This window comes from Pseudomonas syringae group sp. 243L2, assembly GCF_032587875.1.
Classification (GTDB): domain Bacteria; phylum Pseudomonadota; class Gammaproteobacteria; order Pseudomonadales; family Pseudomonadaceae; genus Aquipseudomonas; species Aquipseudomonas amygdali.
Window position 1 is genome coordinate 112,659 of sequence record NZ_JAWHPL010000022.1, and the last position, 57,671, is coordinate 170,329.

Annotated in this window: 44 protein-coding genes and 8 pseudogenes (2 of these 52 cut by a window edge); 45 read left to right on the forward strand and 7 right to left on the reverse strand. The window is 56.6% G+C overall.

Annotation, left to right across the window (positions count from 1 at the left end; all coding sequences use genetic code 11):
- The 17 genes from RYB66_RS18160 to tssA form a co-directional block, all read left to right on the forward strand.
- A protein-coding gene (locus RYB66_RS18160) for a hypothetical protein (protein WP_316895052.1) crosses the window boundary here: on the forward strand, positions 1 to 155 show its end. The gene continues 367 nt to the left of window position 1, outside the view; 155 of the gene's 522 nt are visible here — the last part of the coding sequence; the start codon falls outside the window, past its left edge; its stop codon occupies positions 153 to 155.
- 24 nt (positions 156 to 179) lie between these two features.
- Positions 180 to 359: a hypothetical protein gene (locus RYB66_RS18165; protein WP_125856974.1), complete on the forward strand. Its 180-nt coding sequence runs from the start codon at positions 180 to 182 to the stop codon at positions 357 to 359.
- 484 nt (positions 360 to 843) lie between these two features.
- Positions 844 to 1,593 (forward strand): hypothetical protein, encoded by a 750-nt coding sequence (locus RYB66_RS18170; RefSeq protein ID WP_316895054.1) that lies wholly within the window; start codon positions 844 to 846, stop codon positions 1,591 to 1,593.
- 68 nt (positions 1,594 to 1,661) lie between these two features.
- Complete coding sequence (tssB, locus tag RYB66_RS18175; RefSeq protein ID WP_002551425.1) at positions 1,662 to 2,195, forward strand: type VI secretion system contractile sheath small subunit; 534 nt, start codon at positions 1,662 to 1,664, stop codon at positions 2,193 to 2,195.
- A gap of 14 nt (positions 2,196 to 2,209) precedes the next feature.
- Complete coding sequence (gene tssC, locus RYB66_RS18180; protein WP_316895055.1) at positions 2,210 to 3,712, forward strand: type VI secretion system contractile sheath large subunit; 1,503 nt, start codon at positions 2,210 to 2,212, stop codon at positions 3,710 to 3,712.
- A 25-nt stretch (positions 3,713 to 3,737) separates the two neighbouring features.
- Entirely contained in the window at positions 3,738 to 4,220 is a 483-nt protein-coding gene (tssE, locus tag RYB66_RS18185; RefSeq protein ID WP_003420335.1) for a type VI secretion system baseplate subunit TssE, read from the forward strand.
- Entirely contained in the window at positions 4,220 to 6,052 is a 1,833-nt protein-coding gene (gene tssF, locus RYB66_RS18190; protein ID WP_002551423.1) for a type VI secretion system baseplate subunit TssF, read from the forward strand. Before tssE ends, tssF begins: the two co-directional genes overlap by 1 nt.
- Positions 6,016 to 7,086 carry a type VI secretion system baseplate subunit TssG gene (tssG, locus tag RYB66_RS18195; protein ID WP_316895058.1) on the forward strand — a complete coding sequence of 357 codons (1,071 nt, stop codon included), beginning with the start codon at positions 6,016 to 6,018 and terminating at the stop codon, positions 7,084 to 7,086. The genes tssF and tssG overlap by 37 nt, the downstream gene beginning before the upstream one ends.
- Complete coding sequence (gene tssH, locus RYB66_RS18200) at positions 7,083 to 9,686, forward strand: type VI secretion system ATPase TssH (protein WP_057404875.1); 2,604 nt, start codon at positions 7,083 to 7,085, stop codon at positions 9,684 to 9,686. The genes tssG and tssH overlap by 4 nt, the downstream gene beginning before the upstream one ends.
- Before the next feature lie 25 nt (positions 9,687 to 9,711).
- A complete protein-coding gene (gene tssJ, locus RYB66_RS18205; RefSeq protein WP_011167351.1) occupies positions 9,712 to 10,467 on the forward strand; it encodes a type VI secretion system lipoprotein TssJ in 756 nt (251 codons plus the stop codon).
- On the forward strand, positions 10,464 to 11,807 hold the full coding sequence (tssK, locus tag RYB66_RS18210) for a type VI secretion system baseplate subunit TssK (protein ID WP_005781681.1): 1,344 nt from the start codon (positions 10,464 to 10,466) through the stop codon (positions 11,805 to 11,807). The genes tssJ and tssK overlap by 4 nt, the downstream gene beginning before the upstream one ends.
- Entirely contained in the window at positions 11,804 to 12,517 is a 714-nt protein-coding gene (gene icmH, locus RYB66_RS18215) for a type IVB secretion system protein IcmH/DotU (protein ID WP_002551418.1), read from the forward strand. Before tssK ends, icmH begins: the two co-directional genes overlap by 4 nt.
- A gap of 30 nt (positions 12,518 to 12,547) precedes the next feature.
- Positions 12,548 to 16,468 (forward strand): type VI secretion protein IcmF/TssM N-terminal domain-containing protein, encoded by a 3,921-nt coding sequence (locus RYB66_RS18220; RefSeq protein ID WP_316895061.1) that lies wholly within the window; start codon positions 12,548 to 12,550, stop codon positions 16,466 to 16,468.
- A gap of 31 nt (positions 16,469 to 16,499) precedes the next feature.
- Positions 16,500 to 17,423 (forward strand): type VI secretion system-associated protein TagF, encoded by a 924-nt coding sequence (gene tagF, locus RYB66_RS18225; RefSeq protein ID WP_005759706.1) that lies wholly within the window; start codon positions 16,500 to 16,502, stop codon positions 17,421 to 17,423.
- A complete protein-coding gene (gene tssM / locus RYB66_RS18230; protein ID WP_016982572.1) occupies positions 17,420 to 19,912 on the forward strand; it encodes a type VI secretion system membrane subunit TssM in 2,493 nt (830 codons plus the stop codon). Before tagF ends, tssM begins: the two co-directional genes overlap by 4 nt.
- 155 nt (positions 19,913 to 20,067) lie before the next feature.
- A complete protein-coding gene (locus RYB66_RS18235) occupies positions 20,068 to 20,586 on the forward strand; it encodes an Hcp family type VI secretion system effector (RefSeq protein WP_002551414.1) in 519 nt (172 codons plus the stop codon).
- A 92-nt stretch (positions 20,587 to 20,678) separates the two neighbouring features.
- Complete coding sequence (gene tssA, locus RYB66_RS18240; RefSeq protein WP_316895065.1) at positions 20,679 to 21,776, forward strand: type VI secretion system protein TssA; 1,098 nt, start codon at positions 20,679 to 20,681, stop codon at positions 21,774 to 21,776.
- Positions 21,777 to 22,079: 303 nt separating this feature from the next.
- Here the strand turns inward: tssA and RYB66_RS18245 are convergent, their stop codons facing one another.
- From RYB66_RS18245 to RYB66_RS18260, 4 genes and pseudogenes are all read right to left on the reverse strand, one after another.
- A complete protein-coding gene (locus tag RYB66_RS18245) occupies positions 22,080 to 22,634 on the reverse strand; it encodes an HD domain-containing protein (RefSeq protein WP_057404873.1) in 555 nt (184 codons plus the stop codon).
- 78 nt (positions 22,635 to 22,712) lie between these two features.
- A pseudogene (locus RYB66_RS18250) lies at positions 22,713 to 23,042 on the reverse strand (ADP-ribosylglycohydrolase family protein); the annotation flags it as partial.
- A 166-nt stretch (positions 23,043 to 23,208) separates the two neighbouring features.
- Entirely contained in the window at positions 23,209 to 24,324 is a 1,116-nt protein-coding gene (gene tri1, locus RYB66_RS18255; RefSeq protein WP_316895069.1) for an ADP-ribosylarginine hydrolase Tri1, read from the reverse strand.
- An 84-nt stretch (positions 24,325 to 24,408) separates the two neighbouring features.
- Positions 24,409 to 24,570 (reverse strand): annotated as a pseudogene (locus RYB66_RS18260) (hypothetical protein); the annotation flags it as partial.
- 1,129 nt (positions 24,571 to 25,699) lie between these two features.
- On the opposite strand from RYB66_RS18260, the gene RYB66_RS18265 reads away from it, so the two are divergent.
- The 21 genes and pseudogenes from RYB66_RS18265 to RYB66_RS18360 all read left to right on the forward strand — a co-directional run bounded on the left by RYB66_RS18265 (position 25,700) and on the right by RYB66_RS18360 (position 47,459).
- Positions 25,700 to 26,656 (forward strand): hypothetical protein, encoded by a 957-nt coding sequence (locus tag RYB66_RS18265; RefSeq protein WP_057404871.1) that lies wholly within the window; start codon positions 25,700 to 25,702, stop codon positions 26,654 to 26,656.
- The gene (locus RYB66_RS18270; RefSeq protein WP_064744666.1) at positions 26,649 to 27,377 is read left to right on the forward strand and encodes a hypothetical protein; all 729 of its coding nucleotides are present in this window, start codon (positions 26,649 to 26,651) and stop codon (positions 27,375 to 27,377) included. The genes RYB66_RS18265 and RYB66_RS18270 overlap by 8 nt, the downstream gene beginning before the upstream one ends.
- Before the next feature lie 67 nt (positions 27,378 to 27,444).
- On the forward strand, positions 27,445 to 29,289 hold the full coding sequence (gene tssI / locus RYB66_RS18275; protein WP_057401788.1) for a type VI secretion system tip protein TssI/VgrG: 1,845 nt from the start codon (positions 27,445 to 27,447) through the stop codon (positions 29,287 to 29,289).
- 11 nt (positions 29,290 to 29,300) lie between these two features.
- Complete coding sequence (locus RYB66_RS18280; protein ID WP_003420357.1) at positions 29,301 to 29,882, forward strand: DcrB-related protein; 582 nt, start codon at positions 29,301 to 29,303, stop codon at positions 29,880 to 29,882.
- A 34-nt stretch (positions 29,883 to 29,916) separates the two neighbouring features.
- Entirely contained in the window at positions 29,917 to 30,384 is a 468-nt protein-coding gene (locus RYB66_RS18285; protein ID WP_003434883.1) for a DcrB-related protein, read from the forward strand.
- Positions 30,385 to 30,389: 5 nt separating this feature from the next.
- Positions 30,390 to 34,589: an RHS repeat-associated core domain-containing protein gene (locus tag RYB66_RS18290; RefSeq protein WP_122351188.1), complete on the forward strand. Its 4,200-nt coding sequence runs from the start codon at positions 30,390 to 30,392 to the stop codon at positions 34,587 to 34,589.
- A gap of 7 nt (positions 34,590 to 34,596) precedes the next feature.
- On the forward strand, positions 34,597 to 35,028 hold the full coding sequence (locus RYB66_RS18295) for a tetratricopeptide repeat protein (protein ID WP_057403971.1): 432 nt from the start codon (positions 34,597 to 34,599) through the stop codon (positions 35,026 to 35,028).
- 3 nt (positions 35,029 to 35,031) lie between these two features.
- Complete coding sequence (locus RYB66_RS18300) at positions 35,032 to 35,481, forward strand: tetratricopeptide repeat protein (RefSeq protein ID WP_316895076.1); 450 nt, start codon at positions 35,032 to 35,034, stop codon at positions 35,479 to 35,481.
- A 104-nt stretch (positions 35,482 to 35,585) separates the two neighbouring features.
- Positions 35,586 to 37,553 (forward strand): annotated as a pseudogene (locus RYB66_RS18305) (RHS repeat-associated core domain-containing protein); the annotation flags it as partial.
- Positions 37,554 to 37,676: 123 nt separating this feature from the next.
- Positions 37,677 to 37,970: pseudogene (locus RYB66_RS26680) on the forward strand (HNH/ENDO VII family nuclease); the annotation flags it as partial.
- On the forward strand, positions 37,967 to 38,410 hold the full coding sequence (locus RYB66_RS18310; RefSeq protein ID WP_081024992.1) for a hypothetical protein: 444 nt from the start codon (positions 37,967 to 37,969) through the stop codon (positions 38,408 to 38,410). The pseudogene RYB66_RS26680 and the gene RYB66_RS18310, both read left to right, overlap by 4 nt.
- A 452-nt stretch (positions 38,411 to 38,862) precedes the next feature.
- Positions 38,863 to 39,168 (forward strand): annotated as a pseudogene (locus RYB66_RS18315) (RHS repeat protein); the annotation flags it as partial.
- 153 nt (positions 39,169 to 39,321) lie between these two features.
- A complete protein-coding gene (locus RYB66_RS18320) occupies positions 39,322 to 39,750 on the forward strand; it encodes a DUF2628 domain-containing protein (RefSeq protein ID WP_057404869.1) in 429 nt (142 codons plus the stop codon).
- 140 nt (positions 39,751 to 39,890) lie between these two features.
- Positions 39,891 to 40,898, forward strand: coding sequence for a 3-oxoacyl-[acyl-carrier-protein] synthase III C-terminal domain-containing protein (locus tag RYB66_RS18325; RefSeq protein WP_316895080.1), 1,008 nt, complete (start codon positions 39,891 to 39,893; stop codon positions 40,896 to 40,898).
- Positions 40,895 to 41,911 carry an NAD-dependent epimerase/dehydratase family protein gene (locus RYB66_RS18330; protein WP_316895082.1) on the forward strand — a complete coding sequence of 339 codons (1,017 nt, stop codon included), beginning with the start codon at positions 40,895 to 40,897 and terminating at the stop codon, positions 41,909 to 41,911. Before RYB66_RS18325 ends, RYB66_RS18330 begins: the two co-directional genes overlap by 4 nt.
- Positions 41,904 to 42,710 carry an MBL fold metallo-hydrolase gene (locus RYB66_RS18335; protein ID WP_057401974.1) on the forward strand — a complete coding sequence of 269 codons (807 nt, stop codon included), beginning with the start codon at positions 41,904 to 41,906 and terminating at the stop codon, positions 42,708 to 42,710. The genes RYB66_RS18330 and RYB66_RS18335 overlap by 8 nt, the downstream gene beginning before the upstream one ends.
- Positions 42,707 to 43,990, forward strand: coding sequence for a F390 synthetase-related protein (locus RYB66_RS18340; RefSeq protein WP_316895085.1), 1,284 nt, complete (start codon positions 42,707 to 42,709; stop codon positions 43,988 to 43,990). The genes RYB66_RS18335 and RYB66_RS18340 overlap by 4 nt, the downstream gene beginning before the upstream one ends.
- The gene (locus RYB66_RS18345) at positions 43,987 to 44,607 is read left to right on the forward strand and encodes a phosphatase PAP2 family protein (protein ID WP_057401976.1); all 621 of its coding nucleotides are present in this window, start codon (positions 43,987 to 43,989) and stop codon (positions 44,605 to 44,607) included. Before RYB66_RS18340 ends, RYB66_RS18345 begins: the two co-directional genes overlap by 4 nt.
- Positions 44,604 to 45,740: a sterol desaturase family protein gene (locus tag RYB66_RS18350; protein ID WP_316895087.1), complete on the forward strand. Its 1,137-nt coding sequence runs from the start codon at positions 44,604 to 44,606 to the stop codon at positions 45,738 to 45,740. Before RYB66_RS18345 ends, RYB66_RS18350 begins: the two co-directional genes overlap by 4 nt.
- Positions 45,733 to 46,827 carry an acyl-CoA desaturase gene (locus RYB66_RS18355; RefSeq protein ID WP_316895089.1) on the forward strand — a complete coding sequence of 365 codons (1,095 nt, stop codon included), beginning with the start codon at positions 45,733 to 45,735 and terminating at the stop codon, positions 46,825 to 46,827. Before RYB66_RS18350 ends, RYB66_RS18355 begins: the two co-directional genes overlap by 8 nt.
- Positions 46,828 to 46,907: 80 nt before the next feature.
- Positions 46,908 to 47,459, forward strand: coding sequence for a hypothetical protein (locus tag RYB66_RS18360; RefSeq protein WP_010216108.1), 552 nt, complete (start codon positions 46,908 to 46,910; stop codon positions 47,457 to 47,459).
- A gap of 292 nt (positions 47,460 to 47,751) precedes the next feature.
- On the opposite strand, the gene RYB66_RS18365 is transcribed toward RYB66_RS18360, so the two are convergent.
- Together RYB66_RS18365 and RYB66_RS18370 are read right to left on the reverse strand one after the other, a co-directional pair.
- Positions 47,752 to 50,196, reverse strand: coding sequence for a PEP-utilizing enzyme (locus tag RYB66_RS18365; RefSeq protein ID WP_010195577.1), 2,445 nt, complete (start codon positions 50,194 to 50,196; stop codon positions 47,752 to 47,754).
- Positions 50,189 to 50,671, reverse strand: a complete 483-nt coding sequence (locus tag RYB66_RS18370; protein ID WP_005746945.1) for a hypothetical protein — start codon at positions 50,669 to 50,671, stop codon at positions 50,189 to 50,191. Before RYB66_RS18370 ends, RYB66_RS18365 begins: the two co-directional genes overlap by 8 nt.
- 197 nt (positions 50,672 to 50,868) lie before the next feature.
- Between RYB66_RS18370 and acpP the strand changes: the two genes are divergently transcribed.
- The 4 genes and pseudogenes from acpP to RYB66_RS26690 all read left to right on the forward strand — a co-directional run.
- A complete protein-coding gene (acpP, locus tag RYB66_RS18375; RefSeq protein ID WP_005746946.1) occupies positions 50,869 to 51,105 on the forward strand; it encodes an acyl carrier protein in 237 nt (78 codons plus the stop codon).
- A 153-nt stretch (positions 51,106 to 51,258) separates the two neighbouring features.
- Positions 51,259 to 51,402: pseudogene (locus RYB66_RS18380) on the forward strand (mechanosensitive ion channel family protein); the annotation flags it as partial.
- A 115-nt stretch (positions 51,403 to 51,517) separates the two neighbouring features.
- A pseudogene (locus RYB66_RS26685) lies at positions 51,518 to 52,624 on the forward strand (FIST signal transduction protein); the annotation flags it as partial.
- Between the two features lie 555 nt (positions 52,625 to 53,179).
- A pseudogene (locus tag RYB66_RS26690) lies at positions 53,180 to 53,536 on the forward strand (methyl-accepting chemotaxis protein); the annotation flags it as partial.
- A 63-nt stretch (positions 53,537 to 53,599) separates the two neighbouring features.
- On the opposite strand, the gene RYB66_RS18390 reads toward RYB66_RS26690, so the two are convergent.
- Entirely contained in the window at positions 53,600 to 55,081 is a 1,482-nt protein-coding gene (locus RYB66_RS18390; protein WP_316895096.1) for a YdgA family protein, read from the reverse strand.
- Positions 55,082 to 55,234: 153 nt separating this feature from the next.
- Here RYB66_RS18390 and RYB66_RS18395 point away from each other — a divergent pair, with 153 nt between their 5' ends.
- The 3 genes from RYB66_RS18395 to RYB66_RS18405 form a co-directional block, all read left to right on the forward strand.
- A complete protein-coding gene (locus RYB66_RS18395; protein WP_005746950.1) occupies positions 55,235 to 55,924 on the forward strand; it encodes an HAD-IA family hydrolase in 690 nt (229 codons plus the stop codon).
- 20 nt (positions 55,925 to 55,944) lie between these two features.
- Entirely contained in the window at positions 55,945 to 56,952 is a 1,008-nt protein-coding gene (locus RYB66_RS18400) for an aldo/keto reductase (protein WP_005746951.1), read from the forward strand.
- Positions 56,953 to 57,270: 318 nt separating this feature from the next.
- Positions 57,271 to 57,671, forward strand: the 5' portion of a protein-coding gene (locus RYB66_RS18405; RefSeq protein ID WP_010195575.1) for a GntR family transcriptional regulator. Its footprint extends 337 nt past the window's final position; the window shows 401 of its 738 coding nt (coding positions 1-401); it begins with the start codon at positions 57,271 to 57,273; its stop codon lies off the right edge, out of view.

Below are 57,671 nucleotides of genomic sequence, written 5' to 3' on the forward strand. Positions count from 1 at the left end.
ATGCAAAATCTTTCCTGACGCCAGAATCCCTGCCCCTCACCCCGCTGTTCGAGCGTGAACCCGAAAGGTATAGCGAAAGGCTTACACGCGATGGGGAAACTTGGCTATTTCCGAACCTGCACGCGGCGCATAAGATTGGATCCATCAAGTGGTGAACAGGGAGTTCACCAGGATCAAGGATGATCGACCATCGCCTGGGAGGCGTCCGACAGGAAGTCGGGATGGTCTTGGAAAAACCCGCTTCGGCGGGTTTTTTATTTGCTGCAAGAAAATCCGGGGACGTTTATCAGCAAGCACCTTCCTCCTTGCGCTCGGCAAGAATCGGTGTGCGTTTCACTCACTCTCCTGTTGCCACCTGAACCACTCGTGGTGCCATCATCCCTCATCCGAGAAATATCCGCTCACAAGACGGCATCGTGATTTTATCGTCTTGAAGACGCAAACAGCGGGCAAATAAGTTCATCTTTTTAAGCTTAATTGCGTTCGAAATCGGATCCAGATAACGCTCCAAAGCCCTTATAAATCAAGGCTTACGGCTATATTACTGCTGCAATATTAACCAGTAGTGGCTCATAGCAATCATTGCTTACTGTAACAAAACCGAGAAAATATCCACCGTCTGTAGGAACTTTCCTACTGAAAATAGTGCCATAGACCACACTGCTGGCTAGACGACATCTATATGCCAGCACCAAATCCTTCCTCATAGTGGCGGTGCGTTTTGCTTTACGCACATGGCAAAACCACTTCATGAGCAGGTGTGCAGTCGAGAAATTCGCAACTCTTCCCCGTCCCCGGTCTGATCCGGGAAGCGGTCGTGAAGGGTTCAAGGACGATGTACCGATGACTCAGACGTTCGATATAGAAGCATTGATCAAGCTGCGCAAGCAGACGCGCGCTATTTCCGACGCGCTCAAGGTGCAGGCGTCCGACTACCTGTCGACCCTCGCGTTGCTGATACGCCCGCAGACATTCTTCGGTGAATACCTGCAGGGCGCGCAACGCAGCAGCGGTCGAGAAACTCAGCACCATTTCAAGGAGCTCAAGGAGCTCTATGACCGCATTGCATCGGCAGAGCCGTTCAAGCTGGTCAATGAACTGGAAGTGCCGCTCAACCTGATCAGTACGACGCCCGAGCTGTTCCCGCTCGAATACGACATGGTGCTGTCACAAAGCGGGCAGACCATACGCATCACCAGCCCGGTGCGCTGGGTGGTGGGCTTCAACTCCTTCGATCTGGCGCAGTTTCGCAAGGTAATCAAGGACCCGAATCGCAGTAGCGCCGAGCTGTATCGCTACGCTGTGCATTATCTGGTCCTGTTCTATTGCCTGAGCAAGTCACCGGGCATGAGCCGCCTGTTCGAAGGGTTGCGCTTCCCGGTCAGTTTCGAGCGCTTGAAAGACTTCGGCGATCTGCCGTTCTGCGTGATCAGTTCACCGGTGCGCTCCGAGCTGCCGGATGAGTCGGTCATTCGCAACAGCACGCAGATTGCAGGCAATACAAGCTTCGAAGAATTGGTCGGGCACGAAAATATTCTGGAAATGAACGATGAAATCCGTCAGCGCCTTTTGCTGACGATTGAAGGACTCTAATCGCGCCTGGCCTGTCCAGGCCCGGTACGCAAACGACTTGCAGCGAGTTGCTCGCACAGGAGATGACGATGGCGAAGAAGGAAAGTACCCAGCACAAACTTGACCGCGTTCGCGCGCCTCGGGTCCATATCACTTACGACGTTGATATCGGCGACGCTCAGGAAAAGAAAGAGCTGCCATTCGTTGTAGGCGTTCTCGGCGATTTCTCCGGCAACCCCCTGGAGCCGCTGCCCAAGCTCAAGGATCGCAAGTTCATCTTCATCGATCGCGACAACTTCAACGGCGTCCTTAAAGGCATCAAGCCGCGCCTGGCGTATCGCGTCGACAACACCCTGGCCAAGAACGGTACTCAGCTTGGCGTCGAATTGAACTTCAATGCCCTGGAAGACTTCGAGCCGCAGAACGTCGTGCGTCAGGTCGAGCCGCTGCGCAAGCTGCTGGAAGTGCGCAACAAGCTGGCTGACCTGCGTAACAAGATGGGTGGCAACGACAAGCTTGAAGAACTGCTGATGGACGTGTTGCAGAACACTGAAAAGCTGAAAACCCTGGGCAAGGAGTTCGGCCGTGAAGCCGCCGTTCCTGCCACCGACAGCAAAGAGTAAGGAGGAGCCTGACGATGACCGATAAGCAACCCGTGACTCAGCAGGAAAGCGCTCTGGTTGAAGTTGAAAACTTCGCCCCGCAATCCTCCCTGCTCGACAGCATCATTTCCGAAAGCCGCGTTGCGCGCTCAGAGACCGAGCGCACTCGTACCCGCGATCTGATCGGCGAACTCGTGGCCCAGGTGCTGGAAGGCGAGATGACGCCGAGCAAAGACCTGATCGCCGTGCTCGACGCGCGTATTGCCGAGATCGATTCGATGCTCTCCGAGCAGATGAACGAAATCATGCACGCCCGTGAGTTCCAGCAGCTGGAAGCGTCCTGGCGCGGCCTGAAGTATCAGGTTGACCAGACCGAGACCAGCACCACGCTGAAGATTCACCTGCTCAATGCGTCGAAAAAAGACCTCGTGCGTGACCTCAAGGCCTCGTCCGAATTCGACCAAAGCGCACTGTTCAAGAAGATCTACGAAGAAGAGTACGGCACCTTCGGTGGTGCACCGTTCGGTATGTTGCTGGGTGACTACGAGTTCAACCGCAGCCCGGAAGACATGTACCTGCTCGAGGAGATCTCCCACGTTGCAGCCGCCGCCCACGCGCCGTTCATTTCCGCGGCATCGGCTGAGCTGTTCGGTTGGGACTCGTTCACCGACATGGCCGGCCCTCGCGACCTGGCGAAGATCTTCGATACGGTCGAATACGCCAAGTGGAAGTCGTTCCGCGCCTCTGAAGACTCCCGCTATGTCGGCCTGACTCTGCCGCACGTGCTGGGTCGCCTGCCATATGGCCCGGATACCACGCCTGTCGAAGAATTCAACTTTGTCGAAAGCGTCGACGGCCGTGACCACAACAAGTACTTGTGGATGAACGCTGCCTACGCACTGGGCACTCGCGTGACCGATGCATTCTCCCGCTACGGCTGGTGTGTGGCGATCCGCGGCGTGGAAGGCGGCGGTCTGGTCGAAGGCCTGCCGACCCACACCTTCAAGACCGATGACGGCGAAATCGCGCTGAAATGCCCGACTGAAATTGCCATCACCGACCGTCGCGAAAAAGAGCTGTCGGACCTGGGGTTCATTCCTCTGGTGCACTGCAAAGGTACCGACTACGCCGCATTCTTCGGCACTCAGTCGACCCAGAAGCAGAAGCAGTACAACACCGACATTGCCAACGCCAACGCGCGTCTTTCGGCGCAACTGCAATACATCTTCGCGACCTCGCGTATCGCTCACTACATGAAAGCGATCATGCGCGACAAGATCGGCAGTTTTGCATCGCGCAAGGATGTCGAGTTGTTCCTCAACAAGTGGCTGTCCAGCTACGTGTTGCTGGATGACACCGCCAGTCAGGAAGCCAAGGCCAAGTTCCCGTTGCGCGAAGCGCGTGCCGAAGTGTTTGAAGTGCCTGGCAAGCCTGGCGTCTACAAGGCCGTGACTTACCTGCGTCCGCATTACCAACTGGATGAACTGACCGCATCGTTGCGTCTGGTCGCCGAATTGCCGCAATCGACTCGCGGCTGATCCATCACTTAGCCAGGGAGGCAACATGAGTAGTCAACACAAGCTGTTGCCTTCATTGCTGGATCGGTTGCTCGACGATCGTCCGCATCAGTCCGTGGAATCGTCATCGCAACGGTTGAGTTCGCTGGCCGATTACAAGGCCAGCATCGTTCGTGACCTGGAGATTCTGGTGAACACTCGCCAGTCTCTGGTCGCTAACGAGCTGGAGGGTTTCGCCAATCTGAGCGGCACCATCCTCGATTACGGTATGCCCGACTTCACCAGTAGAAGCGTGCTCGACCCACAGGACCGTCTTTTGATTCAGCGCCAGCTGGAGAAGGCAATTTCTGTCGGTGACCGACGTTTCCGCAGCGTGAAAGTCCAGTTGCTTGCACAACAGACCGGCCAGCGCATGCTGACTTTTCGTGTGGACGCAGTACTGCGTCTGCAGGACATTTCGCGTCAGGTTTCTTTTGACGCCGTGCTGCAGGTCAACACTCAGGAATACAAAGTGCAGAACCTCAACTGATGCTCGACGATCTGCTGCCCTATTACGAGAAGGAACTCTCGCACCTGCGCTTTCTGGGCCAGGAATTTGCCGCTCAATATCCGAAGATCGCTTCGCGATTACTGATTGAGGGCGACAACTGCGAAGACCCGCACACCGAGCGCCTTATCGAGGCGTTCTCGTTCCTGTCGGCGCGCGTACACAAGAAACTCGACGATGAGTTTCCTGAAATCGTCGAGTCGTTTCTGGAGGTGCTGTACCCGCACTACCTGCGTCCTACCCCTTCGATGTCCATCGTCGAGTTCAACATGGGCAAGCAGGAAAAAGTCACCGAATCCTATCGTGTAGCCCGGCACACCGAGCTGCACGCCACACCGATAGACGGAATAGTGTGCAAGTTTCGTACGTGCTACCCGGTCGAACTGTGGCCGGTGGCAGTGCAAAGCGCTTCGTTCATTGAAATGGAGCGTTCGGCGTTCAACGGCCACAGTGCAGACCTGATTGCGCGCTTGCGCATCGGCCTGGGTGCGACCTCCGACGTCCTGTTCGGCAAGATGGAGCTGGACCGACTGCGCTTTTTCCTTGATGGCGAAAGCACGCTTATGCATCAACTGTATGAGCTGCTGTTCAACAACCTGGCCAAAGCGACCCTGTCGTTCGAAGACGAAGGGCGCATTCGTGAAGTGGTGCTGCCCGCCGACGCCCTGAAGTCTGTCGGTTATGGTCTGGATGAAGGGCTGGTGGATTACTCGGAGCGTTCGTTTCTGGGTTATCGACTGCTGCACGAATACTTCACCTTCCCTGACAAGTTCATGTTCTTCGACCTGTCAGGCTTTGCCCGTATTCTGGCTGGCAAAGAAATCGCCAAAGTGGAAATCAATTTCTACTTTTCCGACTACGACCTGACGGATCGTCTGGCACGCCTGACCCAGAACATCGGCCGTAACAATTTCAAGCTCAACTGCACGCCCATCATCAACCTGTTCCGCCAGCAGGCCGAGCCGATCAAGCTGACCCACGTCCAGCATGAATACGCGGTAACACCGGATGTGCGCCTGCAAAGCTCTGCCGAGGTGGTCTCTATCGATCGCGTGCGGCGGGTGAAGAAGATCAATGGCAACGATCAGGTCGGCACCTGCCATCCGTTCTTTGAACCACGCGGCGATCAAGGCCCCGGTCAGAGTTTCTGGATAGCCCGGCGACGTCCGACGCAGAGCCGACAAAGCGATGGCTCGAACATGTTCATCCGCGTCGTGGATCGGGATCTGGAATTGATTGATTCCAACAACGACACACTCAGTATCCGCCTGACGTGCAGCAACCGCGATTTACCACTGATGCTGCCTTTTGGCGGCGAGCGCGGGGACTTCAACATTCCCTCCAACTCGGTGATCAAGGATATCCGCTGCCTGCGCAAACCGACGGCAACGGTGCGCGTGCCGCTGGGCAACGGCGTGATCTGGCGGCTCATCTCGCACCTGTCGCTGAACCACATGTCGCTGGTTTCGAAGGGGCGCGAAGTGCTGTTGGAACTGCTGTCGCTTTACAACTACCGCAACGTGTCGGCGATTCGCAAACAGATCAACGGGATCGTTTCGGTGAGCAGCGAGCCGGTCGTGGCACGCATCGGCCATCCGCGGCCGAACTTTGTGCGCGGCGTCGGCATTACGCTGAAATTCGATGAGAGCCAGTACACCGGCAGCGGCGTGTTCCTGTTCGGCATGGTCCTTGACCACTTCTTTGGTCAGTACTGCTCGATGAACAGCTTTACCCAATTAACCCTTCGCACCGTGCAGCGCGAAAAGAGAGTGGTCCAATGGCCCCCGCGAACAGGCGATCAACCCCTGGTCTGATTGACCAGGCAAGGGCTGAGCCGCACCGATTCGAATTTTTTCAGTTGGTGCGTTTGCTTCGCCTGCATTACAGCAGGAATGGGCGCATGGACCTGGAAACCAGGCCGCATGAGGACCCTCTGCGCTTTCGTTCGCAGCTGTCGCTGAACTTTCCGGCCAGTGAAGTCAGCGACCTGCAGTTCGAACGCGAAGGCAAGCTCTCGGCGGCCGGTTTGCCGCTGTCCGAGGTGCAGGTCACGTTCATGGGCCTGGTCGGCCCATCAGGCGTGCTGCCGCGCCCGTACACCGAGCTGCTCATCGATAGGCATATTCAGTACCGAGACGACGCTGCGCATGCGTTTCTGGATATTTTTTCGCATCGCATGACCACGCTGTTTTACGAGGCCTGGCAGAAGTACAAGTTTTACATCGAGTACGAGCGTAACGGCACGTCGAACTTTGATCGTTATTTGCTCAACCTAGTGGGTTTCGGCCCCGAAGCCTTGAAGCAAAAGTTCGACAAGGGCGAGTCGCCATTGCGTCGCGAACTGTTCAGCTACTTCTCGGGGATGTTCGCCCAGAAGCCGCGCAACGCCCTGAACCTTGAAGTCATGCTGAGTTTTTATTTCTCGCTGCCGTTCAAGATCCAGCAGTTCGCCGGGCGCTGGCTGAAGCTCGACAGCAGCCAGTGCACGCAGCTGGGCCGCAAGAACGCCATGCTGGGGCAAAGCGCCGTGGCTGGCAATCGCGTCTGGGATTACCAGTCGTGCGTGCGTATCGAAATGGGGCCTCTGGAACTGGCTGACTACCAGCGCTTTCAGCCGGGCACCGAGGATTACCAGAAGCTTGTTGAACTGGTGCGTTTTTACATCGGCGCCGAACTGGACTTCCAGATTGCGCCGAAGCTCAAGCGCGAAGCTGTACCCGTGGCCCGCCTGGGTCGCCAAGGCAATGTATCGCTGGGCTGGCTTGGCTGGCTCAAACGCCCCGGTGTCGACGTGGAGCCCTCCCGTTGCGCTGTTTTCCATATTCCTTTTGATGGGGTCTCCCTGTGAACCTGAAGTCCCTGTTCGCCAAGCTGAACGAAACGAGCCGCACTGCCACTGAAAGCGCTGCTGCGCTGTGCCTGTCGGAGAACCACTACGACGTTGAAGTCGAGCACTTGCTGCTGCAATTGCTCGACAACAACGATAACGACCTGCCGGTGATCCTGCGCCACTACGACGTAGTGCCTGATCGCCTGCAAGCACAGCTGGTCACCGCGCTGGGGACGTTCAAGAAAGGCAACACACGGACGCCTGCGCTCTCGCCGCACATCACGCGCATGATCGAGCAGGCCTGGGTACTGGCGTCGATCGAATTCGGTCAGTCGCAGATCCGCACCGGCCACCTGATTCAGGCCTTGCTGGATGACGATGCCCTGCGCCGCGTGGTCATCGGTTCGGCGCCGGAACTGGAGAAAATCAACGCTGACGACCTGCGCCTGAACATGAGCGCGCTGGTCGAAGGCAGCCCGGAGACCAAACTGAGCAAGCCGCTGGCCAACGCCGACGCAAGCACGGGCGCAACCACCAAGGGCAACGGCAAAACCCCTGCCCTGGACCAGTACACCGTCAACCTGACCCAGAGCGCCCGCGATGGTCGTATCGATCCGGTACTGGGACGCGAGTTCGAAGTGCGGCAGATGGTCGACATCCTGACCCGCCGCCGTCAGAACAACCCGATCCTGACCGGTGAAGCGGGTGTGGGTAAAACAGCCGTGGTTGAAGGTCTGGCGCTGCGCATCGTGCAGGGCGACGTGCCTTCGGTGCTCAAGGGCGTCGCCATTCACACCCTGGATCTGGGCCTGTTGCAGGCCGGTGCAGGGGTCAAAGGCGAGTTCGAAAACCGCCTCAAGTCGGTCATCGAAGAAACCAAGCGCAGCCTGCACCCGATCATTCTGTTCATCGACGAAGCCCACACGCTGATCGGCTCGGGTGGCCAGGCCGGGCAGAACGACGCAGCGAACCTGCTCAAGCCTGCCTTGGCGCGTGGCGAGCTGCGCACCATCGCCGCCACCACATGGGCAGAATACAAAAAGTATTTCGAAAAAGACGCCGCATTGGCTCGTCGTTTCCAGGTCGTGAAAGTCGAAGAGCCTGGCGAAGACAAGGCCATCCACATGCTTCGTGGGCTGCTGGCGAAGATGCAGGAGCATCACAAGGTCACCGTGATGGACGAAGCGCTGGTGCAGGCCGTACGCCTTTCCAATCGTTACATCACTGGCCGCCAGTTGCCCGACAAGGCGGTCAGCGTGCTCGACACCGCTTGCGCACGCGTTGCCCTGGGCCAATCGGCACAGCCGGGAGCGCTGGAAGACTGCAAGCGTCACATCGACAACCTGAATGCAGAAATCACCGTACTGGAGCAGGAAACCGCCAAGGGCAGCGACCACGCTCGCCGTTTGACGGCCCTGCACGAAGAGCTGAAAGCCGAACAGGAAACCCGCGAGTCGCTGGAGCAACAGTGGAAGCGCGAGCTGGAACTGGTCGAAAAGCTTGGCGCACTCAGCGTTCCGGAAGACGGCGCGCCTGATGCTGAGCAGATCGCTGCAGTGCGTGCCGAACTGGCCAGTGTGCAGGGCGAGCAACCGCTGGTCCACGCGCTGGTAGACGGCGGCACCATCGGTGAAGTGATTTCCGGCTGGACCGGCATTCCGCTGGGCAAGATGCTGCGCGACGAGATCGATACCGTACAAAGCCTGCCCGCGCTGCTGGGCGAACGCGTGCTGGGTCAGGATCATGCGCTTGAAGAGATCGGCAAGCGCATCAAGATTTCCCGCGCGCGCATGGAAGACCCGAACAAGCCGATCGGTGTGTTCCTGCTGCTCGGCCCGAGCGGTGTCGGCAAGACCGAAACTGCGCTGGCGCTGGCTGACACACTGTATGGCGGCGAGCGTAACGTCATCACCATCAACATGTCCGAATACCAGGAAGCCCACACGGTCTCCAGCCTCAAAGGCTCTCCGCCGGGCTACGTCGGTTACGGCGAAGGTGGCGTGCTGACCGAAGCCGTGCGCCGCAAGCCTTACAGCGTGGTACTGCTCGACGAGGTGGAGAAAGCCCACCCGGATGTGCTTGAGCTGTTTTTCCAGGTCTTCGACAAAGGCGTGCTGGACGATGGCGAAGGTCGCGAGATCAACTTCCGCAACACCGTGATCATCCTCACCTCCAACACCGGTACTGATCGCATCATGCAGTGGTGCCTGAACACCGAGCAGAAGCCGACCCCCGATGACATCGTGGAAGGCCTGCGCGACGAGCTGAATCAGGTGTTCAAACCGGCGTTCCTCGGTCGCTTGACCATCGTGCCGTACTACCCGGTTCAAGACGCGATTCTGGAACGCATCGTCGGCCTGAAACTGGAGCGCATCCGCAAGCGTTTCGAGCGCAATCACCAGGCGGTACTGCGTTACGACGAAGCGCTGATCAAGGCCATCGCTTCGCGTTGCACGGAAGTCGACAGCGGCGCACGCAACATCGACAACATCCTGTCCAAAACCCTCATGCCGGAACTCGCCCAGCGAGTGCTGGAGCGGATGGCACAGGACAAGCCGATTCAGAGCCTGACCATCGATCTGGGCAGCGATGGCGACTTCGCTTACACACTGACCTGATCGATCACCCCATAGGTAAGACGTGATGAATAAAAGACTTCAAGGCAATTGTTCCTCGAAGCCAGCCTTGGCAAGGTGCCTGGCTGTTCTGGCAATGATGCTGGCTCTGTCCGCCTGTGGCGTGACGGACCGTGTCGCCAAGCGCATGGATGACACCTGGGCTGGCGACATGATGTTTGGTGACAACGAAAAGGTCATCCTGACGACTGACGGCGGTAATCAGCTCAACCCTGACGAGTACGGCAAACCGCTCTCGGTGGTGGTGCGCGTTTATCAACTGTCCTCTCTGGAGCGCTTCGAGTCAATCAACGCCGACACCCTCTGGGATGATCCGCAAAAGGCTCTGGGCAACACACTGGTCGAAAGCAGAGAGCTGATTCTGTTGCCTGGCATAGGCGAGACCGATCAATGGCCGCTGAACCCGAATGCCTCGTATGTGGGCATCGCGGCGTTCTTCCGCACCGACGTCGACAGCCGCTGGAAGGTCGCGTTCGACGCCAACACGCTGCGCAAGGACGGTATCTGGTTCTCGTCCGACGGTGTGCGCGTGCTGGTGGACAACAACTACATCCTCGCCGTTCGTGGCGTGGATGTGCTGAACAGGCTCAAGACTGAAGAGCAGTTCACTAAATCCAATTCGATGCCCGAACAACCCGCCGGCAAAGGTATTACCGAGCGTGTGCAGGACGCCGCTGTCCAGCAGGTTCAGGACTCGGCCGGCAGTGCTGCGAAAAAGGCAGCGGACTCACAATTCAATTCTCTGTTGGAAGGCGCCAAATGAGTAAACAAAGCCGCGTGATGTGGTCGGAAGGCATGTTCCTTTTGCCACAACATTTCCAATATCAGGATGAGTTTCACCAGCATCAGCTTGCTGAGTCGACACTGCGTTCCACGCCTTTCCATTGGGGCGTGCAAACGCTGGAAGTCGACGTCGAGGCATTGGCCACAGGCTCGTTGCAACTGAAGCGCCTGAAGCTGGTGTTCCCTGACGGCAGCCTTTACGACGCGCCGCAGCACGACCCGCTGCCCGCCGCCCGCGACCTGAAAAATCTGATCAAGGGTGGAGAAATCAAGGTCTATGCGGCGCTCAAGCTGCCCGAGCCCTTTGGCCTGAACTACGTTGAAGATGGCCAGGAACAGAAGAGCGCCCGGCGCTTTCGCAAACAGTTCGACACCCTGCCTGACCTCAACGAAGGCGATCTGGAAAACGAGATCACCAGCCTGCGTCTGAACGTCGTGATGCTGGTCGATGGCGACACTCTGGATGGCTACAGTTATTGCCCGATTGCCCGACTGGCACGCAATAGCATCGGCGGTTTCAACCTTGACGCGCATTTTGTGCACCCTACGTTGCACGTGGGCACCCACGAGACGCTGGTTGGCCTTGGCAGACGCCTGATCAGCGTGCTGCAAGCCAAGAGCAAGGCACTTTCAGGCCGCCGCCGCGAGCGTGCCGACCAGATCGCCGAGTTCGGTTCCAGCGACGTTACGTTGTTCTGGCTGCTGAATACGGTCAACCGCGCCTACCCGCAACTGGCCCACCTGCTGGCGCACCCACGCCTGCATCCAGAGCGGCTGTATCTGTTTCTCGCGGAACTGGCGGGCGGTTTGCTGACGTTCTCGCTGGACACCCAGCTCACTGACATCCCCGATTACGATCATCAGGACCCGGCGGCCTCGCTGGTGAAGCTCGACGAACTGGTTCGTCTGCTGCTTGAGAACGTGATTCCGAACCAGTGCATCGTCATCAATCTGAGCCAGGTCCGGCCTTCGTACTGGCAGGGCCAATTGCTCGACCCACGCCTTACCGAAGCGGATTTCTATATTTCAGTGCATGCCGACATGCCCGGCTCCAGCCTGCTGGAACTGGTGCCGCGTGCGTTCAAGGTCGGCTCGCCGGAAGACATCGAGGTGGTCGTCAACAGCGCCATGCCGGGCGTCACCCTGAACCACTCGACACGCCTGCCAAACGCCATTCCGGTGCGCCTGGACAACCATTACTTCTCCATCGAGCCACATGGCCGGGTGTACGAACGCATGATGGAAGCCCAGGCCATTTCCTTCTACGCGCCCAGCGCGTTTACCAACCTCAAGCTTGAACTGTTGGCGGTGCTTAAATGACTGAAGCCGTGATGCAAGGTGCCGCTGCGGCCGCAACCGAAAAACCTACGCTCAAAGACCTGGTACGTGACTTCATCACCATGGCGCTGATTGTCCGTCGCGGCCGCCAGGCGATCTCGGTCACCGCGTTCGAAGCCAGCGTCGATACTTTCTTCGCCAACCTGGAGCGTCAGGCGCGCAGCGCCAATTACAGCGTCGAACAGGTAAAAGACGCGCAGTACGCACTGTGCGCATTCCTTGATGAGAGCGTGCTGCGTTCGGGCGACAACGATATGCGTCGCCACTTCGAAATGGAGCCGCTGCAGTTCCGTTATTTCGGCGTCCACCTGGCGGGCGAAGGCTTCTTCGAGAAAATCGAACTGCTGCGCGCCGACGTGAAAAAGAACCTGGATGTGCTTGAGGTGTACCACCTGTGCCTGGCGCTGGGTTTCGAAGGCAAGTTCGGCCTCGGCCAGAAAGACCAATTGCGCTATCTGGCCAACACGCTGGGCCAGGACATCGCACGCTACCGCAAGACGCCAAAGGCGCTGTCGCCTGACTGGGCATTGCCTGACCAAGTGTCGCAGATGCTTCGCCATGAAGTTCCGGTATGGCTTTACCTGGTGCTCATCGCCCTCGTGTGCCTGGGTGTCTATCTGACGCTTGACTGGTTGCTGGGCAAAGACGTGGCCGCATTGGCCGAACAAATCAGCCAACTGTTCAATGCTTGAGTCCCGATCAGGTAACCGAGTCAGGAAGACATGAAGACATTACTGCGCCTGTTAAAAAGTTTCTGGTTCCTGGTCCCGATACTGTGGCTGATCAGCCTGGCTGTCTGCTGGTTTTTCGCCCCCAGGATCAGTTGGCTGCAAGGCTATACGCTTGAAGCGATGGCGATCATCAGCGCCTTCTATCTGCTGTTGATCGTACTGCGCCAATACCGACGGATTCGTACCGAACACAACCTCGAAAATCTGGTTCAGATCGAAGTTGACCGCTCGCTGAAGTCGACCGGTGAGTTCCGTGATCAGCAAGTGCTGCGCGACCGCCTCAAGCATGCCATTGCCATGCTGCGCACCGATCGCTCGGCAGGCGGTGGCGGCTCCTCGGCGCTTTACGATCTGCCCTGGTATCTGGTCATCGGCATGTCGGCGGCAGGCAAGACCTCCTTGCTGACCCGCTCCGGCCTGTCGGCCAGCATTGCCAGTAGCGCCAATGACACGGAAAGCGGCACCCAGCATTGCGACTGGTACTTCAGCCCTGAAGCAGTGATGATCGACACCGCGGGTCGCTACCTGCGTGACGATCAGTCTGCCAGCGAATTCGCTGCGTTCCTGCGTATGCTCAAAAAGCAGCGCAGCAAGGCCGCCGTCAATGGTCTGGTGCTGGTGGTCAGCCTGCCAGAGCTATTGGCCGCCTCTGCCGCCGAGCGCAACGAGATGGGTGCGCGCCTGGTAACGCGCATCGAGGAATATACCGATTGCCTGGACGCCAACCCGCCTATTTATCTGATGCTGACCAAGACCGACCAACTGCCCGGCTTCAACCAGGCTTTCGACGGTATGGACCTGCATGAGCGCCAGCAGCCGCTGGGCATGACGTTCGGTCTGACAGAGATCACCACAGAAAGCCTGCGTTCGGTGCTCGATCGCAAACTGGCGAACCTGCAAGCGCATGTCAGTCGCCACGTCGATGCACAGATGATCGCGCTGGGTGCCGACGCCAACAGCGCCCTGCTCAACTTCCCCAACTACTTTGCCGAGCTGTCGGCGATACTCGAACAGTTCCTGCAGCATTTCGCGCGCAGTAACGTCAACGGTACCCAGTTGTTGCTGCGCGGCCTGTATTTCACCAGTGCCCTGCAAACCGACAAGCAGCTGACACCGGTGTATGAAGACGAGCTTTCAGAGTCGTTCGTCTTGCGGCCAGCGACCGCACCCGATGCGCTGGAAGAGGACGAACAACGGAAAATCAGTGATCGCAGTTACTTCATCACCGATACCTTCCGCCGCGTCATTTTCCCTGACCGTGACCTGACCCTGTACCAGTCACGTCATGGCCGCGACAAATCACTGGGGCCGATTGTCATCGCTCTGGCGCTGTTCGCCGGGCTGGCCTTCATCGGCTGGCAGGCCCTGTCGTTCCAGAAAAACCGCGAGTGGCTGGCCGCGATCAGCCAACAGTTGACCGAACTGGAACAGTCCCCGGACCGTGCCCAGCGCCTCGCCTCCGGCCAAGGCCTGGAATTGCTGCGCAACCAGCTGGCTGCCATCGAGAAATACCGCACCAAGGGCGTGCCTCTTCAGCTCAGTGGCGGCCTGTACCGTGGCGACGATATCTACTTCGCCACCCAGACTGCCTACCTGCAGCAACTGCGTACCCAGGCGCTGGAACCGATCACGCTGAAACTGCAATTGCAGATGCGTGAATTCAACGAGTTCGCCAAAACCATGGACCCGCAATATGGCTTCGGGGCTACACCCGCAGGGTCGGAAACCAAAACGGGCAAGGTACGCGCTCAAGGTCAGAAACTGCTAGACCGCGGCGCGCGCAACGTCGCTGCGGGCCGTCCGACCAGCCTGAGCAGCATCCCGCGCAGCACCGGCGAGGTTGCCAATCGACTGACCGGCGCAGCAAGAGGCACAGCCAGCCAGACGCGCAGCGAAGCGATTGCCGCGCTACGCAACCCGGCCACTGCCAACGATGCTGCCGAGCTTTCAGCCACAACAGGCGGCTTATCGTTGTCGGAAGAGATGCTCGGGCGACTCGATGAACGGCAAGTGGCGTCCATCATCGAGTCATACAACGCCCTCAAGCTCTATCTGATTCTGACTCAGCCGACCACGCATCCGGAAACCGAGTTCGTCAACGCAGCGTTGCCGGTGGCCTGGGCGGGCATTTCCAGCGAGACCAATCCGATCAGCGACGACGTCATCGAGGACAACTCGCCGGTCTACGTACAGCTGCTCAAGAATGGTGACGCGCCGGCCATGCCACGCAATGAGCAACTGATCGACGAGACCCGCAAGAGCCTGAAGTTTTTCATGATCTCCAGCTCGCTGGTGGACCGTGAATACCTGCGTCTGCAACTGGAATCCAGCCGTCAGTTCCCGGCAATCGGCCTGAATGATCTGGTGCCGATGCCGGGTCGACAGTTGCTCTACGGTTCGGAGGCTGTACCTGCGATTTTCACCCGCCAGGGCTGGGAAGAGTTCGTGAAACCCGAGCTGATCAAGCTGGTGTCCGGCAACCTGCGTAACGAGTCGGACTGGGTTCTGGATGGCGAAGGCGGCGACAGCGTGGTGCAGAAAGCCAACTTCGTCCGTGAATTCATGGCCCGTTACAAGCGCGATTACACGCAGGTCTGGTACACCATGATCGACAGCGTCGGTGTGCGCCGCTTCAGCGACATGGCCAACGCCACACAGCAGTTGTCATTGCTCAGCGACGTACGCAATTCGCCGGTCAAACTGCTGCTGTCTGCCGTCAACGACAACACGCAATGGGACGTGCCTGCACCTCGCGAAGCGCAACAGACCGGCGTCAAACGCGACGATGGCTTCTGGGGCAAGGTCAGCGGTATCTTCGACAACAAGGAAGCTGCAGCCAGCGTACTGATCTCGCCATTGCCTGCGGTGGATGACGGCAGTCTGGCCAAACGCTTCGAACCTGTATCAAGGGTTTTCGCAGCGCAGAATGCCGAGGGCGCTGACAGCACCATCATGGATCGCTACCTGGCAGCGCTGCGTAAACTCAAAGTGCGGATGAACAACATCCAGCGCTCGCAGGATGTCGGCAAGAGCAGCAAGCAGTTGATCGGCGAAACCCTTGAAGGGCAGCCGAGCGAAGTCACCAACGTGCGTAACTACGTTGAAACCACGGTCGATACCAGTCAGGGCGGGCTTTCCACCTCGCTGCAAAGCCTGTTCAGCCTGCCGATCCAGTTCGCCTGGGAAACGCTGCGCGATCCGGCCGGCGAACAGATCGCCAAAGCCTGGGCCAAACAGGTCGCCAAACCTTGGGAACAGGTCATGGCGCATCGTTACCCGATTGCTGCGGATAGCCGCAACGAGGCATCGGTGAAAGACCTGCAACGCTTCGTCGACCCGGAATCCGGCCTGCTACCGAACTTCAAGCGCAACGAAATCGGCAACCTGTCCGATGGCGAAGGCCTGGGTATGGGCAGCGGGTCCAAGGCTGCGCCGCTGGTCAATCCGAAAATGGTCAGCAACATTGACAAGGCCAGTTCGCTGGGCGAGGTCATCGCCAGCCTCTCGGATCGCGACAATGGTTTCGAGATCATGCTGGAGCCGTCGGCCTACTTCACTGACATTATCTTCACGCTGGATGGCCAGGAGCAGCATTACCGCAACGGCAAAACCAGCTGGAGCCGCTTCTCATGGCCGGGTACCACGACAGCACCGGGCGCACGCCTGGATGTGGTCACGCTGACCGGCGAGCGCATCACCGTGTTCGACTACACCGGGCGCTGGGGCCTGCTGCGCATGAACGACAGCGCACGGGTCGCCGACCTGGACGGCATTCAGCAGCGTTTCAGCTGGAACACGGCCAAGGGGCCGGTCAGTCTGGTGGTGCGCAACTATGGTGGCGTGAAGCTGACCGACCTGGCCAACGTCAAGGCGCTGAGCGCGCTTAACGCAACAGATGGGCGGACCAAGTGAGGATGCACATGCTCGATCTGGAGGGCGGTCGATGATTGGCTGCTTCGGAAAAGTGCCCGCGAGCGCAGATTTCGTCAGCCTGCATGGCGCCAGCGACGATGTCTGCGAGTTCGATGCCTGGCTGCAAGGCGCACTCGCCGACATGCAGCAGCGCGACGACTGGCGCACGTTGTTCGACCAGTTGCCCGTGTGTTTTTTCAGCTATCGGGCACGCAGCGGCAACTGGCTGGTGGGCGGTTTGATCAGCTCGCGGGACTCGAGTGCACGGCGTTATCCGTTCTTCATCTTTCAAACGGTGAAGTCCAGCGACGCCGGTGTGTTTGTGAACCCGTTTACCCTGAGCGAGCTGTTCGCCGGGCAGATCAAACCGCTGCTGCACATGGCCGCACAGGGCGAAGGCACCTCAGTGCTGTTCGAGCGCATCAGGGCCCTGCGCCCGCTGCAAGGACAGGACTTCGAACTGTTCCGGCGTGTGCATGAGAAGTTTCTGGTGAACTTCACTCTGCGTGACATTGCGACTTCGCTGGAAAGCTCATACCCCGAGTTCATTAGCAATGCCGTGCTCACCCGGCTGCAAGCGCTGGGTCGCCCGTCGTACAGGGCACCGATAGGTATTTCGCTGCCGCTGCCTGCCGAGCGAGGCTTGAAGAACCCGACAGCAGACCTGTGGGTCAATTGGCTGACACGCATTGACCCGAACAAGGCAGTGCCGCAAATCAGCATTCTGGCGGACGACTTCATGCGCCCCCGACTGTTCTGCTTCCCGTCGCGCAGCACCTCAGGCGTGTACCGCGTGGTGACGGGCGTGGGCGAGCATTCGGAGAACTATGACGTGCTGGCACCCTTTGACGCGTTCGACGAACACCACCGAGGCCATGTGTTTCCAGACATTGACCGCCCTCTTTATGACGTTATCGACCGCTTTGTCGATGTGCTGGATTTGAAGTCCGTATGAACAAGATCAAATACTACTTTTTGCGCTACCAGCCCTATGTTCTCGGGGTCTGTTTTTTTCTGTCGATCTTCATCATCTGGAGCATCGGCCGTGCCCTGGGCTTCAGTTCGATGAACAGTCTGCTGACGGGGATAGGCCTGTTCCTGCTGCTGTCGGCGGCGTATGTGCTGTTGCTGTATCGGGGCGTATCACAGCATCAGAACCTGGAGGGTCTGCTGCGTGATGACGCCGATCAGGCCGTGCTCAATGCCAGCCCGGCGGATCGCGAAGAGGTCAGCCTGCTGCGTGAGCGCTTGCTGCAAAGCATCGAACGGTTGCAGAGCAACAAGCCGAACGGCAGCAATGCCAAGGACGCGCTTTACGCCCTGCCCTGGTATCTGGTGGTGGGTCAGCCCGCTGCGGGCAAAAGCACCATGCTGTATCAGTCGGGCCTCAACTTCCCCTACGCCGAGCGCGAAGGCGCACGCGTCGCCGGGCTGGGCGGCACGCGCAATTGCGACTGGTTCTTCAGCTCGGAAGCCGTGCTGCTGGATACCGCTGGCCGCTACATGAATGATCAGCAGGAAGCCGGCAAATGGCGCGCCTTTCTGCAATTGCTGCGTCAGCATCGCCAGCGCAGACCGCTAAACGGCCTGATTGTCACGGTCAGCATTCATGACATTCTGCAATCCTCGGTGGAGGATCAGGAGCGCATCGCCAAACGTCTGCGCGAGCGAATCCAGGAAACCCACGCGCTGCTGGAAGTGCGTCTGCCGGTGTATCTGGTGTTCACCAAGTGTGACCTGGTACCGGGCTTTGTCCCCTTCTACCGCCAGCTGGATGATGTGGCGCGTGGCGAAGTGATGGGCAAGACCTTCCCGCACAAGGGCTTCGAGCAAGCTGACTGGGGCCAGCGCTTCGGTGTGGCGATGGACGAGCTGATCAATTACTGGAAAGAGATCGCCAACCAACAGCTGGTGCTTCAGGACATCCAGATCACGCGTCAGGACACCGCGGTGTATCGCTTCCCGCTGGAACTGGAAGCCTTGAAACCGCGCCTGCTGATGTTCGTCGATGCCCTGCTGCGCGCCAACCCGTATCAAAGTGCCGAGATGCTGCGCGGTTTCTACTTCACCAGCGCACTGGACGCCGATCAACCCGAGATGGGCGGACATACCCGTCAGGTGACCGAGCGCTTCCAGCTGGAAAGCGAGCAGGACCTGGTCGACGGCAATGCGCAGCCACACCCGCTGTTCATCAACAGCCTGTTCCGCAAGGTGATCATTCCCGACCAGCATCTGGTGGCGCTGTACACCACCAACCATCGCGAGCGTCGCCGCAAGGCCGCGTGGATTGGCGGCGCCAGTCTTGTTGCCCTGTTGATCTGCAGCCTGTGGGGCTGGTCGTACTGGAACAATAAAGACAACATCCAGTCCATTTCCACCGAGCTCGCTCAGGCAGCAGCCGATGACAGCAAAGCCACCGGTCAGTACACCGAATGGCAAACGCTGGATCGCATGCGCTTCTGGACCTCGCTTTATTACGACCGTCACCACGACGAAGGCGTACCGCTGCGCCTGCGCCTGGGTCTTTACCGGGGCTATGACGTCGAGCCGTTGCTGCGCACGCGCTACTTCAACCGTCTGGAAACGGTGATGCTCAAGCCGACCGCAGACAACCTGACGCGCTCGCTTTACCTGCTGACCACCATCAAGGTCTACCAGCGTAATGCCAAGGACCTGATGCCGGTCACCGGCGTCGACAGCGTCGAACCCAAGGCATTGCCGCCGGATAACCGCGCGCAGTCCATCGCGGCCTTCGGCAAGGCGACGCTGGATACTTACGTCATGTTGTCGCGAGCGCAGCGCGAGAAGGCTGACCCGGCCTTCCTGAAAGCGAAGATGCCTGATTACTGGTACCCGGCCATCGCGCGCCAGACCGGCAAGACCATCACTGCGAACGCCGAGGCAGGCTCCAATCAGGATTACGAGTACGCCAGCCGCCAGATCAACTTCTACAGCGATCAGATTCACGAACTGGACGTGCCGAGAATTCTCGACAACGCATTCCTGACATCCAGTTCGCGTAATTACATCAACAGCCTGTTGACGCAGTCGTTGAAGGCTATCGAAACCATCACGCTGGAATCGGACACCCTGTTTGCCTTTGGTCGTGCCGACTTCCAGAGCCTGAAAACCGAAGGTCAAAACCAGTTGAGTGCGATCGCCGGCAAGCTGTTGAGCACACCGAACATCGGCAAGATCGTGATTGCAGGTCACGCCGACCAGCTGGGCGACCCGCAAAGCAACATGCAGGTGTCCAAGCAGCGTGCACAGACCATCAAGACGTATCTGGTCGGCAAGGGCGTGCCCGCCGAGCTGGTGGACGCGGTCGGTGAAGGCAGCGAGAAACCCTTGGTCAAATGCGATATGCAGCAGCCGAGGGCTCAGTTGATTCAGTGCCTTGAGCCGAATCGACGCGTAGAGATCGAAGTGCGCGCGCTCAATTGATCGCGCAGTGCAAGCAAACCGAAGCCCGGGTTGTCCACATGAGACCAGGGCCGTGGCAAGAGAACCTTTCTTGATCGTTTCAAGAAGGTTAATCAAAAGGGTCGTGTTCTGTCTTTAGACACCACAACCTTAAATGAAGAAAGGAGACGCAGAAAATGGCATTTGACGCATACATCCAAATCGACGGCATCCCGGGCGAAGTTCTGGACGACAAGCACAAAGACTGGATCGAAGTGCTCGGCTACGAGTTCGGCGCTACCCAGGCCACCTCCGCCACCGCCAGCTCGTCGGGCGGTGCTTCGTCCGAGCGCGTTGCACTGAGCGACTTCAGTATCCGCAAATCTGTGGACAAGGCTTCTGCCAAGCTGTTCGAAGCGTGCTGCAAAGGCACTCACATCGCCAAGATCCAGCTGAACGTCAACCGTGCTGGCGGCGACAAGCTGACCTACCTGACCATCAACCTGGAAGAAGTCGTTGTGTCTTCCGTGAAGGCTGTAGCAGGCGGCAACCAGAAAGGCGAAGACAACGCCGTCAGCGATCTGCCGATTGAAGAAATCAGCTTCAACTTCGCTCGCATCAAGACTACCTACACCCAACAGAGCCGTTCCGATGGCCAGGGTGGCGGTAACGTCACTGGCGGCTGGGACCGCACTGCGAACAAAGTATTCGCATAAGTCTGTGACACCTCGGGTCGCGCAAGCGGCCCGTCTTCAGCACCGTGTCTGCCCAGGCACGGTGTTCTTTTATCCTCTGATCAGAGTTGACTATGTCTGAATTTCTCAACGAACTTTCGCTTGCCGATCTGACGGCGCCCATCAACGGGGGCAGCGGCGAAGACCTGAGCTTTTCCACCCTGTTCGATCAGGTCAAGGAAGCTCGTCGAGCAGACCCCGATTACCTCACCCAAGGTGACTGGCAAACCGATCTGAAGTCCTCGGACTGGGATCAGACCATCACGTTGGCCGCACAGGGCCTTGCTGAACAAAGCAAGGACCTGATGCTCGTCGCCTGGCTCAGTGAAGCCCTGGCGCACAAATACCACTTTGTCGGCATTACCTTCGGCCTGACCGTGGCCGAGCGGATCCTGCAAAATTTCTGGGACGATCTGTACCCGTCGCTGGAAGACGGCGTAGAAGAACGCGCCGCCCGCCTGGCCTGGCTGAAAACCACGCTGACCGAAGTCGTCGGCGGGCTGCCGATCACCCAGGGGCAGAACTTTGGCCTGTTGCGCTACGACGAGTCGCGCCACGTGGAAAACCTCGCCCTGCAAAACCCCAAGGCCATGCAGGCTGCTGTTGACGAAGGCAAGATCAACGCCGAAATCTTCCAGCGCTCCGTGGTACTGACCGACTCGGACCACCTGCGCCTCAAGGCCAGCGAAATCGCTGCCAGCCTGTACGCCTGCCAGCAGCTCCAGGCCACTGCCGATACCCTGTTCGGCCGCGACGCGCCCAGCCTCGTCACCCTGAGCGACATCCTGCAACGTGCCGGGCAACTGACCGAAAAGCTGCTCAAGGACCGAGGAATAGAACTGAGCCCTGCCCCGGCAGCCGCCGCTCAGACCGCACCCGAAATCGCCATCGACCAACCCGCAGGTGCCGCGATGACCCAGACCACCCAGGACAGCGCATCCGCACCACTGCGCACCACCCCGGCCACTCGCGACGAAGCCTTCACCATGCTCGCCGGTATTGCACAGTTCTTCAAAAACACCGAGCCGCAAAGCCCCGTCCCGTACCTCATCGAGCGCGCCATCAAGTGGGGCAACATGCCGCTGGAAGGCTGGCTGAACGACGTCATCAAAGACAGCAACGTCGTGGATAGCATTCGCGATGTGTTGGGCACGAAAGAGCCTAAGCAGTAAGGGCGATCTGGTGGATCGGTCTGTATGAAGGTGCGTACAGGCCGTCAGGAAATGCACCACAGGATGAGTCCGTCTGTATGACTGACGTGCTCTCGATTTACCCGTATTTTGCGTCTTACCCGGTGCAGCAAAAGGGAAAGACCATTCACATGACTCACACACATCAGGGACTAGAGAATGAGCACGTCAGACCCGGTAAAAGCAAAACAGCAGAAACGTATCCACCGGGTAAGGAAGGCAGACTCGCTGACTTTCTATCCAGAGACTCCCGTTCTCGATCCGACAATGATGAGAGCTCATTATTCAGCCTTCAAAGCCATCAACATAAAGCGCCTCATAACGCGCCATCGTATCAATGAGCCGCTGCCGCAGATACCCGTTCGCATGCCCCAAGGCTGCCAGAATCTGCGCCGACTCCACCAGATACGACGCTCGCTTTGCCTTCTTCCAGGTGGACGGCGCTGACTGGAGATTGGTGATGCGATCACACAACTTGACCGACGCAGCTTCTTTGGAATGCCTGGCGATCCCGGCGAAATAAAGCGCTTCGGAAAACGGCACGATCAGGTTCTTGCTCAGGCACGCCACGGCTGAGGCGACCTCCACACCGAACACTTCAGCCAACTCATCCTGAGTCACCGGCGTATCCTCCAGCACGTCGTGCAGTAACGCTGTGGGCAAGGCGATTTCAAGCGCGCCCACGGATTCTTCGCGATGGGCGAAGATCAACTCGTTGGCAACCATCGCCACGTGGGTGATGTAAGGAAGGTCCGAGCCTGTCATTTTTTGGCCGACGTGGGCTTGGGATGCGAATAGCCAGGCTTTGTTGAAGAGGTGTTGCGGGCATGATTTGGGCATTTGGGTCAGATTCCTTGTGACGCTATAAATATCCAGGGATCGCGGGCTGATCTCAAATAAAGTACGCGCGTTTCCCTATCAGCCGCCGATAGACTCGTCCAAAGGGTTCTGCAGCGGCGCACGCTCGAACAACTGTTGGGCCAGCCCCTGAATATGCTCGGACCATGCAACGTTCTTGACCCATTCCTCCGGCATACCCGACACCCCATACAAAGCGCCGGCGATTTGTCCGGCAGTGGCGGCTACGCTGTCGGCATCATCAGCCAAGTTGGAAGCCAGCAGGATCGCGTCTTTGAAATTGTCGGTATTCCATACAGCCCAAAGCGCTGCTTCGAGTGTGTCGATGACATAGCCTGAAGAGCGGATCTGGTCGCGGGTTTTTTCTTTGTATTCGCCTGCGTTGATGATCCATTAAAGCCCTTGGCAGTCTATATATTTTCTTGATCCTATGTTCGCAAAATGTATCGTATGAATTAAATTCAAAAACTCGTCGTCGAGCTTGATGACTGTATTACGACATTATTCGATACAGCACCTGATTCTGAATTTTATTTCAACTTAAATTAGCGCTGTGTCAGCAGCGATCATAAATAATCTCATCCATCTCATAGTACAGTGGTGCACGCTCAAACAACTGCTGAGCCAGAACTTGAATATGCTCGGACCATGCGACGTTCTTGACCCACTCCTCCGGCATGCCCGACACCCCATAAAGCGCGCCGGCGATTTGTCCGGCAGTGGCGGCTACGCTGTCGGCATCATCAGCCAGGTTGGAAGCCAGCAGAATGGCGTCTTTAAAATTGTCGGTATTCCATACAGCCCAAAGCGCTGCTTCCAGTGTGTCGATGACATAGCCTGAGGAGCGGATCTGGTCGCGGGTTTTTTCTTTGTACTCGCCAGCGTTGATGATCAATGCTCGCGGTCGTAATGGGCGAATCATCGGAGAAAGGGCTTCTTCTTTGTCCGCGCCGTTAAGGGCGAGATGCAACTGTGCGCCAAGCAGCTCGCAGAAACTTATAGCCTCCATTGCTCTATGTGTGCATCTGCTTTGTGCGGCGCTTTGCCGCCACGTAGCGAACAGCGAGTGCCTGCGAAATATTGCAGTAGGTGCTAATCTTATTATCGACCCGTTACCGGCAGTAGATGGATCGTCGTTGCCATACCAGCCATCTTTGCTTGCCAAGTGTCCTTCCAGAGCAGCACGAGTAGCGTTTCCGATATCGAAGCACTTACCGTTATGACTGTTCTCGCCGTTCTTATACCAACGACATAGCCTATCGGCGTAATCAAAAAAATCGAAATCACCTTTAGCAAGGTAGGTTTCCGCAAGACACAGCGCCATGCTGGTGTCATCGGTCCACTCCCCAGGATTAAGCTTGAAAGGACCTCCACCCACCATGTCATGGACATGGCTACGATCACGAGGCAAAAATTCCAGTGTTGTACCGACAGCATCACCTATGGCCAGCCCAAGCAGGCACCCTTTTGCACGATCCAGCGCCTGTGCTTCGGTGAGGGTACACGTCCGTGACGCTATCCAGCCGGGCTTCTCTACAGGCAATCTTGGTGCGTCAGCCTGCAGCATATAATCCATACGCTGGAGCAACTGCGCAGATGGCGGAGGCAGCAGGTGATCGTAGCGCTCAACATATCGATCGAGGATTTCGTTGGAGCTTCTCAAGTCGATCATGGGTCCTTCCAGAATAATTTCTCAAGGTGTAGAGCAGTATGGAAGCTGCTACCGGATGCCCGAGTCTATACCGCTTGTTAGCGGCTAAATAGCCATTCCCCGCTTTGCTCCTGGCTTCTGGATCAAAAGATCATCCCGCTCTCTCCTGCGGCATGTCATGGCGAAAGCATCCGCAGCCTTCTGGTCTGCATGAAAAAGATTGAAGCTGGCTTTGTCGATTTCGTAGTACTCCTCGTAATCGACCATCCGCTGCAGCTCGTAGCTTATTCAAGTACAGCTATCCATCGCCTATAAATAGATAATCCATTATTTCTTTTTGAGAGGGACCATGTATTTCAAATAACCTTGTTTTTCGAACAAAAGCTTTTGAGGAACAAACTCTGGATCTTGCTTGGCCTAGTACTCCAGCACGGTCTTGGATTCAGCCTTAGCCAACGGAGCAGGCTCATCAAACCGCAGCCAAGGCTGAGCCAAAAGCTTCGCTTATTACGCGCCAACCTATTCGTAAACTGCTTGTTCGAAATCTTCGCCTGAAGCTAGGTACTGCGCACTTCGATGCCATCCATGCGACCAATGAGGCCCTTTTTGACCTGTCAACGTATCCAGTACGTCACGATGGCGGTGAAGAGCAGTAGTACGAGTTGCTCCTAACATTTGGCCAGTTGCTGAGCTACAAGAGCAATGCGTTCCTAGATTATGTACGCTGAGCCACCGCTGGTGTCGGGGCCCGACGATTTCAGACTCTCACCAACGTGCGAGGCAGAGTGGCAAAGCCTTACTGAAAGATGCCGTATAGCACAGGACCGCTGTTTTCCCTCAAGCTCTGCCACCGGCCGCAATGGCCTGGAGAAAAGTGCTACTTTTGTGCATAGGTAGTGGCACTTTTGCTTTTTTGGATGGTCTGAAGGGCTGATTCGGTAGAAGCCCTGCGAAACGGCTGTAGTACGGCTCCTACGAATTTTTAGGAGACTTTACACTTCTCGAGTCGGCGTTAAGCGTAGAAAAATATTTCAAAACGAAATATTTTACAGACAGGCTGAAGGCATCAGCGTCGCACCTTTGGCCAGCATTTCTCCGCGGTAGCAGCCTTAGGTGCATTCAAGGATATCTATATGACCATGGATAAAGCCAAACCGGCACAGCTTGACCGCTGGCCTCAGGAACCTGGGTATCCCATCTTTTCCCTGCAGAGTCCGAGCTTCCATTGGGTATGTAGGTTCAGCGGACGACGTGATCTGGCAGCTACCGAGGCCTGCAAATGAATAAATTCTTGACCCCGCCTAGCTCCGCAAGCATGAGCTGCGAACGTAGCCAACCTGGGTTACTTGGTGTAGGCCATCGCCCTTTCGCGGGAGAGTCGGCCAGCAGCTTTTACATGCCGCTTCAGAACTTTGCAGGCACTTACGAAACTGATGACTACAGCGCGGCATTGTACATAGTCAACTTGCTATTGTCTAAAGATACAGAGCTTAGCCCTGAGGAATATAAAAATTTCGTTATTCAGTTGAGAGGGTATCTAAACACACTTAGAGAGTCGGCGAACGTCCCGATTGAGGCGCTGAGATCCCTCCAGCAGATGGCTGAAAGAATTCCAGAAATTGGTCCACTCATGTTTTCACTTGGTAATCTACCTGGAACAGTTGCTAGTGCTTCAGGCGCCATGATGGCTGCAGCCAAGGCCAGAAAAGTTACGGACTTGCTAGACTTGACTGCCGAGCAGAAAAGCAAGCTACATTCTTGGGCTAATACACGAGGAGCACCAGGCGCCAAATCAGCTCATAAGACGTTTAAAAACAGTATAAAGATTATTAAAAAAAATGGGAAATCCTTCTTTAAAATACCTGTTACTGCCGTTGCGCAGCACTACAAAATATTAGGGCAAGCCGGACAGCAGTTTGCTCACATCCCGCTAGTTGGTACCAGCGCATCATTGAATCAACGCGCGCACTTACACAGCAACGGCGCCACTGGAGCACTTAAGTTTATGGGCGGCAACACTGTAGGATTAATAATCGCTACGGTTCCCCAGGGAGTCCTAGACTATACAAGCTCCTCTAGTAAAAAAGAGTTTTACTCTAAAACTTTAGACAATCAACCTACAAACATTGCGTCGGTTGGTGCCGGTATAGTTGCAGGACATTTAGCCAGAGTAGCAATTACCTCAATAGCTGCTGCTGGCACCGGGATCGCAGCTACAGGAGCCGCGCCATTAATTGCTATCATTCTCGTCGGCTGGGGAGCAGGCTTAGCGGTACAATGGGCAATGGGGTACACGGGAGCTGATAAAGCGATTGGGAATAAATTAAAAGAAATGTTGATAGACAATGATTAATTCTGAAACAATAAAGACCGGCGGCTGGTCTGCTTTTTTTCTGCTGGCTTTATTCATGGCTTTCGGCACCCTCATGCTAGGCAATAACTGGTATATTTACTTTTTATTATTTTCTTCAATGCTTGCATGGACGCTATACATAGTCTACGTTTGCGAGAGCTACAGTACCTATATGTGGTCGCTGTTAGTTTCAAGCGTTGGAGGTTTTACATTGCCCGCGTGTGTTGTTGCATACGGTTTGGCTGCAGATGCGTCGCCCGACTCGAGTGTCTACCGTCTTCTGGCAGGTCTGGCGCCGGCTACACTAGCAGGCATTGTTTATACAGTTATAATTCATACCCGCCCAGCATACCAACCCTTTGAATATAAAGAAAATAGAATCCAGACGCGTCGAAACGTTAACCCGAAGTCCTCTATGAATTATAGTGTCCCTCTAATTAGTGGAATCACTACTCTCGCTGCCAGTATTTTCTTAAAATGGGCAGGAATGCTAACAGGCGCGCTCGTCGGCATGACTATCATGACAGGTGCAAGTATCTTTATATTGCTCTACGGTCGTCATGTCATCCGAGGTTTGCGAACACTCCGTATTCAAGAGCGAAATATGCCAACCCCATATACGTTCATGCAGCTCGATGAAATTCGCGAAGCACGCAGCAGGTGGTGGCTAGGCAGGTTATTCAAATGGGTAGCCTCCTGGCGCAAGCCGTCGGGAGCTTGATTTCCTGAAGAAATTACGGACAAACCGTCTCGGACGATTTGTCATAAGCTAAGGAGTAGTTGAAGCAATGGATTTTTCCTCTTTGTTTACGGCGCAAAATAGACGTCTATTCAAGCTCACAATGGCTCTCTCGGGTGGGCAGGAGCTTCTGCTTGAGTCATTTGTAGGACAAGAGGGGCTTTCAAGCGATTTCGGCTTTCAGCTAGACCTGATTTCTGATGATCCAGGCGTCAAGCTGAAGTCTGCCATCGGGCAGCCTGCGACAGTCGAGATCGAGCTCGCCACCGGAGGCAGTCGCTACATCAACGGCCATGTCTTTGGCTTCGGTGCCAATGGTAGCGACGGCGGCATGTCAAAATACTCGGCGTACATTGGCTCCTGGCTAGGTTTTCTTGAGCAGCGTTTCGATTCGCAAATCTATCAGGATCAAACGGTCGAGCAGGTGCTTACCAAGGTTTTCAGCCACTATGAAGGGCTTGCGAAATACGAATTTCGTGTCAACCGGGTCCTCAAACCGCACAGCTACATTACCCAATATAGAGAAAGTGACAGTCACTTCATCAGACGGTTGCTTGAGCATGAGGGATTGTTTTTCTATTTTGAGCACACCGCTGACAGCCATAAGCTCGTTATCATGGACGACTCGACCGTCCTGACGCCTCTGCCTGAGCAGCCACAAATACGCTTTCATACAGCATCTGTGACTGAAACCGCTGACTCGATCACAAGCTGGACCTCTGCTCGCGAGTTTCAGCCCAGCAAGATCTCAGTGCAAACCTTTGACTATCGGCAGCCGAATAACCGTATTCCCGTCACCATGAACAGCCTCAATCAGCAAGGAGACGTGCCGTCTTTCGAGCTGTACGACTACATGGGTCAGTACACCCATGGCACGCCAGCGGATGGTGAGATGTTGGTGCGCAATCGTATCGAAGCCCTGGAGCTTAAAGGCAAGACTTTCGTTGGCCTTAGTAATTGTCGTGCCCTGAGACCTGGCCACACTTTCGAGCTAACCCAGCATTACGAACACGACGCAGGCTCTGCTGAAGACCGCCAATTTCTTGTAATGAGCATTGAGCATCGAGGTAGCAATAATTACACCTCGGATAGCCAAGCCGGTTACGCCAATAAATTTTACAGCGTACGCAAAAAAATCAAATTCCGCCCTCAGATGGATCTGCTCAAGCCAGGCATTTCCGGCCCCCAAACCGCCATCGTCGTCGGCCCGCCCGGCGAAGAAATCTACACCGACGAAATGGGCCGGGTAAAAGTGCAGTTCCACTGGGACCGCTACGGCAAGTTTGACGACAAAAGCTCCTGCTGGGTCCGCGTCGCTCAATCCGGTGCAAGTGGCGGTTTTGGTAGCATCCAGATCCCGCGCGTCGGTGACGAGGTGGTGGTCGTTTTCCTTGATGGCAACCCCGACCGTCCGCTCGTCATGGGCAGTCTGTACAACAGCCAGAATACGCCGCCGTGGTCGTTGCCTGCCAACAAGACCCAAAGCGGTTTCCTGACGCGTTCGGCCAAGGGTGATGGCGGTACAGCCAACTTCTTCCGCTTCGAAGACAAGGCCGGTGCCGAACAGGTGATTGTGCATGCCGAGCGCAACATGGACACCGAGATCGAGCTGGATGAAAAGCACGAGGTGGGCAATAACCGCAAGGTGACTGTTGGCGGTACGAATACGGAGATCATCCAGAAAGATACTGTGACGAACGTGCAGCAGGGATCGTTTACGCTAAAGGTCGACAACCAGTTCATTCAGGTGGATGCCAAGCAGTACATCCTTCTCAAAGTGGGCGACAGCAGCATCTCGATCACTCCGGATGGCATCCAGATAAAAGGCAAGGTGATCAATGTTCTTGGCGAGAGCACCTTCGTCAAAGGTGACCGAGTCGATATCAACAAGTGAGAACGCAGGGCATGGAACGAACAAGTCTTTACGACCGTATTTCCGCAAAACGTATTGCGGATGAGGAGGCAGCACGCAAGGCGGCGCTGGAAGCTCCGGTCGTTGAAGCTGTCCCCGAGCCTGAGCCAGAACCGATCACGCCATTGCAGGACGTGCCCAGCAGTTTCAATTTTGGTGGCTTTAATCTGGCCTTTCCTGAGGGCGCCCTGTTTCGTGATGTCCAGGTTACGCTTGAGTACAAAGGCGAGCCGCTCATGTTGTCTGTCAAACGCAGAGACGTAATGCAGGGTGAGGCACTGGAAGCACTTTTCGAAAGCTCGGTGCAGACCTTTCGTGAGCGCGACCCTCAACTCCGTATTATTCGTCGGCGGGACTGCACCCTGGTGGGCTGCACTGCGAAAGCGCTGGATTTCCACTTCAAAGAGGGCAGCGCAGAACAACACGCACGTCTGGTAGGTGCGCTTGTTCCCCTTGCCGGAAAGGATGTGCTGCAGTGGTTGGAAATTTCTTGCCTGATCGATCCGACCAAACCGGACCTCAGCCTCTGGCTGGCGGATTTCGATAGCATGCTGGGCGGTCTCGCCGCACAGTGATTGTTTCTTTTTTGATTTCAGGAATTCTTATCACATGGACTACGAGTTGCACGAAGGCAGTATCAAGCTGCCAGAGGGATTTCAGGACCGCACAGTGAACATGTTCGTGATGGGCTCGACGCTGCCTGCCCCGCTGAGCATTACGGTCTCCAGAGACACTCTGCTACCTTCCGAGCACCTGAAAACCTATGTTGATCGCCAGGTCAAAATGCTTTCGTCCAAGCTACGCGGTTACACGCTGCTGAACAGAAAAGCAGTTTCGCTATCGACCGTGGCCCCTCTCGAAGGTATTCAGATCGACGCGTATTACATGACCGAAGGGCGTCCTTACTATCAACGTCAGGCGGCTTTTCTGATCGAGCCTGAGCGCGCGATCGTATTCTCGACGACGTCCCAGACGGACTTCAGTGTCGAGCAGACCCAGGATTGGGAAAACTTGTTGGCCAGTTTCCAGCCTCGCGTGTCTGATACCTCTCCAGCCAACGGTAGCGAACAGGAGTAACGCTCATGTTCGAGGCCGCGCGCTTTGGTGACGAAATATCGCATACCGGCGCCCTGGGGGGCTTCCTGATCGGGGCTGTGCTCGGTATTGCGCTCATTGCGACGGTAGCGATCGCAACCTTCACGTGCGGGTTCGGCGTGGCTCTTCTGGCAGGACTTGCAGCAGGCGTCGGAGGTAGCCTGCTCACCGCCGCAGGAGAGGCCATAGGGAGTATGTTTTCCTCCCCCTCCGGTACGATTCTCACGGCCTCGCCCAATGTGTACATCAACAACCGCAAGGCGGCGCATGTTGAAAAAAGTATCGGTGCCTGCGAGAAGCATCCGGGGCCGATCAGGATTGCCGAAGGCTCGACCAACGTCTTCATCAACAGCGTGGCGGCGGCGCGCAAGGGCGACAAACTCACCTGCGGCGCGACCATCTCCAGCGGCTCCAACAACGTGTTCATCGGCGGCGGCAGATACCGTTACCTGCCGGTAGACGATGAAATTCCTGGCTGGCTGCGCACCACCGTCGATGTGCTGATGGCGGTGGCCGGCGCGGCGGGCGGTATTGCCCAGCTGATCAAAGCCGGTACGCAGGCGGGCATGAAAGCCGTGCTGCCCTGCGCATTGAAATTCACCGCAGGCTTTGTGGGCGGCGAAGTCGCCAGCCGCTATGTGGTCGAACCGGTCGTGCGCAGTGCCATCGGCGGCCTGAGCGGCAACCCGGTCGACACCACGACTGGCCGCAAGCTGATCCCGGATGAAATCGACTTCAGCCTGCCCGGCCTGATGCCCATCGAATGGTCGCGTTTTTACGCCAGCAATCTGAATGTCGACAGCGTGCTCGGCAAAGGCTGGGTGCTGCCGTGGGAGCAAAGCCTGCGCAAGCGCGGCAGCTTCCTCTACCTTACGGATAACCAGGGCCGCACCGTTCCGTTCGTGGACATAGCGCCCGGCCAGCGCATCTACAACCCTCACGAACAGGTCTATCTGGTCTGCACACAAGGCGGTCACTACCTGCTGCAGACGCTGGACAACATCTTCTTCTACTTCGGCGAAGTGCCTGACGACAACAAGCCGGTCCCGCTGGATCGTATCGAAAACGCACTCGGCCAGTTCCTGCATTTCACCCGCACCGAACAAGGCACGCTGACCGACATCAGCGCGACGGGCGGGATCCGCGTGCACCTGCATTACGACGAAGTGACGACACGCCTGACCTCGGTCAAGCGCATCGTCGACAATGAGGCTGTCGAAACCCTGGTCCAATACCACTACGACAGCAACGGTCAGCTCGCAGAAGTGTTCAACCGCAACGGTGATTCCGTGCGCCGCTTCAGCTACACCGACGGCGTCATGACCCGCCACAGCAACGCACTGGGCCTGACCTGCGAGTACCGCTGGGAAACCATCGACGGCCAGCCACGTGTCGTAGAACACCAGACCAGCGACGGCGAGCATTTCCTCTTCCGCTACGACCGCGAGGCCCGTACTACGTGGGTCACCGATGTATTGGGACGCGAGCTGGAGATTCACTACAACAAGGACCACCGCGTCACCTCGAGCCGCGACTACAGCGGCGATCACTACGTCATCGAGATCGACGACACCGGCAACATGACCGGGCTGACCCTGCCCGATGGCAACCAGCTGGCGTTCGAGTACGACGAGTTCGCCCGGTTGCTCAAGGAGACCGATCCGCTGGGCCGCAGTATTCGCTACCAATACCACCACCTGACGACGCTGATCACTCAGGTCGATTACCCGGATGGCAGTACCTGGAAAGCCCGCTACGACGCCAAAGGCAATCTCGTCGCCGAGATCGATGCGCTGGGCCACAAGACCGAATACCTCAACGGCGAGGACGGCTTGCCGCACACCATCGTCGACCCGACGCTCAAGTCCAAATACCTGTGGTGGAACAACCTGGCGCAAGTACAGCGCTTTCAGGACTGCTCGGGCAAAAGCACGCATTACCGCTATGACGAGCGCCACCACCTGGTGGCCGTCACCGATGCCCTGAACAACACCACCACGCTGGAACGCAAGCCCGACGGCGAAGTGCTGCGCATCAACCACCCGGATGGCACCAGCGAGACCTTTACCTACAACGAACTGGGCCAGGTCCTGACCCACACCGATGGCAAAGGCCAGACCACCCAGCTGCTGCGCAACGGTCGTGGCTTGCCCAAATGGCGACAGGATGCCAAAGGGCAGACCATCACCTACGAATACGACAAAGCCATTCGCCTCGTCGCCCTGACCAACGAAAACGATGCGACCTACCGCTTTGCCTACGACGACGCAGACCGTCTGATCGAAGAAAAGCGCATCGACAACCTCACCCGTCGTTTCAGCTACAACCTCGGCGGACACCTGACACAGGTCGAGGAAATCGGCTACGGCGAGAAAGGCGAACAGCCACGGCGCAGCACACATCTGGAGCGCGACCCGATAGGCCGTTTGCTGGCCAAACTCAACGACGACGCGCGTCAGGACTACACCTATGACGACGGCGACCGACTGCTGTCAATCGAGCGCAAACCGACGGACACCGGCAGAAAACTGGGCGTCACCGCCGAGAAACTGGAATTTGCTTACGACCCGCTGGGGCGACTGACCACAGAGACCACGCCGCAAGGCGTACTGGCCTACGACTACGATCCACTCAGCAACCTGACCACGCTGACCCTTCCGACAGGCCAGCATCTGAACCACCTGTATTACGGCAGCGGTCACCTGCACCAGTTGAATCTGGATGGCCAACTGATCAGCGACATGGAGCGCGACGACCTGCACCGCGAGGTCTACCGCACCCAGGGCAAACTCACCAGTTGCTTCGGCTACGACAGCATGGGCCGCAAGGCCTGGCAGTACGCCACAACTCTGCCCGCGGAAAAGCTATCGCAGATCCAGAACCCGCTCATAAAGCCGGAGCGTTACGTCGAACACGCCTACAACCCGATTCACCGCCGCTACGAATACGACCCGGCTGGCGAATTGAGCCGCACCCTCGACAAGCTGCGCGGCGAAACCCAGTACGAATACGAAGCCAACGGCCAGTTGCTGGCGCGCAACACCGGCCGAGTGGTCGACGGCGAAGAATTCCGCTACGACGCCGCCGCCAATCGCCTGAACTTCAACACGAGTCGTTTCGACCACGTCAAAGACAACCGCCTAAAACAATGGGCGAACCACGAATACAAATACGACGCCTGGGGCAACCTGATCGAAAAAGTCGTCGGCATCGTGCGCTGGCAGACCTTCACCTACGACTGCGAAAACCGCCTGGTCAAAACCGAGACCATGGCCGACACGCAGGTGGAAAGCACCAGCAGCTACCAATACGACAGCCTGGGCCGAAGAGTCGCCAAACAGTCCGAGATCAAAGGCCACACCGACCACAAACGCTTCCTCTGGCAAGGCTTGCGCATGCTGCGTGAGGAAAGTCCGGGCCAGAGCAGCCTGTACCTCTACGAGCCCGGCAGCTATGCGCCGCTGGCCCGTGTGGACGAGAAAGAAGGCGAAGTCGAGAACAAGGTCTACTACTTCCACACCGACCAGATCGGTACACCGCTGGAAATGACCGACGCCGAAGGGCAGATCGTCTGGCAGGCCAAATACCGGGCGTGGGGCGCGGTGGAAAAGCTGGTGGTGAACGAGGTTGAGCAGAACCTGCGGTTTCAGGGGCAGTATTTTGATGTCGAGACGGGACTGCACTACAACACGTTTCGGTATTATGACCCGGAGATTGGGCGGTTTATTACGCAGGATCCGATTGGGTTGTTGGGTGGGGAAAATCTTTATGAGTATGCGCCTAATACAATCAATTGGATTGACCCGTGGGGACTGAGCTGTAGAACTGATTATGTGGGCCGTACCCCAGGGAAAAATAGCAAAACGGGAAGAACCGTTATTGAGAATATGCGGAAGGAAGGAAAAATACGTGGTGAAGGCGCCCGTATGAGATTTAAGAGCAAAGACGAAAAATGGTACCCCATTAAAGAAGCCGACATGGCCCATAAAACCGACGCAGTAACATACTGGAATACCAAGGGGGGGTATTTTGGAGCTAAATCGCCGGAAGTAAGGCAGTGGATGCGGGATCCTAAAAATTATGAGCTGGAGCACTTCTCGACCAATAGATCCGCAGGTGCCAAATTAGGGCAGATTTATAGACCTCCCGAAAGTATGATTGGGCCACACGAAAATTTTAGCTATTGAGGATTTTATGGAAGATTTGAGCGATTCGAATAGTGAGCTTTCACAAAAAATTGTAGACTTGACGGAGTCTGGCAATAAATTTGAAATCGAAAACGATAGTGATAAAGCACTTGAAAACTATCATCAAGCATGGGCCTTGTTGCCTGCGCCTCCCGAAAGATGGGATCTTGCCAATTGGATTTCTAGTTGCATTTCTAATTTACTCTTCGACTCCGGAAATTATGCGGAAGCAAAAAAATGGGCAATTATTGCAATTAAAACCAAACCACCACGAGAAACAAGCAGCCTTATTGATTTTGCAAAAATATGCTATGAACTTGGCGAAAAAGAGCTCGCAATTGAGTACTTTGACAAAGCTTTTAAACTCGGAAAGAAAAGAGCCTTTGAAGGCTTTGACAATAAGTACTTGAATTTTTATCTCGAGAATATAAAGGTATGAATCATGCTAGAGCTTGATGATGAGCTTTACGAAAAAATCTCCGAAATGAGTGACATAGGAAATTCACTTATGGATGACGGGGAATACCCGAGAGCATTAAATATCTTTGAGAAAGCTCTCAGTCTATTGCCTTCGCCTCGCAGCACTTGGGAGGCTTACACTTGGTTAAAAGCGGGTACAGCTGACGCTTTGTTTAACATGAAAGATTATGAACGTGCAATTGAAGAACTCTATGACGGTATGAACGGGCCTGATGGTGCATCAAACCCCTTCATTATGTTGCGTTTAGGACAGTCTCTCTACGAACTGAGCAAGCCTGAAGGCATAGATTTCTTATGCAAGGCTTATATGGTAGAGGGTGAAGAGATTTTTTCAGAAGAGGATGAAAAATATCTAAAGCTTGTAAAAAATCACTTGACACCAAATAAAGCTGACTCCCCTACCCCCAATTAAAAGCAGTAGCCACCGAGAAATTTATTTGTAATAGCTTATTAGTTCTTTAAAAATCAAGTTAATGGAAGGGGCTACTAGTATTGCGTTAGCCTACTTTCGAATTCATTAATGCAAGCTACAAATCCAAATACCTGTGGTGGAACAGCCTCGCTCAGGTTGAGCACTTTCAGGACTGTTCAGGCAAAGATACTTATTACCGCTATGACGATCGCGGTCATCTGATCGCCGTCACCGATGCCCTGAACAACACCACCACGCTGGAACGCAAACCCGACGGCGAAGTGCTGCGCATCAACCATCCCGATGGCAGCGTTGAGTCCTTCACCTACAACGCGCTCGGCCAGGTGCTTTCGCACACCGACGGCAAAGGCCAGATAACGCGGTTGTCCCGCAACGCCCGTGGCCTGCCAACCCGACGCGAGGACGCCAAGGGCAAAGCCGTTGCCTACCAGTACGACAAGGCCATTCGCCTAACGGCACTGGTCAACGAAAACAACGCCACCTACAACTTCGTATACGACAACGCAGACCGTCTGATCGAAGAAAAGCGCATCGACAACCTGACCCGCCGTTTCAGCTACAACCTCGGCGGACACCTGACACAGGTCGAGGAAATCGGCTACGGCGAGAAAGGCGAACAGCCACGGCGCAACACCCATCTGGAGCGCGACCCGATAGGCCGTTTGCTGGCCAAACTCAACGACGACGCGCGCCAGGACTACGCCTACGACGACGGCGACCGACTGCTGTCAATCGAGCGCAAGCCGACGGATACCGGCAGAAAACTCGGCGTCACCGCCGAAAAACTGGAATTTGCCTACGACCTGCTGGGCCGCCTCGTCAAAGAGACCACACCCCAAGGCGCGCAGGCCTACGAGTACGATCCACTCAGCAACCTGACCACTCTAACCCTGCCCACCGGTCAACACCTGAACCACCTGTACTACGGCAGCGGTCACCTGCACCAGTTGAATCTGGATGGCCAGCTGATCAGCGACATGGAGCGCGACGACCTGCATCGCGAGGTCTACCGCACCCAGGGCAAACTCACGAGCTGCTTCGGCTACGACAGCATGGTCCGCAAGGCCTGGCAGTACGCCACAACCCTGCCTGCAGAAAAACTGTCGCAGATCCAGAACCCGCTCATAAAGCCCGAGCGCTACGTCGAACACGCCTACAACCCGATTCACCGCCGCTACGAATACGACCCGGCCGGCGAACTGAGCCGCACCCTCGACAAGCTTCGCGGCGAAACCCAGTACGAATACGAAGCCAACGGCCAGTTGCTGGCGCGCAACACCGGCCGCGTGGTCGACGGCGAAGAATTCCGCTACGACGCCGCCGCCAACCGCCTCAACTTCAACACCAGCCGCTTCGACCACGTCAAAGACAACCGCCTAAAACAGTGGGCGAACCACGAATACAAATACGACGCCTGGGGCAACCTGATCGAAAAAGTTGTCGGCATCGTGCGCTGGCAGACCTTCACCTACGACTGCGAAAACCGCCTGGTCAAAACCGAAACCATGGCCGACACGCAGGTGGAAAGCACCAGTAGCTATCAGTAAGACAGCCTTGGCCGACGCGCTGCCAAACAATCAGAGATCAAAGGCCAGACCGATCACAAACGCTTCCTCTGGCAAGGCCTGCGCATGCTGCGCGAAGAAAGTCCCGGCCAGAGTAGCCTGTACCTTTACGAGCCCGGCAGCTATGCGCCGCTGGCCCGTGTGGACGAGAAAGAAGGCGAAGTCGAGAAGAAGGTCTACTACTTCCACACCGACCAGATCGGCACACCGCTGGAAATGACCGATGCCGAAGGGCAGATCGTCTGGCAGGCGAAGTACCGGGCCTGGGGTGCGGTTAAGAAGATGGTGGTGAACGAGGTTGAGCAGAACCTGCGGTTTCAGGGGCAGTATTTTGATGTCGAGACGGGACTGCACTACAACACGTTTAGGTATTATGACCCGGAGATTGGGCGGTTTATTACGCAGGATCCGATTGGGTTGGAAGGTGGGTTTAATTTATATCAGTATGCGCCCAGTCCTATCGGTTGGATTGATCCGTTAGGGCTGACTGGATTTTTTACACCCTCCACTTTCACCGCACCATCCGGCAGCACGCATACAGTTTACCAGCAAGTTATAGACTGGGACCTACCTGTCAATACAAGGGAAGGCGTCAAGACCAACTTGGATCTCGCATCTGAGGGGAGAAGTCCGTTTGTTGTAAAAAACGGTAGCTACTCTCAGCTTAATCTCCATCACTCTAAGCACGATGGACTAGGTTCTCTCTTCGAATTATCTGTCGATACACATAAAAGATTTGGTAACACTAACGCGCTGCATCCTCACCTACCTGCACAGCATCCGATCAACCCCGTCAATAGAGACCTATTCAACGGTGATCGCGGCGCTTACTGGGAGGGGCGTGCACAAACCGAAATTAATAGAAGAGCCGGGAGCCCTAAGCTTTCGGGAAACTGCGGATGAAAGTCATGATATCGAAAAAACTGGTAGATTTTTTTAAGCAACAAGGTTGGTGGTATGAAGATGCAAGCGCAGATTATGAAGTAGAGCTCAAGAAGCTGGATGTTGACTTATCGTCTGATTTCGCTCAGTTCTACTTACACGTAGAAGACGGTCCAACATTCATGCAGCACGGAAAGGAAATATATCAGGTATGCTGGTTCTCCAAAAATACTAATTTTGATCTAGATTTGAAGAGCACACATGAAACATTGCAGCTCCCGCAGGAGTATATTCCGCTAGATAGCTTCGAAGGCGAAAGTGGCTATTTCTATAATAGAGACACTGGCGAGGTACTTAGCGTATCTTTGGGAGATGAACTCCTGGATTTCAAACAAGGAAAATTGAGACCTCAGTGGGCAAATTTTAACGCTTTTTTGGAATATTATTTCGAACAGGCTTGACGATTTAATGATTAAGACCGCACCAGATAAAATTCTTTGCAATGTTGGCTTAGTTTCGAATCACTCATATTAAATTGGCTGCAGAGGGTGTTGAAAAAATAGAGCAGGCAATTTTATTTTTACAGGGCATCTGGCTTTTGCTGCTAGCCTCTGCTCTAATAAGAGCAAGTTTCATTGAGACTACAAAAAATATAATTAGTCCAAGTGAAGCTTGTAAGAAAGCTTGTTGGTAGTATTTTGTAATGACGGCTTTTTAGAGGCTTTGCACTTTCACGATGAGATAGCCGTAGCGCCACAGTAGTGATCTTTAAAAATTTGACTGAGATGGGGCAACTTCAATACCGTCCTAGCCTTGTACCAAGGTGATAAAACTTTGCCATGAAAGCGACTTGGATGGCCTTATTAACATCAAATTTGCGGCGAGCACCTCGTCAATGTCGAATTGCTCGTGTAACGAATTCGATCACCTGTTCACCGTCACCGATGCCCTGAACAACACCATGCTGGAACGCAAACCCGACGGCGAAGTGCTGCGCATCAACCACCCGGACGGCACCCACGAGACCTTTACCTACAACGAACTGGGCCAGGTCCTGACCCACACCGACGGCAAAGGCCAGACTACCTAACTGCTGCGCAATGGCCGTGGCCTGCCCAAATGGCAACAGGATGCCAAAGGGCAAACCATCACCTACGAATACGACAAGGCCATTCGCCTCGTCGCCCTGACCAACGAAAACGATGCGACCTACAACTTTACCTAGCCGGTGTAGAGCGGAAGAATCGAGTGGCATCGGCGTAGTACACCACCCGAAAACTCCATACACTCAGCACCCTGATCAGAAAAACACCAGAACACAGGATTTCCCGGAAGAAAGACGTCACCCCAATGGAACATCAGGAGCAGCACCATGAGCACAGCAGATCAGACGCGCAACACTGGCACCTACAGCGCCAAGTGGCAGGAGCGCTTCAATTTCTTCGAGACGTACGGTGCGCCGAACGACCCGCGGTTCAAGGCCGGCCTCAAATCACTTCCTGGCTTCAGGAAGAAAATGCGGATCAATTCCAACGTCATCGCGTATTTCTTTGGCCCCATTTATTTCTTCGTGCTGGGCCTGTGGAAAAAAGGCATTGCGTTGATTGGCATAATGCTCGCGACCAACGCCTTGATCCTTCTGGTATGTACGCTTTTGGGAACCGAGGTTCCTTACGCGCTGGGGGGAGGTCTGAATGTAGCCTTCTCGCTGATGTATGCCTTGACCGTCAATTATTCGTACTACCTCAAAGAAGTAAAAGGCGAGCAAGGCTGGAACCCGTTCAAGGGCATGCGTCTTTAATCCGAAAAGATAACCGATGACACCCTACCCTTGCCGAGCATGAGGGTTCGCGGTTCATCGACCCATGCCATGTTCAGCCAGCGTTATATTTGAATCAGTCATTCAGGTAATTGCCACATGGATGCGAAGCCAGGACTCCAATGACAGCGCCCTCCTCCCCCGCAGCCTTGCTGCCACTGAAAGTCATTGCGACTGGCGTAGCGGTGCCCGCAAATCGAGTGGACTCGTCTGCGCTGGACACGTTATTGAACAAGCCTGCGGGGTATGTCGAAAAGCGCTCGGGTGTACATTGCCGGTTTCACGCCACACTCGACGCCAGCCAGGCCGAACTTGCAGCGCAAGCGCTCCAGGACGCTTTGACCAGGGAGCAGATTCCGGCGAACTCGATTGATCTGCTGATCTCGGCATCAGCAGTACCCATGCAAGCATTGCCCTGCACCGCAGCACTGATTCTGAAGGCCGCCCACCTGCCGTCGGGTACTCCCGGCTTTGATATCAACAGCAGCTGCGTCGGCTTCATCACCGCGCTGCAGGTGGCCGCTGGTTTGCTCAATGCCGGGATCTATAAGCGCATTGCGATCGTGTCGGCAGATCTGGTTTCGCGCGGTATCGACTGGGATGACGAAGAAAGCTCGCTGATCCTCGGCGACGGCGCAGCCTGTGCCATTGTCGAACGCGGTAGCGGCAGCAGCGGAATTCTGAGCAGCCTCTCCGAGACTTACCCGGAAGGTAGCGAACTGTGCGAGATTCAAGCAGGCGGCACACGCCGTAATCCGCGTGCCGGCATGACTGACAAAGACTTTCTGTTCCACATGAAGGGCAAGCAGCTGTTTCGTCAGGCTGCCGCGTTGATCGAGGGCTATCTCGCACGATTACTCGAAAGCAGCGGTTTGAAGCTGGCCGATATCGCCACCGTCGTACCTCATCAAGCCAGCCATCTTTCGCTTGAGCACATGCGAAAACGTCTGGGAGTACCTTCTGAAGTGCTGATAGATATTTATCGTTATCACGGCAATCAGGTATCGGCCTCGATTCCAACAGCGCTGCATACTGCCTTTACTACCGGCCGCTTCACGCCAGGCAAGCCGGTAATGCTGATAGGTACCGCTGCAGGTTTGACACTGGCGGGCATGGTGCTGCTGCCATGAAGGTTCTGCTGACCGGCGCCACCAGTGGCCTTGGACGCAATGCAGCTGAGTGGCTGTTGAACGCTGGCCATAAGGTGCATGCAACCGGACGTGACCCAACAGTGGGAGGTCTACTGCGAAATCAGGGAGCCGAATTCACGGCAATGGATCTGACCAAGGCTACCGCGAAGGAATGCGAGCGAATGATGCTCGGCTGCGACGTCGTCTGGCACTGCGCCGCGAAGTCTTCTCCCTGGGGCAGCAAGGTCGAGTTTGATGAGGCCAACGTGGTAGCAACACAGAAGCTGGCCGAGGCAGCCGGACGTTGCGGCGTCTCGCGATTCGTGCATATTTCCACGCCCGCCATTTACTTCGACTTTCAGAATCATAAGTGTATTGACGAGCAATACCGTGCCCGACGATTCGCCAATCACTACGCCAGCAGCAAGTACCAGGCAGAACAATCCATACAGGCGATGGTGCCGCTTTATCCACAGACCACGTTTATTATCCTGCGGCCCCGAGGCTTGTTCGGCCCCCATGACCGGGTGATTCTGCCCCGGATCCTGGGCCAGATAGAACGCGACCGTGGCGTACTGCGCTTGCCCGGCGGTGGTCAGGCGGTTCTGGACCTGACGTTCGTGCTCAACGTTATTCACGCCATGGACTTGGCAAGCCACAACAGTTCTTTGTCTTCCGGAGCGGCCTACAACATCACCAATCACCAGCCTATGCGGTTAGTGGATACGTTGCATTTGTTACTGCACGATCAACTCGGCCTTCGTTATCGTGTCCAGCCCATGCCCTATAGGTTGCTTCACACACTGGCGATTGCACTTGAGTTGCTGGCCTCTGTAACGCGTAAGGAGCCCGTGCTGACCCGCTACAGTGTGGCAGCTGTGAACTTCGATATGACCCTGAGCCAGACGCGAGCCATTGAAGAGCTGGGCTACCGACCTCGGTACACGATGGAAGAAAGTATTCAGCTCACGGGGCAATGGCTCAAGTCTCAAGCGGTGAAGCGCCATGGCTAGCATCACCACTTTCGAAGTGGGTTACTGCACGCATATCGGCTGCATGGCGTTGCAAGGCGCTGGCCTGCGAGTCTGCAAATTTCCATCCAGGGCGTATCTGCTGGAGGTCGGCGATCGCCGCTGGTTATGGGATACCGGCTACGCCAACCATTTTCAGGAGCATACCCGGTCGGGGGTGTTCCGCATCTATAGCCAGGTTACCCCGGTATACCTGGATGCGGGTGAAACGCTGCTGGATCAGCTGCGTAATGCCGGTTACGCGGCCAACGACATTCAGGCGCTGATCATTTCCCACTTTCATGCCGATCACATTGCCGGCCTGCGGGACTTCAGTCATCTCGACTTTATCTGCTCGGGCGAAGGCTGGCAGAAAACCCGCTCCTTACGTGGCATCGCCGCGCTCAAGCGCGCCTTCGTACCAGGACTGATTCCCGAAGGTTTCGAAGCAGCGTTGCAGTTCGTGGAGGGCTTTGAGCAGGTGAGCCTGTCTGCACAGTTGGCCCCGTTTACACATGGCTACGAACTACCGGGCAGTGACGGGCAGATTGTTCTGGTGCCACTACCAGGTCATGCCGCCGGACACCTGGGGGCATTTATTCTCACTGACGAGGGCTGGACACTGCTGGCCAGTGATTCAGCGTGGTCGCCGCTAAGCTATCAAGAATTGCGCGGGCCTTCTGTGCTTGCCAACGTGCTGATGGACGACAGCAAGGCCTACTACCAGACGCTGAACCGTCTGAACCTTTTGTGGACGGCAGGCCATGTGGATATCCGCTTGTGTCACGAGGGAGATTTATGATCCCGGTGATGACGCTCTGGCACTACTGGCGAGCACGTCGTTTGCGTTTTTCCAGTCGCCAGGCACTGGAGCGTTTTCAGAACAGGCAACTGAAACGCTTCGCCCGACAGGTGCTGGCCAACAGTCCGTACTTTCAGCCTTACAGCGTTCTGCCGTTCAAAGAATGGCCGCTGATGGACAAGGCGCTGATGATGACGCAGTTCGACCAGATGAACACTGCGGGCCTGCAACGCGATCAGTTGCTGGTCTGCGCCCAGCGTGGCGAAGCCGAGCGGGACTTCACGCCACGCCTCGGCCGCTTCAGCGTCGGGCTGTCATCGGGCACATCAGGGCAGCGTGGCGTTTTTGTCGTCAGCCCGCAGGAGCAGCAGATCTGGGCGGGCGGGATGCTTGCCAAAATGCTGCCAGACGGTATTTTCGCGGGTGAGCGAGTGGCACTTTTTCTACGAGCGGATAGCAACCTGTACCACAGCGTGGACAATCGCTGGTTGAGCCTGGCCTTTTACGATCTGTTTTCACCATTCCTTGAGCAATTGCCTCGCCTGCAAGCGCAGGCACCGACCATCATCGTGGCACCAGCACAGGTGCTACGCGCCTTGGCGCTGGCCGTTCTGGACGGGCAGATTCAACTCGACGTTAAGAAGGTGATCTCCGTTGCCGAAGTCCTGGACGCGCAGGACCGTCAGTTATTGAACACGGTGTTCCGCGAAGTCGGCGAGGTCTATCAGGCAACCGAAGGTTTCCTGGCCGCCACATGCGCGCATGGCACGCTGCATTTGAACGAAGAGTTTGTGCATATCGAGCCCCAATGGCTGGATGAACATCGTTTTACGCCACTGATCACCGACTTCACCCGCAGCACCCAACCAATCGTGCGCTACAGGCTGGATGATGTACTGGTCAGGCAATCCGAGCCTTGCGCCTGCGGTCAGCATTCGATGGCCATTGCCCGAATCGAAGGTCGCCGCGACGATCAACTGTTGCTGCCTGATCAGCAAGGCGGGATGCAGATTATCTTTGCCGACCTGTGCAGCCGGGCAATTGCCAATGCGCTGCCATTGACCAGTGACTACCGCTTGATTCAGCTCTCGAAGACCCGATTGCAGTTGATTGCAGACTGCACGCAAGCAGAACTGGAGCATGGCGGCAGGCAACTTGTCACGTTGTTCGCGCAACAGGGCATTGCCACTGAAAAACTTGAATGGCAACTGACGGCGCAGGCCGTGATGCCGAACTTCGACCGGAAACGGCGACGTATTGTCCGGCAGGCAGAAGCATGAGCAACCCCCTACTATTCAGGTTATGGCAGATGCTGCTTGGCTGGGGCTCGGTCGGTCTGATCTATACGCTGACCGACCACCTGCAGAGCCCAGGTCAGATCATGACGCCCTCGTCGTTCGACCAAATGATCGCGTTCACGCCGCACGCCATCTGGCTGTACCTGTCGTTTTTTATTGTCGTTCCACTGGGCTACCTGATGACCCCGCTTGATCGGGTACGCTGGCTTTCCCGCGCCATGCGTCTTACTGCTGTGGGTGCAGGGACGGTCTATATGGTGTGGCCCACAACGATGGTATACCCGGTTGATGAGGGCACAACGTTAAGCTCTGCACTGCTGGCAGCACTGACTTATGTGGACTCGGCTCAGAATTGCCTTCCATCCCTGCACATGGCCCTGATGGTGCTGGCAGTCTGGGGAATCAGCGCAGCAAGGCGTACAGTACGCACCGCAGTGTTCGTGTTTTGGGTAGCCACCATTGCCTATTCGATCCTGCAATTGCGTCGCCATCTGTTCGTTGACGTTGTCAGCGGCGCTGTACTCGCGCTGGTGGCGGGATGGCTGATCGATGCACTTGCCCAACGCAGACAAATCGCACTGAAAGGTAATCTGCAATGAGCGATCTGGCCATTCCGATCATCATCATGCTGCTGGCAGTCACAGGCGAAGCGGTCATCCTGCACTGGATACAGCGCAAGCCGGTTGACTGGCATGATGTGGTGTTCAATCTGAATTCCGGGCACATCATGCTGTGGCTATTCCGTGGCCTGGAAGTAATCTGTTACGGACTTGTCGCCAAGTACTTGAGCCTTGGCCTGCTGGATACATGGCCGACACTATTGGTCTGGGCGTTCGCGTTGCTGGCCTGGGATTTCTGTTTCTACTGGCTGCACCGCCTTCATCACCACGTTGGCGTGCTCTGGGCCGTGCATGTGGTGCATCATCAGGGCGAGCACTTCAACCTGTCTCTGGGCGTGCGTAATTCGTGGTATTCGTCGCTGACGTCGATTCCGTTCTTTATTCCGCTGGCCGTGCTAGGGGTGCCACTGGATGTGTTTGTCGCAGTGTCGATCCTGCATTACTCGATGCAGTTCTTTAACCATAATGCGCTGACACCCAGGCTGGGCGTGCTGGTGAAGATTTTCGTTACTCCGACCCATCACCGCGTGCATCACGTCAAGGACAGGGCCTACTCAGACAAGAACTTCGGCGGTACTTTCATTTTCTGGGACAAGCTGTTCGGCACATTTTCCAGGCTGCCCGATGTGCCTTACACGTTTGGAATCGGAGGGCCTCGCTCTTCCGCGAACCCGTTCTGGGCCAGCAACGTACCTTTTCTGCATTACCTGCGACTGTCGATAAAATCGAACGAACCGACCCGCTCGCGCATTTCGGGTTTGAGCATTTTCAGTGGCGCGTTGCTGCTCTTCGCGCTGGTGGTGGGCTATATCTATCAATACGGCTATGGCTACAACGACATCACCTGGCCGCAGGTCGTCCTGTTCGTTTTTCTCGTGGCGGGCTCGGTGGCGCTGGGAGGAATGACCGAAGCGAGGACCTGGAGTGTTCCTGTCTGGCTGATAGTCAGCCTGGGGCTGGCGTCGCTGTTTCTGGGTTATTACGGCTGGTCGCAGTTTTACTGGCAATTACCAATGGTGGCCCTCGCCTTGCACGGCGTATGGGTGGCCCTGTCTTCTCGCGGCAAAAAAGATGTGTCAGCCGCAAATCCCGTGGAAAAACCTCATGGCTGAATCACTTGCCCCCCTGTCATTTCCTGCCGATGGCGAACAGGCATTTCATCAAGCCCTGAAAAAGGCGGCTCACGCATATCTGGCAGACGACCATCGCTATGCCAGCACTCGGCAAAAAGTAGTGGCATTACTCCTAACTGTACTGTGTGGTGGCTTTTATACCTTGAGCCTGATGCAGCACACCGCGTGGGCATTCGTGGGGTGCTATTTCATGTTTGTCCTGACAGGCATGCTGCTCAACGTCATGGTGTTTCACGACGCTACGCATAACGCTTTTTTTCGGCTGCCCTGGGCAAACCGACTGGTAGGCCGGTTAATGACTTTACCGCTAGGCATCGACCCGGATTACTGGCGAGTCAGGCATGTGCAGTTTCATCATGCCTACGCCAACGTCGAGCATTACGATCTGGACACCGAAGAGAATGGCGTCCTGCGACAATCGCCTTTCCAGAGCTGGCGCAAACACATGCGCTACCAACATATTTACTGGCCCATGGTCGCCGCATTGTCCCTGCCCTATATCTCCTGGATATTCGACTGGTCGGACCGCTTGGAGAAGACGCCGCTCAAGGCCAAAAAAATCCTGCCGGGTAACAAAGGCTGGGCCGTATTTTTAGCCAGCAAGGCATGCCACCTTCTGCTGGTACTGATAGTGCCGCTGGTGGTATTCGAGGGTAACTGGACAGTAGTGCTAATGGCATATTTGCTGAGCCAGATGCTCGCTTCTGTATGGGTGGTCTTTCTGCTGCTTGGCACACACTGGGCAGAGGCCGAGTTCTATCAACCATCCGACAACCCCTTAATGCCACACGGCTGGTATCGACATAATTTCGCGACGACCTGTGACTGGCAAACCAAGCCACGCTGGCTGCACCATGTTGTCGGCGGCCTGAACTTTCATCTGACTCATCACCTTTTCCCTGGATGGAGCCATCGCCACTATCCGGCGCTGGCAAACATCATCGCAGAGCTGGCCCCCCAATACGGTATGAGCTACCGCTGCATCGACTACCGCGAGTTGCTGAGACAGCAGCGAAAGTTTCTGCGCGGCATGGGCCAGGAACCGCACGTGACGAAAACTACATAACAGGCGCCGAGCCATAAACTCAAAGAGCTCTAGAGCTGTAACGACAGTAGCAACCAGCGTATTGGTACCAAGGAAGAAAAATGGGTAAACAATCTCGCAGCAAGCGGGCCTCGCCGGAGCCAATGGTGATTTACCGCAGCCACGTTGCCGCTTTCCGCTCTCGTTATCTGCTGTCCTTTCTGACTCCGATCTTCATGGGCATATTTTCCCTCGCTATTACCGCAGGCACGGTGGTCGATGCGTACTTTCCAAATGAGCCGGAGAGAACCGGCCAGTCGATGATGCTCATGATGGGCGTATCACTGGTTTTGAGTTTCGGCGGCATCATGATGAGTCGCGGGCATGCCTGTGGGATGTGGATATTGGCGGCCATTCTGGTGAGCTGCTTTTTCGCGGTGCTGCCCACTGCCCCTGCGCACTGGCGGCGTTTTGAATTGATGTTTTACATGCTGGGGCTGCTTTTCCCGTTGCTGGGCCTTTTATCGCTCAACAGCGAGCGCGGCCGGGAGCTGCGCATGCAATGGAGGATTATTCGATCCGAACGCAAGGAGACGCGTCAGGAGATGCGGCGGCGCAGGGATCTCGAGGTGCATCGTGAAAGCCTGCGCAAGAGAAAGGCACTGCGCAAGTAGCCCAGGCTCAACGAGGACTTTCTCGCGCCCAACAAAAAACCCGCCGAAGCGGGTTTTTCCAAGACCATCCCGACTCCCTGTCGGCTGCCTCCGAGGCGATGGTCGATCATCCTTGATCCTGGTGAACTCCTGTTCACCACTTGATGGATCCAATCTTACGGAGGACGGACCAGGTCGGAAATGGCCAAACCCCTCCACCGCGTGTAAGCCTTTCGCTATACCTCGGCGAAGCACAACCGCACCCCTCAATGAGCGTGCGGGTTCGCTGTGGATAAGTCACCCTCGGGCTTTATCACTGGCCCTCGACCAGCAGCAATTCCCCATCCCTATACCGCACCTCCTTCCCTACCCACGCCATATCAACATTCGGCAGCACCGCCGAAGGCTTGCGCAGTTCGCGCAGCAACGTAGACCCGTGGGAAAGACGCCCGCCCATGCGCGCGATCACGGCGCGTGCGTTCTGGTAGTGCGCGTGGCGTCCGGGGTCGAGGGTGTCTTCCAGCAGGATGTCGTCGCCCAGAATGCCTTGAACCTGCCCCGGATAGATCATGAAGCCAGTAGCCTGCTCGGTGCCCTCTCTACCGTCCTGCCAGAAACTGCCTGCGCGGCTGCGAATGTCTGGATGAGGCGCAAACCAGTGTGCCCTGTCGGCGCTGGGCATGGCGTGGTGCAGGCGGAAGAACAGGCGCATCAGATTGTCGCGATACCACTCGCGCACTTGCAGGTAGTAGCCGCGCATGCCCGGCAGGCCTGCGCGGTGAGCGACGCGAATGATACCCGGCCAGGTCGGAAACGCCTGTAACGGCAGGTCGGTCTGTGCCGGGCGTGGCGTAGCGGGGTCGGTTTCCCAGGGTAGCCGATGCGGGCAGTGCTCAAGGTCGTCGTAAGCGGTTGGCGGACGTCCCAGCAGGTCACCGCCGCTGCTGGCCAGCGAGGTGGCTATGCACAGGTTGCCTTGTACGACGAACACGTAGAAACGCGTGAACCAGTCAGCCAATTGCTGGCCGTCAGCAGCTTGGGTCGTGAGGGCGTGCAGCTCTCGGTCGAAGCGGTGCAGTTGCTTTTCCAGGGTCAGCAGGTGGCCGCGCGCGATACGCTGCATGCGCAGGAATACCGGCAACGAGCGCAGCAAACGCAGAGGTCGCCAAGGCAGATGCGGTGCTGCACCGCCGACTTCATCGGCGTAACTGCTGGACGCGACGCCCCAATCAGCAAGACGTGCGAGAAACAGGTCATTGTTGATGTAGGACGCTGCGCCAAACAGTGCGGTGAACGGCTCATTGTCCTGCAACACGCGAGAATCCCAACGCGCCATGATCGCCGGGATGCTGCCTGCGGCGCGGCGTTGTGCGTACTCGACCAGCCTGCTGGGCTGCGGCGGCAGGATCTCCGCAATATTGGCGGCGGTCAGGTGTCGGCGCCAGCCGTAATCACTGATCGGGCGGTACTGCAACAGCCAAAGCTGGCGGCCATCCCACGCCCACTCGACATCGCCCGGCACGTAATGGAAAACGCGCAGCACGCCTTGCAGGAAGTCCCAGAGCATTTCTTGTGTCAAACCGTGGGATGGTGTGAAGCTGCAGCTGCTCCAGGCATCGCCGAGGCGGGAAATGATCGCTCGCTCCGGGCTTGCCTGACCGTCGGCCAGCGACTCCAGATGCCCTTCGACCCACTCCAGCTCGACCGACAGGTGACGCGCAAACGCGATGCCGGAAAGCACCGGCGTGATGAACCGCTGCACCACGACTTCTTCGACGCCAGCGCCGTGCAGTTCTGCGATACGTGCAGGTACGTTTTGGGTGGGCTCGCGAAGGAAAGTGGTGCTCAGGCCAGCGTTGGCCGCATCGGCCTGATCCTCGCCGAAGCTGGACGAGCGCACCGCCCAGATAGCCTCCGGCTGGCTGGCCAGAAACGCGGGCAAGGCCGAGTCATCGCCCTGCACCAACGACAGTGCTGCGGGCACCGGTTGCCCGGCGATGGTTGCCAGACGCAGGCGGCCACCTTTGGTGTGTGCGACGAAGCCGCGCTCGCCCGACTCCAGCCACTGCGCAAACTCGGCCGGCGAGTCAATCCACGGGTAATGACCCCAACCCGGTTTCAGACTGATGCTCAGGTCGGCACGCGCCAGAATGGCCGACCACGCTGCCGCCTGCTCGATACCCAACACCTCGTCCTGATCGCCCCAGACCAGCTCTATCGGGTCTTGCACCCATTCCAGAAGCGGCAGCGCAGTGTCGGCGCGCAACAGGCCCCAATACGGTACAAAGGCGCGGCAGCGGGCGTAACCGGCCCCCATGCGCTGGTAGTGCGCCGCAGGCCAGGCTTGCCTGGAGAACTTGTGAGCAAACAGCCTGGGCTTGTTGGCCAGCAGCCAGTGAATGGTCTTGCGAATGGGCAGCGGCGACATCAGCGCAGGCAAGCGCCGCTGCCACAGAAAAGCTCCCACCGGCGCCAGCAGCACGCTTCTGCAGAAGTGTCCCGGCTGGCGCTGCAAGGCATGCATGACCAGCAAGGCATTGACGCCCACGGCGACGATGGCACTGCCCCTGACCGTCGCTGCCAATAGCGCATCGGCGTAGGCGGCGAGGTCTTCGCACGGAGGCTGAGGATTGTTGCCGAAACCTGGCAGTTCCAGCGGCACGACCTGATGCTGCTGAAAATGCGGCAGCACATCATCCCACCATTCGGCACTGCTGCCGTTGCCCGCCAGCAGGTACAGAAGGGGCAAGTCAGACATGACGGGGCTCCTTCAACGCGCTGGCAGCAGAAGTACGGCGATCATGGCGATACAGCCAAAGCAACGGCGGCAGCAATGCCAGCAGCGCCGCCAGATCAAGCCACACATGCGACCAGACACCCCCGCGCACGGAAATCGCTATGTCCTGAGGTGCCCAAAGCAGCAGGCCTGCAATCAGCCAGCCCCAAGGCATGGCGCTTTTCAGACGATTGCCCAAATGCACAAGCGCCAGCATGTATACGGAATAGGTTTGCAAGGTGGCGCCAAACAGCGCCATCCACCAGACCTGTTGCGCACGCGCAGCGGCAGGAACGGCGTCGGTCCAGAAGGCCTGCTCAAGCGTAGTCAGGTAGCCATCGAGCAAGCCGGAAAAACCTGCCCAGGTGAACACGATACTGCCCAGCACGTGCGCTACTGCGACGGCATACAGCCAGATCACCAGCGTGCGGCGCAGCGTGGTAGAAGGGAGCGGCATTGCAGGTCCTTGGTTCGTCCTTGTGAGGTGGCGAGTGTAGCGATTTCCAGGTGGGCTTAATACGAGCGTGGCTCGGCCTTGCTCAGGTCCAGCAGCGTTGAGCAGTTGTTATTTTTGTCAGTAGACAGCTTTTCCGCTGCGACCTAGTTTATCCATTCAATGAATGGTCAAAAACCGTAGGTAAGGAGATGGTGATCATGGACGATACAATGGAACTTGTGAAACAAGTGCTTCTCGCGCAGTTCGACATAGAAACGGCAGACATAAAACCGACATCTAATATAGCCGAGGATTTCAACGGGAGTAGTTTAGATGCTATCGAATTCATTATGGCTCTAGAAGTAGAATTTGAAATCGATATCCCGGATGAAGAAGTTGAAAAATTTAAAACGGTACAAAACATCGTCGACTATGTCTCAAAAAACATAAAATAGAGACGACCAGACTCGCAGTGCAAAAAAACCGCTTAGCACTCGACGGCAGGCGCAGGCCATCTGCCTCCAGTCAAAACTACCAGTAGCCGGCCCCCTGCTTTTCCCTTCAATGTACGGCTCCGCTCGTCAGGCCATCTGCCGGGCGAGCCCTGCCCCGCGGTCGATGTGCATCTGTCCTCTACGACAGCCGATTCCATCACCCTGTCAGTACGGCCCTATTGCCACAATAATCACTATGATTCAGTGCATCGCCAGACGCTTGCCCTGATCAGAGCGTTGATGCTGAACATGTCCTGAGCGGCACGCATAGGCAAAATTCATCGCCCACCGGCTAACCTGAACCCGTCAGCAGCCGATTAAAAGACCTCGGCCTTTTTTACGGCCCCTGCCTTTTACTCTTACGGATTCAACCATGAGCTTTCTATCTCGTTTTCGGGCCGGCACTTCGCGGACCGGAGGCGTACTCAGTGTCATTACGTCCGCGCGGGAATTGAACGACACGCTGTCGGCGTTAAGTTTTGACCCGGTCTACCTGACAGGCTTCGTTTCACCTCACGTCGACTTCGGTCAGGTTGCCCAGTCTGTCGCGGCACGCTTTCCCAACGCCAAGATCAGCCTGTGCACAACATCCGGCGAACTGTGCTCCAGCAATGATTCGCTGTATTGCGCGGCGGGTAATCAGTGGGACCGGATCGTGCTGGCGCTGTTCGACTCAAGCGTTATCCAGAGTGCCGAGGTAGTGCATATTCCCCTGCACAGCGAAGATATTCGCGGCGCGGGCAAGCGACTGTCCATGCGTGAGCGCATTGCGCGGCTGACCGACTCGATCAAGCGCACTCAGGTCAGCACGCCTATCGACCACAGGGATACGCTGGCCTACGTCACCTTTGACGGCCTTTCGGCCTCGGAGTCGTTTTTCATGGAAGCGCTCTACGAGTCAGGGCGTTTCCCATGCCTGTTCGTGGGTGGCTCTGCAGGCGGCAAAAGCGACTTCAAGAAGACGCTGATTCACGACGGTAAACGCAGCTACGAGAACCATGCTCAGGTGGTGTTTCTCAAGAGCGCAAAGAATGTGCGCTTTGGCGTCTTCAAGAGCCAGAACTTCGAGCCAACGCCACTGAGCCTGAGTGTCCTGACCGCCTCGCTGGAAGAGCGCTATATCAGCCAGGTGGTCAATTCCAGAGGCGAGATTGCCACGATGGTTGCAGCGCTGTGTGATGCGCTGAAGTGCGAGCGGCATGAGCTGGAAAGCAAGCTGGCGCAATATTCGTTCGCCATTCGGGTGGGCGAGGAACTGTTCGTACGCTCCATTGCGCGCATCGATTATGAAAGCGAGCGGGTTCATCTGTTCTGCGACGTGGCACCCGGCGAAGAACTGGTGATGGTCAAACGGACGTCGATGATCGACACCACGCGCAAGGACTTCACGCGCTTTCTACAGGGCAAGTCCGGCAAGCCGCTGCTCGGCCTGTTGAGCGACTGCATTCTGCGTCGTCTGAACAACGGCAGTGAATTGGGCCGCATGAATGATGTGTTCGGCGAGACGCCAGTAGTGGGCTTCTCGACCTTCGGTGAGATTCTGGGTTTGAACCTCAACCAGACCCTTACCGCAGTGTTCTTTTTCAAGGTGCCGGAAGGTCAGCCGTTCCGCGACGATTACATCGATAACTTCATTGCCTATTACGGCGAATTCAAGGCGTTCTTCCTGCGTCGGCAGATCAAGAAACTGGCCGGTTTGAGCCATGTAGTGGTCAAGCAGATCGACCAGTTCAAGCAGCGTAACTTTGTGCAAACCATTGACCCGAGTGGTCTGGACGAGCAGATCCGCCCGGTGTTCGGCGGCCTGAGCGATCTGGGCGATGTACTGGTCAAGGCTCATCAGGATCAGGAAGAAATCGCCGATCAGTTGCGCCACTATTCAGGCGAGCTGCATGTTTCGATGGATGAGTTGTCGCAGACCATCACGCAGCAGGAAACGGTCATCGATAAGGCGGGTAATACCGTCAAAAGCCTGGTCAGCCAGGCCGACGAGGTAGTGCTTGGCTCTCGGGAGCTGGCCAAGTCCAGCCTGCGCATCCAGTCAGTTGTGCAGATGATCCAGCAGATCGCCGGGCAGACCAATCTGTTGGCGCTGAACGCCGCCATCGAGGCAGCTCGGGCCGGCGAAATGGGCCGTGGCTTTGCAGTGGTCGCCGATGAAGTGCGTCAGCTGGCGCAGAAAACCACGCAAAACGCGAATGACATCGGCACGGATATCGAGCGGCTGGCCGAGGAGATTCGCAAGGTTGCGCAGCATATCGAAGAGCAATCCCTGGAAGTCGGCACGCTCACCAGCCTGCTGGCGGAGCTGGAAGGCTCCAGCGACATGACCGCGGGCACCTCGCAACGTACCCGGCAACTGGCGGATACCCTGCGCGGGCTCACTCGATAGCAGTGCCTCTGCTGTCAGGACGGTAGATTGCCCGTCCTGACAGCAGACCGTGTTGCAGGCGGCTTACTGGTTACCCAGCACGCCGACCTTGCCCATCACGTTGCTCATGAATTGCTGCACGGTCATTTTCTGGCCATTGAAGTCGACCATCTGGTCGGCATAACGCAGGTCGGAAACGATGTTGTCACCATCGACCTTGGCCAGTTGCATCATCTCGGCCATGGCACTGGCCATGTCGCCAGCGGCCTTGGCCTGCTCGGCGATGACCTTGAGGTCGGTCTGGCCTTCACGAATGGCTTGCTGGGTAGCAAGATCGCGGATCATCGGCTTGGACAGGACAACCTTTGCGTTGACTTCGCCCAGACTTTTCAAGAGCAGCGAATCGGAAGGCTGATTGAGCGGGCCTGGATCGGCCAGGTCCACTGCAATGCGCATGTGGCTTTCGCCGTTGCTGGTCTTGAGCGAGAGTTTTTCCAGTTCGATATGCGGCTTGGCGATCAGCAGCTTTTTCATCTGGGTGTTCATCAGCTCTTGATCAGCCGGGTTCAGCTCAAGACGAAACGGACGTTTCTCCAGTGCGGCCTGCTGCTGTTGAGGCAGGATTTTATCCTGATACAACTGATACAGCGCCTGCGTGGCCACCACATCGAAGTTGGCTATTTTGAAGCCCATGTGCGCTGAGCCAACGTCCTTGCCTGCGTAGGAAATCATGCCAGCATCGTAGTTGATCTGGGCAGCCAGGTTACCGGCGTCTTCCTGCGCCAGGTTGGTGTTGGTGAAGTCCTTGATCTGCACCGGCGGCTTGCCCACCACCTGAAAACCCGCACTCTGGATTTTCATGTTGGTGTGGCCCAGATAGAAACCGGACTGGCCTTTGGTGCCGCCCGTGTCAAAGGTCATGCCTTTGACGTCGATGCTGACCGGGCCGTCAGGCGACGCGACGTTGAGCTGCAGGTTTTCCATGTTGCCGGCCAGGCTGAATTTTTCGGCGTCGGCGGACGACTCTGCATTCAGGTCGAGCCCGGAAAACCTGAACGTACCGTCTACGTCGGTCATTTCCAGCGGGGCCATCTGCAGCGTGCCTTTGGTGGCGCGGTCATAGCCGATGCTGGCTTGCCCCTTGAGCGGTGGAACGTCCTTGCTCATGGCGAACCACTTTTCGGCGCTGGGGCTTTTCTCCATCTGGAAATTGCTCAGGGCCATGACGGGCAGCAGGTTCAGGGTCTTGAGGCGCGACAACGGAATGGGCCCGTGCTCGATCTGGTCGACAAACAGGAACTGGCCGCCCTGGGTGCTATCGGACAGGTTCTGGATGTCCACGCGATAGTGCGCCGTGCTGCTGAAGAAGTGCTTTTCCAGCGAGAGCATTTCCAGTTTGACGCTGGTGTCGGTGCCCTTGAACGACTTCGCGAGTTCCTGGTTGGCCTTGCTGATGGAGTCGGTCAGCGCGCCTTCCAGTTGATTGCCCGTGTACCAGGCGCCCGCCGTAACCAGTGCGCCCGCTACGACGATGACGCCAATCGCTATACCTGCTGATTTATTCATAGTGACGTGAAGATATCCGTTCTGATGATGGGAAAGTCGTACCGGGACTGGCAGCACAGTTGAAAACCGCGAAAGATTATCAGAAACACAGGGTAGCCACGGTATTCACGGAAACGTTAGGCTGAAACGAATTTGAGAACGGGATGTGATCACATGAGCGAGCAACACACCGAACGAGGCCCGATCAAGGCCGTCATTTTCGACATGGATGGCCTGTTGCTGGACACCGAGGGGGTTTATACCGAAGTCACCCACTTGATCGCCAGCCGCCACGGGCGCACCTTCGACTGGTCCATCAAACAGCACACCATCGGCCGCGGTGCCCGGGATTTCTCGGATTACGTGATCAAGGCGCTTGAATTGCCGATGTCGATCGACGAGTTTCTCGAAACCCGTGAACCGATGCTTGAAGAGCGTTTCCCCAAAGCGCCGGCAATGCCCGGAGCCGAGGCGCTGGTCCGGCATCTGGCAGCCCACAATATTCCCATCGCCGTGGGCACCAGCTCGTCGGTGCATTACTTCGAGGCCAAGACAACGCTGCACCGCGCGTGGTTCGAGCTGTTCGATACCGTCGTGACCGCAGACGACCCGGAAGTCGGCGCTGCCAAACCGGCCCCGGACATCTTTCTCGTCGCCGCCCGCCGCCTTGGCGTCTCGCCGAGTGATTGCCTGGTCTTCGAAGACTCGCCGTTCGGCGTGACGGCCGCCAAGGCTGCGGGCATGTACGCTGTTGCCGTACCGGACTCGCACATGCCGGTCGAGCAATACGAGCATGCAGACCTGCTGCTTGCCTCGCTGGCCGACTTCCCGCTCAAGGCGTGGGGGCTGCCTGAACTCGTCTGAATGACATGGAGATGTTGAGCATGAATTATCGAATCCTCGGCCAGTCCGGCCTCAAGGTTTCCACCCTGACACTCGGCTCGATGATGTTCGGCGAGCAGACCGGTGCCGAAGAGTCCCTGCGCATCATCGACAAGGCCAGGGATCAGGGCATCAATTTCATCGACACGGCGGATGTCTACAACGGTGGGCGCTCGGAAGAAATCGTCGGCCGGGCCATCGCCGCCCAGCGCAGCGACTGGGTGCTGGCCACCAAGGTCGCCATCGGGCCAGCCGACGGCGTGCCCAATCGCGCCGGTCTGAACCGCAAGCACCTCTTCAATGCCATCGAGAACAGCCTGCGGCGTCTGGACACCGACTATGTGGATATCTATTACCTGCACAAGGAGGATCAGGACACACCACTTGAAGTGACCGTCTCGGCCATTGGCGATCTGATCCGTCAGGGCAAGATCCGCTACTGGGGTGTGTCGAACTTTCGCGGCTGGCGAATCGCTGAAATCGTCAACGTCGCGCAGCGCCTGGGCGTAGACAAGCCGGTCATCAGCCAGCCGCTGTACAACATCGTCAACCGTCAGGCCGAAGTCGAGCAGATCACCGCAGCGGCGTATCACGGCTTGGGTGTGGTGCCTTTCAGCCCGCTCGCACGCGGGGTACTCAGCGGTAAATACGCCCCGGACATCGCCCCCGACAGCGAAAGCCGGGCCGGGCGTCAGGACAAGCGGCTGCTGGAAACCGAATGGCGCGTGGAATCGCTGCGTATTGCGCAGCGAATTCAAGAGTACGTGCAGGACAAGGGTGTAGGTATTGTCGAGTTCGCCATTGCCTGGGTGCTCAACAACCGGGCCGTGACATCGGCAATCGTTGGCCCAAGGACCGAACAGCAGTGGGACGGTTACACCAAGGCACTAACGGTTGATATTACCGCCGAGGACGAGGCATTTATCGATTCGCTGGTAACACCTGGGCATGCGTCGACGCCTGGTTTCAATGACGTTCAGCACTTTGTGTCTGGCCGCCTGACTCGCTGAGGCAGTACCGCCTGCGGCCTTATGCCGCGAACGCCATTCTAGTGCGCTCTGAAACGCCCGTTTCAGAGCGTTATGTCATGAAAGCATAACGTGAAATTCCTGTTATCTACGAATGCCCGTTCGGTACACAGAGCGAATGAGCGCTAAGATAGGCGCGTACTCATTGAGACTCGCAGGGCTGAACCGCAACCCGGCGCTTGCAGCAAAACATGATGATGCTTCTATTTTCGCGACTTACTGGCAAGTCTTGGCTAGTCTGTCGGCAATCCAGCGATTAATTGGACTTTATCCAGCCAAGGTTGATGAAGAAGTAGACCGATGCGCAAATCAGATAGAGAAGCCTTTCTAAGCTCCGTACTGGGCAACGAGCAGCCTCCGGCGCACCTTGCCAGAACCGTGATTGAAGAAAAGCTGCGAAATGCCATTATCGATGGCAGTCTTCCCAGTGGCACGGCTCTGCGCCAACAGGAGCTGGCCACACTGTTTGGCGTCAGCCGCATGCCTGTGCGCGAAGCACTGCGCCAGCTCGAGGCACAGTCGCTGCTGCGGGTCGAAACGCACAAGGGCGCAGTAGTCGCACCGTTGATTACCGAAGACGCAGTGGACGCTTATGCCTTGCGGATCCTCCTGGAGTCCGAGGCGTTGCGCTTGTCCATCCCGTTGCTGGACGCGGACGATCTGGCAGCGGCTGCAGGCTATATCGAGCAGCTTGAAGTCGA

Bases quoted from the DNA above. Each gene is read 5' to 3' on its own strand.
- RYB66_RS18165 (WP_125856974.1), top strand. From the start codon at position 180: ATGATCGACCATCGCCTGGGAGGCGTCCGACAGGAAGTCGGGATGGTC.
- RYB66_RS18170 (WP_316895054.1), top strand. From the start codon at position 844: ATGACTCAGACGTTCGATATAGAAGCATTGATCAAGCTGCGCAAGCAG.
- tssB (WP_002551425.1), top strand. From the start codon at position 1,662: ATGGCGAAGAAGGAAAGTACCCAGCACAAACTTGACCGCGTTCGCGCG.
- tssC (WP_316895055.1), top strand. From the start codon at position 2,210: ATGACCGATAAGCAACCCGTGACTCAGCAGGAAAGCGCTCTGGTTGAA.
- tssE (WP_003420335.1), top strand. From the start codon at position 3,738: ATGAGTAGTCAACACAAGCTGTTGCCTTCATTGCTGGATCGGTTGCTC.
- tssF (WP_002551423.1), top strand. From the start codon at position 4,220: ATGCTCGACGATCTGCTGCCCTATTACGAGAAGGAACTCTCGCACCTG.
- tssG (WP_316895058.1), top strand. From the start codon at position 6,016: ATGGCCCCCGCGAACAGGCGATCAACCCCTGGTCTGATTGACCAGGCA.
- tssJ (WP_011167351.1), top strand. From the start codon at position 9,712: ATGAATAAAAGACTTCAAGGCAATTGTTCCTCGAAGCCAGCCTTGGCA.
- tssK (WP_005781681.1), top strand. From the start codon at position 10,464: ATGAGTAAACAAAGCCGCGTGATGTGGTCGGAAGGCATGTTCCTTTTG.
- icmH (WP_002551418.1), top strand. From the start codon at position 11,804: ATGACTGAAGCCGTGATGCAAGGTGCCGCTGCGGCCGCAACCGAAAAA.
- RYB66_RS18220 (WP_316895061.1), top strand. From the start codon at position 12,548: ATGAAGACATTACTGCGCCTGTTAAAAAGTTTCTGGTTCCTGGTCCCG.
- tagF (WP_005759706.1), top strand. From the start codon at position 16,500: ATGATTGGCTGCTTCGGAAAAGTGCCCGCGAGCGCAGATTTCGTCAGC.
- tssM (WP_016982572.1), top strand. From the start codon at position 17,420: ATGAACAAGATCAAATACTACTTTTTGCGCTACCAGCCCTATGTTCTC.
- RYB66_RS18235 (WP_002551414.1), top strand. From the start codon at position 20,068: ATGGCATTTGACGCATACATCCAAATCGACGGCATCCCGGGCGAAGTT.
- tssA (WP_316895065.1), top strand. From the start codon at position 20,679: ATGTCTGAATTTCTCAACGAACTTTCGCTTGCCGATCTGACGGCGCCC.
- RYB66_RS18245 (WP_057404873.1), bottom strand. From the start codon at position 22,634: ATGCCCAAATCATGCCCGCAACACCTCTTCAACAAAGCCTGGCTATTC.
- tri1 (WP_316895069.1), bottom strand. From the start codon at position 24,324: ATGATCGACTTGAGAAGCTCCAACGAAATCCTCGATCGATATGTTGAG.
- RYB66_RS18265 (WP_057404871.1), top strand. From the start codon at position 25,700: ATGCCGCTTCAGAACTTTGCAGGCACTTACGAAACTGATGACTACAGC.
- RYB66_RS18270 (WP_064744666.1), top strand. From the start codon at position 26,649: ATGATTAATTCTGAAACAATAAAGACCGGCGGCTGGTCTGCTTTTTTT.
- tssI (WP_057401788.1), top strand. From the start codon at position 27,445: ATGGATTTTTCCTCTTTGTTTACGGCGCAAAATAGACGTCTATTCAAG.
- RYB66_RS18280 (WP_003420357.1), top strand. From the start codon at position 29,301: ATGGAACGAACAAGTCTTTACGACCGTATTTCCGCAAAACGTATTGCG.
- RYB66_RS18285 (WP_003434883.1), top strand. From the start codon at position 29,917: ATGGACTACGAGTTGCACGAAGGCAGTATCAAGCTGCCAGAGGGATTT.
- RYB66_RS18290 (WP_122351188.1), top strand. From the start codon at position 30,390: ATGTTCGAGGCCGCGCGCTTTGGTGACGAAATATCGCATACCGGCGCC.
- RYB66_RS18295 (WP_057403971.1), top strand. From the start codon at position 34,597: ATGGAAGATTTGAGCGATTCGAATAGTGAGCTTTCACAAAAAATTGTA.
- RYB66_RS18300 (WP_316895076.1), top strand. From the start codon at position 35,032: ATGCTAGAGCTTGATGATGAGCTTTACGAAAAAATCTCCGAAATGAGT.
- RYB66_RS18310 (WP_081024992.1), top strand. From the start codon at position 37,967: ATGAAAGTCATGATATCGAAAAAACTGGTAGATTTTTTTAAGCAACAA.
- RYB66_RS18320 (WP_057404869.1), top strand. From the start codon at position 39,322: ATGAGCACAGCAGATCAGACGCGCAACACTGGCACCTACAGCGCCAAG.
- RYB66_RS18325 (WP_316895080.1), top strand. From the start codon at position 39,891: ATGACAGCGCCCTCCTCCCCCGCAGCCTTGCTGCCACTGAAAGTCATT.
- RYB66_RS18330 (WP_316895082.1), top strand. From the start codon at position 40,895: ATGAAGGTTCTGCTGACCGGCGCCACCAGTGGCCTTGGACGCAATGCA.
- RYB66_RS18335 (WP_057401974.1), top strand. From the start codon at position 41,904: ATGGCTAGCATCACCACTTTCGAAGTGGGTTACTGCACGCATATCGGC.
- RYB66_RS18340 (WP_316895085.1), top strand. From the start codon at position 42,707: ATGATCCCGGTGATGACGCTCTGGCACTACTGGCGAGCACGTCGTTTG.
- RYB66_RS18345 (WP_057401976.1), top strand. From the start codon at position 43,987: ATGAGCAACCCCCTACTATTCAGGTTATGGCAGATGCTGCTTGGCTGG.
- RYB66_RS18350 (WP_316895087.1), top strand. From the start codon at position 44,604: ATGAGCGATCTGGCCATTCCGATCATCATCATGCTGCTGGCAGTCACA.
- RYB66_RS18355 (WP_316895089.1), top strand. From the start codon at position 45,733: ATGGCTGAATCACTTGCCCCCCTGTCATTTCCTGCCGATGGCGAACAG.
- RYB66_RS18360 (WP_010216108.1), top strand. From the start codon at position 46,908: ATGGGTAAACAATCTCGCAGCAAGCGGGCCTCGCCGGAGCCAATGGTG.
- RYB66_RS18365 (WP_010195577.1), bottom strand. From the start codon at position 50,196: ATGTCTGACTTGCCCCTTCTGTACCTGCTGGCGGGCAACGGCAGCAGT.
- RYB66_RS18370 (WP_005746945.1), bottom strand. From the start codon at position 50,671: ATGCCGCTCCCTTCTACCACGCTGCGCCGCACGCTGGTGATCTGGCTG.
- acpP (WP_005746946.1), top strand. From the start codon at position 50,869: ATGGACGATACAATGGAACTTGTGAAACAAGTGCTTCTCGCGCAGTTC.
- RYB66_RS18390 (WP_316895096.1), bottom strand. From the start codon at position 55,081: ATGAATAAATCAGCAGGTATAGCGATTGGCGTCATCGTCGTAGCGGGC.
- RYB66_RS18395 (WP_005746950.1), top strand. From the start codon at position 55,235: ATGAGCGAGCAACACACCGAACGAGGCCCGATCAAGGCCGTCATTTTC.
- RYB66_RS18400 (WP_005746951.1), top strand. From the start codon at position 55,945: ATGAATTATCGAATCCTCGGCCAGTCCGGCCTCAAGGTTTCCACCCTG.